Genomic DNA, 57,671 nt, shown 5'->3' with positions numbered 1-57,671 from the left:
CGTCGTTACTATGTGTGTTGGTGGCGGTATGGGTGCTGCAGGTTTATTTGAAGTACTTTAGTCGGGTCGCACTTTAGAAAAAAGGTATAAACGGCTTAATTGCAGGTTTATACCTTTTTTTGTTTATACGGAAAAACATAAGAAATAAAAATAAAGCATAAAAGGATAGGCAATGAAAAATAAATTCAAGCGTGTACTAACCAATATAATGATCATTAGTGGAGCATTGTTGACGTTATCTATAAGCTCATTAAGTGTTGCTTCAACATCTGATACATCTATCTTATCTTCATGGCATGATGGCAGCAGTAAAAAAGTGATTGTTAATTTTGTTACTAAGGTTACCGATAAAAACGCAAGTAGTTTTGTAAAGGCTGAAGATCGTATTGCTGTTTTTGATAATGACGGTACATTGTGGGCAGAGCAGCCACTTTATACGCAACTAGTTTTTGCGATTGAACGTATCTTTGCACTCGCACCACAACACCCTGAATGGCAAACCCAACAACCATTTTCTCAGTTATTAAAAGGCGATATTAAAGGCGCTTTAAGTGGAGGAGAAAGTGCTATCACTGCCATAGTGATGGCAGCCAATGCCGGCATGACTAACGAAGAATATGCCAGTATTGTTCAGCAATGGTTAGCTAAGGCAAAACATTCAACTCATCAAAAGCATTATGCACAAATGGCATACCAACCTATGCTTGAATTGATAAACTACCTTCACGATAACGATTTTAAAGTGTTTATTGTTTCTGGCGGTGGCATTGAATTTATTCGCGCTTTTTCTCAAGACGTTTATGGTATTCCAAGTGAGCGCGTCATAGGCAGTACCATGAAAAGAAGTTTTGAAAACGTTGACGGTAAAAATGTTATTTTAAGACTAGCTGAAATGGACTTTTATAATAACAACGCCAATAAGGTGATTGCCATTAACAGCCATATCGGTAAACGACCTATTGCCGCATTTGGTAACTCTGATGGTGATTTACCTATGTTGCAATATACCAGTGACGGGAAAGGTGAAAGCCTAAGCATGATCATTCACCATACTGACGAAAAGCGTGAATGGGCATATGATAAAAAATCTCATATTGGCCATTTAAGCAAAGGTTTAAAACAAGCAAAAACAAATGGCTGGCATTTAGTTGATATGAAAAACGAATGGAAAACTATTTTTAAGTAACACAACGCATGCTGTCTCGAGCATCTAGCAAGGAAGTGGAATTCCTTGCTATTGTGTTAATCTCGTTAAAGTTATAAATAAAGCATGTCTGTTAAACAAATGCTTTGTAATCACCATAACCACTACTAGCGATAACGCCACCATCAAGCACTAAGGTATGTCCTGTCATCCAAGCAGCGGCTTTAGAGCATAAATAAATCACGCTGCCTGCAATATCATCTTCATTGCCTAAACGCTCCATGGGCACCATTTGTTGAGCAAACGTCGTTTCGTCTTTATTTTCAACTGAGAACTTAGTCATTTTGCTTAAGAAAAAACCTGGCGCAATCGCATTAATATTAATGTGTTTTTTTACTAAATCACCCGCTAAATGACGGGTCATTTGCACGACTGCCGCTTTACTTGCCGCGTAAGAGTAATTGGTCATTCTAGGGTGACTCAAGGCATTAATAGAGGCAATATTTATCACGCGAGCTGGTGCGTTTTCTTTGCCGGCTTTGGTTAATAGCTCAAGCAATTGTTGGATCAGAAAAAACGGTGCTTTGGCATTCACGTCCATTACTTTATCCCAGCCTTGTTCAGGAAAGGAAGGAAATGCCTCTCCCCAAGCAACACCTGCATTATTCACTAAAATATCAATATGTGTTTCCTGCTTTTTAATATAATTTGCGAACTGGCAAACCCCTTCATAACTTGATAAGTCAGCAACCACAGGAATACATTTTGCGGCATCAGGTAATGTTGACAGCTGCTTAGCAGTTTTTATTAGCTCTTCGCTGTTTCTGGCGGTGATATACGTTTTTACACCATTTTCGACTAAACCTTTAGTGATCATCTCGCCAATACCACGAGAGCCTCCTGTTACTATCGCTATTTTGCCTTTAACGGAGAATAAGCTTTCTATTTTCATTGGTTTACCTCGTCGTGTTTACCCATTTGGAAAGTACGGGCGATAATTTTCTCGTTAACATTTGATACGCTTGCGCGGTTAAATGTAGGCCGTCATCGACAAACCATTTGGGATCATTTTCAATAAAATCATTAAAATTAAAAAAGTCGTATTGATGAGCGCAATAGGCATTAATTTCATTGTTGATTTGTTTAATGACGTCGAACTGCCTTGCTTCAGTTTTTTGCGGGCATTGCATAATGGAGAAATACCCTAAACGAGTATTCGGAAACTTAGCTGATAGCTTATCGAGTAGGGCACAAACGTTACGGGTTATTTGCTTTGGCGTATTGCCAAATATAAGGTCGTTACTACCGCAATAAATTAGCATATGGCTCGATGCCGGCCAATTATCATAGCTTTTATCTAACCAATCTTTGGTTTGTGTACTTCTTATTGCACAGTTTTTGGCAATGAGTTTGTCAAATTTTGGCTGCTGCCAAAACTCAAAAATACTACTGCCAATCATTACAATGTCATACATAGGAATAAACCTTTAACTTCGCTTTTTACTTGAAATACTAAATATCAGCAGCTAACCATGCCGCTTGATTAATGGCGCGCTTGGCATCAAGCTCTGCTGCAACATCGGCACCACCAATAATATGAAGATTCGCTGTTAAGTTAGCTTGTTGTAGTTGATTAAATAAAGCTTTATTGGGTAATTGACCTGCGCACAATACGACATGGTCTATCGTTAAAACTTGCTCTTTTCCGTCGATAGCAATATGTAAACCTTGATCATCAATACGTTGATATTGCACATTCGCAAGCATTTTTACGTTTTTGTGTTTCAAGCTTGCACGATGTATCCAGCCAGTAGTTTTACCTAAATTTTTACCAACTTTTGACGCCTTTCTTTGTAATAAATAAATTTCTCTAGGACTTGGCACTATTTGTTTTTCTGTTAACCCGCCACGTTTATCATTCGCTAAATCTATGCCCCATTCTTTAGCGTATAAGGTTTTATTCAGGGTAAGCGATTCACCTTGGTGACTTAAATATTCAGCTACATCAAAGCCAATACCTCCTGCACCAATGAGCGCAACTGATTTACCAACGGTGACCGACTTATTTAGCACATCAATATAACTGAGCACTTTAGGATGATTAATGCCTTCTATTTCGGGGGTACGAGGGATAATGCCAGTCGCCAAGATAACCTCCTCATATGACGCTAAATGATCAATTGTTGCTTCAACACCTAGCTGTAAATTTACGTTTAGGCGGCTTAGTTGCTTGGCAAAGTAGCGAAGTGTTTCATTAAATTCTTCTTTGCCTGGTATTTGTCTGGCTAAATTGAACTGACCACCAATCTTTGTTTGTTTATCAAATAACGTGACTTGGTGACCTTTTTCTGCAGCGTAAGTGGCAAATGCCATACCAGCTGGGCCCGCACCAACAACGGCTATTTTTTTAGGCGTTTTTACCGGTAAAAAATTTAGTAAGGTTTCATTGGCAGCTCTTGGGTTTACCAAACAAGAAGATATTTTTCCATCAAAGGTATGATCTAAACATGCTTGGTTACATGCAATACAGGTATTAATTGCTTGGCTGTTATTCGCTTGTGCTTTATTAACAAATTCAGAGTCGGCAAGAAAAGGGCGCGCCATTGACACCATATCGGCACATTCATCGGCTAGTAGTTGCTCGGCAACCTCAGGCGTATTAATACGATTGCTGGTGATCACAGGAATAGCTACCTGTTGTTTAATTTGCTTAGATAAATTTGAAAATAACGCTCTAGGTACTGACGTTGCTATGGTAGGAATTCTGGCTTCATGCCAACCAATGCCGGTATTAATTATGGTGGCGCCAGTATCTTCAACAGCCTTAGCAAGTTGAATAACTTCGGATTGTGAGCTGCCATTTTCAACTAAATCTAACATCGACAAACGGTAAATAAGAATAAATGCTTGGCCAACAGCAGCTCTTATTTGTTTAATAATCTCCAGTGGAAAACGAATACGGTTTTCGTAGCTGCCACCCCACGCATCGGTTCTTTGATTAGTGTGTTTAACTATAAATTGATTCAGTAAGTAACCTTCAGAGCCCATGATCTCAACACCATCATAACCTGCTTGTTGAGCAAGCTTGGCACATTGAACAAAGTCTTGAATTTGTTGGTTAATCTCGCTTTCACTTAATTCGCGAGGAGGAAAAGGGTTGATTGGCGCTTGAATGGCACTTGGCGCGACTAAGTCAGGGTTATAAGCATAACGACCTGCATGTAATATCTGCATACAGATTTTGCCGCCTTTTTGATGTACGGCTTTGGTAATGATTTTATGATGGGCAACATCTTGCTCACTAACCATAAGGGCTGCGCCTTTAGCGACAGCGCCTTCAGGATTAGGGCCAATACCGCCGGTAACAATTAAACCAACACCGCCATCAACTCGCTCGCTATAAAAAGCAGCCAAACGTTCAAAACCTCCTGGTGTTTCTTCGAGGTTAGTGTGCATTGACCCCATTAATGTTCGATTCTTTAATGTAGTGAAACCAAGGTTTAACGGACTTAAAAGTTTAGGGTAGGCCATAGCGTTATTCTTTTTTAGTTGTTATGAAATTACTATATAATATCTTAAAGTAAATAAAAATACTACAAGGTCAAATTTGGGGTTTGACTTGATTTCTAACATTAACGCCTTAAAAGAGCCGCTCGTTAATATTCGCTATATATGACTACGGCTAATAATAAATAAAGGGGATTTATATTTTTGTATGCATCCAACGTTTTGACCGAAAGTAATAGGTCATAAAAAGCGCTTTAACTAAAAAGTCGCAGGCGGTTAATAAAAACAAGCTCAGGTATGAAAAATCTAGCGAGATAAATACAAAAGGTAAGACAATTCTAACCAGTACCATCGTCGCTAATGACACTTTAAGTGGATAGGTAGTATCGCCAGCGCCTCTAATTGCACCGCCGATGGTAAAGTCAGTCGCAATTAGCGGCATCGAAAATGCCACAATAATTAAAAATTTAGCGGTGTATTGTTGAACAACGATATCATCAGTTAACCATGCGGCTATTTGATGATTAAATAAGAAAAACAAAATACCAAATACAGTCATAAAAATAACGCAAATACGCCATGCTGCCCAACCTTGTTGGTAGGCTTTTTCTGGCTCGTTTCGTCCTAAATACTGACCAACAGCAACAGCGCCAGACATTGAAAAAGCCAGTGATGTGATCAGTAACAAGGTTAAAACATTTAAACCTAGACCATAGGCAGCTAATACATCTACGCCGTAACTTGCAACCGCAATAGTAAAAATAAGAAAGCCTACTTGAATAAAGCTTTGCTCAATCGCACTTGGCATGCCAATTCGAATCAAAGTTAAGGTTTTTTTACGGTACTGAGTTTGTTTAGGAAATGGCAACAGGAGCCTATTTTTACGCCACATCAAGACATAAAAAAATAGCGATATTACCGAACCAAAGACACCACCAATAACTAAGCCTTCAACACCTAAACTTGGCGCGCCAAAACTTCCAGTACTAAAAGCATAACAACCTAAACCGTTACCGACACTGCTTACTATTGCAAGTATTAAAGGATGAAGCGCATCGCCACCAGCTCTTAAAGAGCCGGCAATAATAATATTAATAGAGTAAATAGGGCTAAAAACACAAATCCAGCGAATTAGCGTTACGGCTAGTGCTTGCGTTTCATTACTTAAGCCAAACCACTGTGTTAATGGATGGGCATAAATAAAACATAGAATGGCTAGCAATATCGATAAGGCGAAACTTAATAGCATAGCGCTTTGAAACGCTTGGCCTGCTTTATGTTTATCATTGGCGCCGATATGTCTGGCTATAATGGCAGAAACACCTGCAGACAGGCCAAACAATGCCGATTGTAATAAGAAGAATATTCGCTGGCTGACGGTCATTGCAGCCGTTGCGTCACTGCCATACTCACTCGACATCACAATTTGAATAAAACCAATAGAAGCTAATAATAGGTTCGCGATCGTGGTTGGCCACGCAAGTCGCCAAATACTTGGAGGGGTAGAGTCTATTGTTTTATTCATCCTAAAACGCCGCTAGTTGCTGATCGCTAATTTGTGACCAACATTGGTTGTAGCTAGATTTATCTTGTGTAATGAACTCTTGTTCATGATCTAAAAATACATAGGTAAAAGGTGAAGCACCATTGGAAGAATTGCTGATATGCTCTGGTGATAGATATTTAGGCCAAGCTAGGACTTCGGTATTCGGCGAGCCAGAATAAGCAAACGCAGACCAAGCAGATTGAAGAATATTGGTTAACTCCGCTACTCTTTCACTTGAACCGTGAAGTTCTTTTACTGTTGTGCCAAAAACATAACCAATATCTGCACCGTGGGTGCATCCTAATGTTTCTATTACAGTGTTTATTCCTAGTAAGTAGCGATAACTTATCCCGCCAGCATGTGAATGATTAGATAAAAGTCGATGACAAGGCTCAGTAAACCAATAATTACCTAATATTTCACTTAATATATTTTGATAAGAGATTGGCTTGTTCCTCTTTTGTAATACTTGCTTAGTTTGCTCAATTACACATTGGCTAATCTCTGGTGACATTAATGGTGCTAACGAATAATCTAATGCTTGTGACGAATCTATGCTCTGACCAATCATTGAAGCAAATAGTGTCCATTCGTCGGTATTTGAACCTGCCAATAAAGGGATATCTTTGGCACAACCTTGTTTAATTGCCGTATGCGGTGCTATTGGTAAAAGTGAACTTTCTATTACTGGTGAAAAGGGGAGCATACCAAATTGTTGATAGACTTCTGGTCGTTTTAGAAAGTGTGCCTGTATCTTCATTAGCTTTTCAGCGCTGATAGCTTTTAAATCTTGAATTGAATAACCTAGTGCTTCAGCACTTTTTATAAATTCCTTTGCTACCTTATTTGCTTTTTCTATCGATGAATACGTATGGCCACCACCACTTTGTAATATTGCTTTATGAAATAACCCTTTAGCCTTTGGAGATGCTAATAAACAAGCAATACTCATGGCGCCAGCTGATTCTCCAAACAAAGTCACATTCATATTATCACCGCCAAATTGTACTATATTTTTTTGTACCCATTTAAGTGCAGTAATTTGATCGCTTAGGCCTTCATTACCTGTAGAAGGGATTTCGCCATGAGTTATATCGCATAAGCGTAAAAAGCCTAATGCGCCTAGGCGATAATTTATTATTACGACAACTACATTGGCTGATGATGCTAATTTTTCACCGTGATAAGCGGTTAGAGCATTACTCCCAACTTGAAAACCACCTCCGTGAATCCATAGCATAACGGGAAGTTTATTTGTTTTGCTTTTATTAGTATTTTTATGTGGCGTAAATATGTTTAAGTTTAAGCATTGTTCATTTTCAATGATCTTGTGGCCGTTTATTTCCGAAACGTCTGGTAGCAAGCTTGCCTGTATAACTTGCGGTGCAGTGAAGCCTATAGATGAATCATACTCATTGTATTGACTATTAAGCCTCGATTGATTCCAGCGATTTTTGCCGGAAACGTCAAGTGCGTAATTGATGTTGTAAAATTCATTATGGTTTTTATATTCAGTCACTTATGTCGTTCTCTGTACTGGTTGTAGACATGTCATAATTATCATCATGAACAAGATAAAACTACTGAGACCAAAAAGATACTGAAAGTTCGATTATTTGAAGATATGGTTAAAAAATTCTTGCATGAAACTTTTTCATACTGTAAGTTCAAATTACGAACTTTGATCTAGAACAAATAAAATCGTCACTATGCTGATGATTAAAGAGTGAGAATTGATGCTTAAATTAACGTTTTTGACGAAAATAGCTTATGGTACTGGCCAGATGTCTCAAGGGGTAAAAGACACCGCGTTTCAGTCTTTTGTTGTGTTTTACTTTAGTCAGGTCTTAGGTATGCCAGCCATCATGGCTGGTTTTGCAGCTTTAATTGCTTTATTAGTTGATGCGATTACCGACCCTCTAATGGGAGATGTTTCTGATAACTGGCACTCTAAACTAGGTCGTAGACACCCATTTATGATAGCTGCCGTTATTCCTTTCCCACTTTCTTTATATATGCTTTTTACTCCACCAGCAGGACTTGATCAACAAGGGTTATTTTTGTGGTTAGTTGGTTGGTCTGTAATCGTTCGGGTTATGCTTACTTTGTTTAATGTACCTCATAATGCACTAGGAGCAGAGTTAAGCAAAGACTATCAAGAGCGTACAAAAATTGTCAGCTATCGCACATTCTTAGGTTATGTTGGTGGTATTGCACTTTCTGTAATCGCTTTAAACTCTTTCTTTAAAGCAACAGAAGAATACCCAAATGGTATGTTAAATGCCGCTGGATACGGTAATTTAGGTATCTTAGCAGCAGGTATTGCGTTTGTGGCGATGATCATTTGTATTCTTGGTACTTTACATACAGTGCCATTTTTACCTAAAGCGAAAAAAGATCAGAAAAAAGTAGATCTGAAACGCAGTTTTAAAGCCTTTGGTAGTGCACTTAAACTTAAACCATTCCGCCTAATCTTTCTTGTTCAAGTATTGACTATGGTTGCTGGCGGGGCGGGTGCTACGTTTATGCTTTATCTTGGTAGTTACTTCTTTGAATTATCGCCGGGTGAAATATCGTTATTAACTTTAACTATTGTTGTTGGCTTAATTCCAGCAACAATCATCGCGCCAGTATTATCCAAACGTATCGATAAAATGCCAAGTTTAGTGAGCTGTTTACTTATCGCTACATTCACTAGTTTTAGTCCCATTATCTTACGTTTAATCGATGTATTACCTGCAAACGGCTCTTCATCGATTATGCCTATTTTATTCGCCACTTATGTTGTTGGGTATAGCTTCTTTATTGCTGCCGGTATCGTGATTGGCTCAATGCTAGCCGATATTGCGGATTTACACGCTACCAACACTAAAAAACGCCAAGAAGGCTTATTCTTTGCTGCCAATTCATTCGCACAAAAAGCGACATTTGGTATAGGTACTTTGCTAGCCGGTATAGGTTTAGATGTTATTGCCTTCCCGAAACAAGTAGATGTTTCAATGGTAAGTTCAGAAACAATTTTTAACTTAGGCATGTTAGCCGGTCCAATGCCAATGGCTATTTACTTATTGGCAGCATTCCTAGCAAGCAAATATGACTTAAATAAAAAGAAACATGAAGAAATTAGTGCCCAGCTTTCAGCACAAGAAGGGACATAAAACTAAACAAACAATTAAGCACATGCTGAAAGAGAGTAGCTATAAAATAACTAATAAAAACTTAATTATAAAAATTACTAATATAAATTAACTTGTAAAAAGATGTCTTAAGGCATTGGGGGAACGAAAATGAGTTTAACAAAGAAGGTTCATACTGGCTTTAAATTGTCGCCAGTCGCCACAGCTCTATTATTGATGAGTCAACCTGGAATTTCGATGGCACAAGAAGGCTCTATCGTCGATGCAAATACTACAGGTATTGAAGTTATCGAGGTTACATCAACTAAACGCTCAACGACACTGATGGAAACAGGGCAGGCGGTTAGTGCATTTAATGAAGGCTCTATTGAAGAGTTAGCATTAAAGGGCTCACAAGATTTAGTTAAATACTCACCTTCACTAGTTATCTCAGAAAGTAAAGTATCGATTCGTGGTATCGGTCGCCCTAATAACGCATTGGGTTCAGATCCAGGCGTTGGTATTTATACTGATGGTGTTTATAACACTGAAAATGGTGTTTTTAGTTATTGTAATTTTTGTGACGTAGAGCGAATTGAGGTTCTGCGTGGTCCACAAGGCACACTTTATGGTCGTAACGCTGTTGGCGGTGCGATTAACTTTGTAAGTAAAGAGCCGCAAAAAGATCTTGGTGGTTATATTAATCTTGAAGCTGGTAACGATGGTTTATTGGTTACTCAAGGTCAAATTACTGGCCCTTTAGGCGATACCTTCTCAGGTATTTTGACTGTTTCTAAAAAAGAGCGTGATGCACTGCAAGAAAACTTAGCAGAAGGTGTTGATGATTTAGATGATGAAGAACGTACTTACATTTCAGGTACACTAAAAGCTGAGTGGAGCGATACTTGGACAAGTTCTCTTCGTTATATCGACACAGATCGTGATGAAAATCCATCACCGGGTTATTTATTAGATCCTTATCCAACAGAATACATAGGTTTTGGTTTGGCAAACTACCCTGGGATGTACCCTGGGGCAGCGGCAGTAAATCATTTATCTGGTTACACATTAGAAAACCCAGCTGTAAATGATGTTAGTCAAACTAATATCGATACAGTAGGCCATTTAAGCTCAAAAACAGAACGTTTTATTTTCACTAACACCATGGCCTTTGGTGATATTGATGTTAAATACACATTCGGTAGTTTTGATTTAGATTATGACAAATTAACCGATGGTGACGTTTCTAATAAAGCGTATGGCGGTATGGACTTATCTATGATGTACGCAGAATTTACTGCGGTATTCTTAGGTACGCCACATTACTTCCCTAATCCAGCTACTGGCGCACCAATTACTTTAGCTTCAGATATGACAGCAAGCACGGTTCAAACGGCTGAATCAACGTCACATGAACTTCAGTTTATCTCAAATTATGACGGTGACTTTAACTTTATTGCTGGTCTTTACTATTACAACAGTGAAGAAAGCCAATACACAGATTTCGTTGAACGTGGCTTTGGTTTAATGCAAGGGGATGCTGTTTCTGCAAACTACGGTGGCATGCTAACTTCGGGTACTTATTTTGGTCAAGGGCCAATAAGTTTGTACCAACTGTATGCATTAGGCTCAAGTTATGTTGCGGGTATTCCAGTTGAGTATATTCCATTTGAAACGACAGGTGATGACGGTGGTTACCTTTATTACGGTCAAAATGATTTAGAAACAACGGCTACAGCGGTATATGGTCAAGTTCAATACCAATACAACGACGAATTAAAATTAACCGCTGGTATACGTTATTCAGAAGATGAAAAAGAAGGTACAGACGACGTATTTGTATATTTAGCATTGCCTAAGACCAAACATGAGGTTAAAGATGATTGGAGCAAGGTAACTTGGCGCTTACAAGCTGACTGGCAAATGGACAAAGATACATTACTTTACGGTTATGTTGCTACTGGTTACCGCTCAGGCGGCTTTAACTTAGGTGGTGCCACGGTTGAAAACCCAACTACGGTTAAACCAGAAGAGTTAACTGCGTTTGAAGTTGGTTATAAAAAGTCTATGTTTGATAGCCGCGCTAACTTATCTTTAGCAGCTTATTATTATGATTACCAAGACCTACAAGTACGCTCTGCTGAAATTGTAAACGGTATTACTACTTCTGTTTTAGGTAATGCGGCAGAAGCCACCGTTATGGGCTTAGAAGCTGAACTACAAGCGTTAATTACTGATGATTTAGTAATGACGGCAACTTACTCATACAACAACTCTGAATATGATGAATACATGGCAACAGACTCTATTGCTTGTACCATATTAGGTGAATGTGGTGTGCAAGACCTTTCTGGTAATCAGTTAAATATGGCGCCAGAAAATAAATTCAGTATTGCTGGTACTCAATATTTTGAGCTTGAAGATATGGGGATGATTGCTATTACTGCAAGCTATTCATATGTAGGTGAGCAATATTCGCGCGCATTTAATCGTGATGACTTTGACAAAGTGGATAGCTATGACAGCATAGATGCTCGTATTGCTTGGACATCTCCAGAAGAGCAATTTGTTATTGCTGCTTTCGTTAAAAATGCAGGAGATGATAGAAACGTACTAAGATACAACACGCCAGCACCTGAAACACGTATGCAAGCGGCTGAGCTTTCAGATCCTATTTCATACGGTGTTCAATTACGTTATAACTTTTTCTAAGTGATAAAAGAAAGAAGCCTTTAGATTCTTATTATAAGAAAAAACGAAGGCTTCTTTTTTTATTTTAATTGATGCAACACTTAAAACAAATTATTCAAACATGTCAGTGGTTTCAAGGCTTACCAGACGAAGCATTAACTATTCTAGAAAAAGCTGCTCGCGTTAAGCATTTTGAAAGCAGTAAATATTTATATCGTTTAGAAGAAAATACCGAATCTATTTATGCCGTTATCTCTGGTTTTGTGCGAATTAAGATTAGTAGCATTCAAGGGCAAGAGTTTGCTATTACTGAGTTTTCAAGTAATGCCTGGTTTGGAGAATATTCATTAACCGATAAACCTGTAAAGATGTTTGAAGCGCAGGTTCTTGAAAACTCAAGCATATTAGAAATTCCCAAAACTGTAGTTAAGTCAATTGCAGCGCAATATCCGGTTGTCTATAGAAATTTATTTAAAGAACAATCTGAACGCACCTTGAATATGTGTGAATTGTTAAACGGCATGTTGTTTTATCCGCTAAGCGCAAGATTAGCAGGACGACTAGTATGGTTTGCACAAAATTTTGGTAGTGAAGTTGATAACGGTATTTTGATTAATAAGAAAATGAGTCAACAAGAGCTAGCCGACTTAACATTGGGCTCAAGGCAAAGGGTTAATAAGACGCTTAAAGCGTTTGAGCAACTTGGTATTTTGTCGATTGTTGGTCAGAAATACTTAGTGAAAGATCTTAATCGTTTAAAACAACAAACCAACTTAAAAGAAGCAGAATAAAATTTATTAATTCATGTCACCTAGGTGACAGAATGAAAAGCCGTTTGTCACTAAATTTTAGATAAATACATAACCACTAAGTGAAGAGTCACTTTGTGTAAACTAGAGTAGTAAATTATGAATACATCTAATGGAAGCACCGAGCACTTTGACGTCTTAATAATTGGCGCGGGTATTTCTGGTATTGGCTCAGCGGTACATTTAAAAGAACAACACCCTAATAAAAGTTTATGTATTTTAGATGGTATGGATAGCTTTGGTGGTACTTGGCTAACGCATAAATATCCTGGTATTCGTTCTGACAGTGATTTATTTACTTTTGGTTATCGATTTAAACCATGGACAGGTGCGCCAATCGCCAGTGGTGAAGAAATTCTTAACTACATGAATGAAGTTATCGATGAGAATGACCTGTCATCGCATATTCGTTATAGCCACCATGTTAATCATGCTAATTGGTGTAATGAAACACAGCTTTGGACAGTACACGTTTTAAATAAACTTACACAAGAAACTAAAACTTTTACCGCTGAATTTTTATGGATGTGCCAAGGATATTACGATCATAAACAAGGTTATATTCCTAAATGGCAAGGGACAGAAAAGTACCAAGGTAAATTGGTTCATCCACAAAACTGGCCAGAAGATTTAGATTATAGAGATAAAAAAGTAGTCATTATTGGCTCAGGTGCAACGGCAGCGACATTAGCACCTAAAATTGCCGCTGAAAGTGAACATGTCACGGTATTGCAGCGCTCACCAACTTACTTCTTCCCGAAAAAGAATGAGAATCCATTAACGGATCAGCTTCGTGCATTGAACATAGATGACGCTTGGATTCATGAAATAACCCGCCAACAAATATTGCAAGAACAAGCAGGCTTTATTGAAATGGCGCAGAAATACCCAGCAGAAGTGAAAAAAGCATTAATAGATGGCGTTAAAGAACATCTTGATGATGATTTTGATGTCGATAAACACTTTACGCCTAACTATAACCCATGGCGCCAACGTATTGCGGTAGTGCCAGATGGCGATATATTTGCTGGTATTCGTTCAGGTAAAGCCAGCATAGTAACTGACGAAATAGAGTGCTTTAACGAAACAGGCATTCGCTTAAAGTCAGGCGAACAATTAGATGCCGATATTATTATTTCCGCTACGGGTTTTAATTTATCAGTTTTAGGGGGTATCGAATTTTCAGTAGATAACGAAATTGTCGACTTTTCACAAACGGTGGGCTATCGCGGTTTAATGTTTACAGGGGTGCCAAATATGGCGTGGGTGATGGGCTATTTCAGAGCGAGTTGGACATTACGAGTCGATTTAATTGGCGATTTTATTTGTCGTTTATTAAAGCATATGGATGACAAACAAGTGAAACAAGTCACCATGACGTTACGTGATGAAGACAAAGACATGGAATTATTACCTTGGATAGATACAGATGAGTTTAATCCGGGCTATATGATGCGTTCGATGCATTTATTACCCAAACGCGGTAACAAAGCTGAATGGCAACATACTCAAGACTATTGGTCTGAAAAAGAGTTACTGCCTAAGGTCAACTTAGACGACGACTTATTTATCTACAAGTAGAGCATAAGGGAAGCTAATGAGTTTTATCGACACAACAGCACAAGTTAATGGTATTAAATTAGCTTATCAGCTCCATGGCAATGAGCAAGATCCTGTGCTCTTGTTAATACATGGTTTAAGCACACCTTTAACGGGTTGGCCAAGCAATATGGTCACTCGCTTTGTAGAGCAAGGCTTTAGAGTGTTGTTGGTTGATAATCGGGATATCGGACAGTCGCAATTACAAGATCATTTAAAAATCCCTAATTTTGTTTGGTTTTTATTGAAGAAAAAATTAGGGTTTTCGGCTAATCCACCATATCACTTAGACGATATGAAAAATGACATCGTCGCGTTACTAAACCACTTAGAAATAGATAAAGTTCACGTGGTAGGTGCGTCTATGGGGGGAATGATTGCGCAACTGTTAGCGATTCATCATCCTGAATTAGTCGCGACATTAACATCAATCATGTCGACAACGGGTGATAAATCCTTACCTAAAATGGAAAAGTCAGTTGGCGAAGAACTTGCCAAAAAACCTAAATCAAACTCGTATGAAGACAGGGTGCAATATCACATTAATAAGTGGCAATTGCTAGGTGGAGAAACATATCAAGAAAACATCGATGATCTTAATGAGTATGTTGAAAGCATGGTTAAAAGAGGCATAACCGCAAAAGGCACTGCTCGACAAATATTGGCGATTCTTTGCGCTAAAAATAGAACGCCTCTATTAAGTAAATTAACTATCCCAAGCCTAGTATTACATGGTGACGCTGATACGTTAGTTAAAGTTGAATGTGGTAAAGCGACAGCAAAAGCAATACCTAATAGTAAATTAAAAATTTATCCGAATATGGGGCACAATTTTCCAAGCCCGATACTGTCAGAAATTGTGCAAGATATCGTTCAATTTATTCAACCTCATTTAAGTAACCCTGCCAATTCGGCTAATTCAAATAACGCATTAGAACCTACAAATGACTCAATATAAAAACAAAATAGCCGTAGTTAGTGGCGCAGCTTCAGGGATTGGTTACGAGTTGGCAATGCAGCTTGCACAAAAAGGCTGTAACTTAGCGCTTATTGATAGAAATATAGGCGGCTTAGAAAAAGTAAAAGAACAAATAGAATCGTTAGGTGTGCAATGTTTTATTAAAGATGTCGATGTTTCTGATAACAATGCGTTTATCGCCTTTGCAGATGAAGTAATTGATAAGTTTGGGCAAGTTGATTTCTTATTTAATAACGCAGGCGTTAGCTTAATTGACTCTGTAGAAAATCAATCTTTAGAGGATTTTCATTGGTTAATGAATATTAACTTCTGGGGTGTAGTACACGGCACCAATGCGTTTTTACCACACCTTAAAAAATCAGACGCAGCGCATATCGTAAATGTTTCAAGCTTATTTGGTTTATTATCGTTACCGTTACAAAGTGCCTATAACTCGTCAAAATTTGCCGTACGTGGTTTTACCGAAGCACTAAAAATGGAAATGGCAGGTACTAATGTCTCTGTACATTGTGTTCATCCTGGAGGCATTAAAACCAATATTACCAATAGCGCAAAAATATCATCACCACATGTTGAGCGTAGCAAGATATTAGATGACTTTAATAAGCAAGCTAAAACAACCGCAGAGCAAGCCGCGAGTATTATTTTACAAGGTATAGAAAAGAAAAAGCGCCGCATTTTGGTCGGTAGTGATGCTAAGTTACTTGATCGAATTGTTCGATGGTTCCCAGAAACTTATGAAAAAATATTAGGTTTTGAAAAAGGTGTTATAGCGAAACGAAAAGCTGATTAATATTGAATAACGTCAACGTCACGGGGCATTTGTTAAGCTGTGCTTGGCAATTTCTTTCCATAGTGATAAGCCACCACGCTATGAATAAAGCTAAGCGGTATACCTTGTTCTTCACTTATCATCACAGCAAGCTCGTCATGCTGTGATGATAGTTTGTCCACAATCGCTTTTTGAATTTACATGGCTTAAATCTTCTTAGTCTTAAATAGACAAACTAAATTGCTCTTCTGACATTGCCATTAGGCTTTTAGCACCGTTGCGTAAACAGGCTAAGTGTCCATGCGCTTTAGGCAAAATACGATCAAAATAAAATTCAGCAGTATTTTGTTTCGCTTGATAGAAATCATTTTCTGTTGCTTGCTCATTTAACGCTTGTTGTGCTGTTTTAGCTGACTGGATCCACATGAACGCTAAGACGATATAGCCAGAAAGCATTAAATAATCAACAGATGCTGCGCCAATTTCATCAGCATTAATGGCTGACTTCATGGCAATATCTTTGGTGACGTCTTGCCATAACTCGACATATTCTTGCAATGTCGCGCAATATTCACCAAGGTTGCCATTTTGATTTTTTTGACAAAAAGCGATGATTTCAGCCGTAAAACTATTGAGTAGTTCGCCTTTATTGGCAAGCACTTTACGACCAATTAAATCTAGTGCTTGAATACCTGTAGTGCCTTCGTATAAACAGCAAATCTTAGTATCTCTAAGCAATTGCTCCATACCCCATTCTTTAATAAAACCATGGCCACCAAACACTTGAATGCCGTAACTGGTATTATCGACAGCGGTTTCAGTTAAAAATGCTTTGGCAATAGGGGTGAGTAGCGCTAAACGATTATTGGCTTCAATAATGTCTTGCTGCGTTTTTCCTGCGTGAGTGGTATCGACTAATTGACCTAAATAGGCAACCAATGCTCTGCCACCTTCGGCGATAGATTTTTGCGTTAACAACATGCGCCTAACATCGGGATGAACAATAATAGGGTCGGCAGGGCCGTTAGGATTTTTAACCCCAGACATAGAGCGCATTTGTAGTCGATCTTTAGCATAAGCCAGAGAGCCTTGAAAAGCAGCTTCAGATGCTGCAACACCTTCATTTGCTACCCCTAATCGAGCACCATTCATAAAGGTAAACATGCAGTTTAATCCACGGTTCTTTTCACCAATTAAATAGCCCTTGGCATTGTCAAAATTAATGACACAAGTCGCATTGCCATTAATGCCCATTTTATGTTCAATAGAACCACAGCTAACGCCATTTTCATCGCTAACTGTGCCATCGTCATTAACATTAAATTTAGGCACGATAAATAACGATATGCCTTTAGTACCTTTTGGTGAATCTATCGCTCTTGCGATCACTAAATGAACGATATTCTCTGATAGGTCATGTTCGCCGGCAGAGATAAAGATTTTACTGCCATTAAGCGAGTAGGTGCCATCTTCGTTTAACTCGGCCTTGGTACTGAGTAACCCTAAATCAGTTCCGCAATGAGATTCGGTTAAGCACATCGTGCCTGTCCATGTGCCATCGACAAGGTGTGGCATAAACATGTTTTTTTGTTGTTCAGTTCCGTGATGCTCTAATGTTGACATACAGCCGTGACTCAAGCCGGGATACATGGCAAAGCTATGATTAGCAGAAGAAAGCATTTCACTGACCATAGTATTTAATGAATGCGGTAGCCCTTGACCACCAAACTCTATCGATTGTGAAAGTGTTGGCCAGCCACCATCAATATAATGTCGGTAAGCATCTTTAAAACCGTCTGGTGTCGTTACCTTACCATTGTCCCAGTGACAACCTTGTTGATCGCCAATTTGATTAATAGGGGCGATAACTTGCTCAGTAAATTTAGCCGCTTCTGATAAGATCGCTTCAATCATTTCTGGCGATGCATCTTCAAAGCCAAGCTTTTGGTAATGATCCTCGCTGTTAAATAGCTCTTGAGTGGCAAATTTAAAATCACGCAAAGGCGCTTTATATTCAAACATATTATTCTCTTTTAACGTCGTAATTTAAGTAGTTAGAACCAATCAGCTTGTGTATCAAATGAAGTGCTGTCGATAGTCTTAACCAGGTCACCCCAGTGATAAGTCAAAGGTAATTCGCTGTTGAAGAAATACTTCATTGCTTGAATTTTACCTTTGTAAAACTTTTGCTCGTCAATGTGTGGCTCAAGTGTTAAAGCATTTGAGGCTATAGCCCCTTGTTGTAGCCACAACCAAGCGATAGTGATATGGCCAAACATGTTTAAGTAACTTACAGAGTTAGAGAATACTAAGTCAGGATTTTTTGATTGGGCTTCAGTTAATACTGTAGTGGTTACTTCCCTTAAATTGCTAACCGCTTTTTCCAATGAGTGAGCAAAAGGAGATAATTCATCATTATTTTTGCACTCAGCTATAGTGTCGCCAAGTACACTAAGGAAAGCTTCATAGCCCTTAAATTTATTCATTGGCACTTTACGGCATAATAGATCAAGCGATTGAATGCCAGTTGTTCCTTCATGGATAGGATTTAAGCGGTTATCGCGGTAGAACATTTCCACTGGGTGTTCGTTGGTATAACCATGACCACCTAATACCTGAATCGCGAGATCATTTGATTTAGGACCAAACTCAGAAGGCCAGCTTTTTATAATGGGTGTTAAGAAATCTAATACTAACGTGGCGTGTTTTCTTTCTTCTTCTGTTAATGCGGTTTTTTCGTCATCGGCTAATTGGTGACCATATAAACATAAGGCATACGCACCTTCTGAATAGGCCTTTTGTGTAAGCAACATACGTTTTACATCAGGGTGTTCGATGATATTAACCGGAGGAGATTTAGGATCTTTACATGATAATAAACGACCTTGAGGGCGTTCTTTTGCATAGTGCAATGAATATTGAAAACCAGTAAGCGCGGTTAGTGCTGCGCCTGTACCGACTAAAATACGTGCTTCATTCATCATATGGAACATGTACATTAGACCCTTGTTTTCTTCACCAATTAAATAGGCAACAGCACCGTCTTTTTCACCAAAACTTAATGCTGTTGAAGTGTGGCCACGTCCACCCATTTTGTGGAAAAGGCCAGCCAATGCGACTTCATTCTTTTCGCCAATACTGCCATCATCGTTCATTAAAAATTTAGGCACAACAAATAATGAAATACCTTTAACACCTTTAGGTGCGCCTTTAACACGAGCAAGCACTAAGTGAACAATGTTTTCATTTAAGTCGTGATCGCCACCGGAGATAAAAATTTTATTACCTATTAAGCGATAATTACCATTTTCGTCTTTAGTTGCTGTCGTAGTTAAATCCGCTAAGCCAGAGCCAGCACCAGGCTCTGTCATTGCCATGGTTCCAGCAAAGCGGCCTTCACGCATCGGCTGAACCCATTTTTCAATTTGTTCTTGCGTGCCGTGTGCTTCAATTAAATTACAGTTAGCATGTGTTAGTGACAGGTAACCTAAACTGGTACTGGCAACAGCTGAAAGATAAGCAAACGCGCCACTTGCTGCTACCATAGGTAATTGCATACCGCCCATTTCATAATCAGAAGTAGGTGCACTTAAACCTGCATTTACTACCGCATCTAAGCCTTCTTTTATTTCAGGAATTAAATGAACTTTCTTACCATCAAAAGTTGGTTCATTGGCATCGACCTTTTGTCGAATAGGTAAAAAGTACTGCTCTGCTATCGCTTGTGCGGTATCTATTGCGCCGTTAAATGTCGTGCGATCATGGTCTTGATATTTTTCTCGTACTGTAAGCTTTTCAATCTCAAACATTTCATATAAGAAAAACTCAATATCTCGACGGTTTACAATAGGTGCATTCATTTATTACTCCCCATAAATCTAATTATTATATGACTTTATAAGGATGGAGAATTATTGTTGTCACATTGGTGACATTTCGCCTTTTAAGTGAGCTTTGTTTTTTCATAGATAGACCGTTACTTGGTTGCTAACTCTATGGCGAACCACTGACTGGCATTAACTGGTGCTGTGGCCAGTATTATAGAATAAATAGTACGTCTCACATGGTTAACTTGCTGTTATTTAAAGAATAAGTTATCTCTTGGTAACCTTTCTTGAGGGGGTAGTGACTTAGGTCGTGAGAGTTCGAGTCTCTCTATCGCACCAAACACAGGTTCATTAAGAACCATTAAAGACCGGAATAACCTATATTAACAAGGTGTTCCGGTTTTTTTATGTCCGATACCTTCCTATGCAGTTTAGTAACTCTTAAGTGTTTGATAGTACGTGATGTAGTACAGTTTGTTTCTAACAATGTTTGTACTACATAAATTGGCTCAATAATTACGCCTCCATCATCACTCAATATATCAGGTTAAATGTCTACAGAACGATTTGTAATGAACCATTTTTTATTTAATTCCTAATTCTAGGCCTGGGTTTAGGTTGAAATATGAGTTTTAACGTTGGCGCTAAAACTATTCTTGTCGATAAATTGACTTAGCTTATTTAACAATCTAAATGGTAGAAAAATACGGGAAAACCACTAGAATTCTTACATTCACTTTTAGCGAATTGCTATAATTAATGCATCAAAAACTTTTCGAGATTTATGTAATGCGGACTTTTCAGATCTGTTTTCTTAGTGGTTTATTAATTTCATGTGGCGGAGGAAGCTCAAGCAGTGAAGACAACTCTCCTCCTGTAGTCGATCCCCAACCAACTCCGCTTGTTTCATTTTCTGTATCAGATGCTCCAGTAGATGCTGTAACTTCAGTAAATGTTACGTTCAGCTCTATTACATTGAAGTCAGTTAATGATGATGATGAAGATGATGAATCAGGGCTAAATATCCCTATTTTAGATGACAATGGCAATCCTACGACCATGACAATTAATTTGATGGATTATCAAGATGGTGAGCAAAAGCTCATTATTGATAAAGCAGAAGTGAACGCAGGTAAGTATACAAACTTGATACTTAATACCTCCGGTTGTCCTCAAAATCAAAATGGTAGTACTGAATTTTGTTGGGTTGTTGACAATGACGGCATCAAAACATTAAAAACACCAAGTAATAAACTAAAATTGGGCGCTGTTAGTGTTTCTACAGCATCGGAACAAGCATTTACTATTGAGTTTAATTTACGCTCCTCGATGACCGTAACTGCTGGCGGTGCCTCATACAACCTCAAGCCTCATGGCGTTAGAATTGTTGATGGTACAACCGTAGGCTCTTTGTCTGGAACTGTTGACGTTAATTTATTAACAGCGGGTGAGGGGTGCGACACGGTATACGAAGAAGGTGTCGATCATGGCAAAATTATTTACCTTTATGAAGGGGAAGTCACTTCGGAAGCCGTTATGGGAGATGAATATGATCTTGATATTGCGCAAAATGAAATTCCAGAGAACGTAATTCAACCATATACATCAGACTCAGTTTCTTTAGATATAGACTCTGGTACATACAACTACCATCTGTCACAACTCCCCGCAGGCGATTATACGGTTGCATTTTCGTGTGGAGCTGTCGGAGATGATCCGGAAGAGTATGACAGTATTGCGATAGCTAACCCGAGCAATCAATTGCACAACGTTACAATCGAAGCCAACATAGGATCAGTTATTAATTTTACTGAAGAGTAGCTTTAACTGCATAGCTGCCGGAAAGGCAGCTATGCTTGCAGTTGTTATAACATTTCCACATGGCATGCGATAAGTACAATCTAGCCTAATTTCCTCTCTCTTAATTCCTCATCTTAAAAAACGCCATTGCACTTTCACTTGTTATGTATTACTGAAACTTAGCTTATCTGAACATCAGATAAAGATACAAAGTGATACAAATCGAGAAGCATTGGTACGCTTTTCTGCGCCGATTTTGAGTACAGTTTTTATGTAATTAATTAGATTAAAGGATTAAATAACATGAAATTTTTCTCTCAGGTGCCATTAATAACAGCCATATCATTTGCCAGTTTAGGCTTAGCTGGCTGCGGAAGCAGCTCATCAAGTAATGATGAGGTCAAAATCACAGAGCAAACCAGTACAGTCGTTGAAGCGCCGATTGATTATCAGTTAGTGATAGACAGTGTTATAGGCGAAAATGTGCCAGGGGTTATTTTACGGGTAGAGACACCAGAGTTTTTATTTTTAGGAAGTGCAGGTGTCGCTGACACCGAAACACAAGAGCCTATGCAAACCTATCATCAACAACCAACAGCAAGTGCTGGCAAGCCGATGATTGGATTACTAACCGCAATATTAGTTGATGAAGGGCTACTAGGCCTTGATGATACATTAGACTTATGGCTTGACGATGAAATTTTAGACCGTATCGCCTTTAGTCGTGAAATGACCTTGCGCCAACTGCTCAATCACAGTGCAGGCGTTTTCAATTTTGTCACAGATGAAGCCTACGAAGAGTTATTGTTAACTGAGCCTGAGCGGTTTAAATCTGCCATGGACTTTCTTCCAATTGTATACGATAAGCCAGCCTCTTTTTACCCAGGAGAGGGCTATAGCTATTCCAATACGGGCTATTTATTAGCGAGTTTGGTGCTAGATAAAGTGCTAGGTGAGCATCACTCTGTGGCATTGCGCGAGCGTATTTTGATGCCACTTGCACTTAACTCAACGTATTATCGTGGTATTGAAAAATCTCTGGGTGATTTTATCCAAGGCTACCATATTCAAGGGGGCGAGCTATACCTGACTAAAAATCACCATGAAAATATTGCAACAGCAAATGATCCAGTGGTTTCTACAGTTGAAGATATGGGACTTTTTCTGAAAAGCCTAGTGATGGATGACAGTTTCATTAGTGATGATATTCGAGAATTGATGTGGGGAGACGGCAGTGCAGTGCAACTTTCGCCAGATACTGATTATGGCTTAGGTATTTCACTGAAAAATTTCCAAGGTACTACCGGTTATGCACATGATGGACTTAATTACGGTTATCGAACCAACAACATTTACGTCAAAGAAAAAGATTTAACCATCACGGCGTTTATTAATTGTTCGACTGAACCAGTATGCGCAAACGCCATGGATACGGTGGTTAACAGTGTACTTGCCGAGCACTTTTAAAAAATAACATAAAAAATCTAAATTCTTCAATAAAACAGCGATTAAGCACGTAGATGATTATTTGTATTAATCGTTGTTGTTAACTTAAATTTGTCCGCTGGATGATATAAAACTGCATAACTAATAGGATATCCGCTTGATATTGTTGTGCGTGTCACTTTTAAGCAGGGGACAGAATCATTTAACTTTAAGTTATGTTTTAATATTTGTGTTGGCATCATGGCCTCAACACTAATTTCAGCTTCCGTTAGTGGTGATATTGATGACAAATATTCATTAACGGTAATTTTACTAAAATCCTGTTCTAAAAATAATGGCACTCTATCTGCATTCACATATCGTTCTTCAAGTTGAATAGGTGTGTTATTTTCATAATGAATAACAATTACTTTAAATACTTTAGTAACGTGTGAATTAAATGGAAATGCAGACTCACCTGTAGGCTCAAAGGAGAGTTTACTCAATACCATCATTCTGTGCTTATGACCTCGGGCTTTTATTTCATCTGAAATATTTTTAATTTCAAGAATAGAGCTTTGTGCTTGAATGAATGAAACAAATGTTCCAACACTCGGAACTCTTTTTAATAGGCCTTCCAAAACCAACTCATCAACCGCTTTTCTTGCTGTCATACGGCTCGCCGAAAATTGTGTCGCAAGCTCAATTTCAGACGGAATTTTAAACCCTTCTTCCCATTCAGTAGAGCGTATTTTGTCGCTTAAGGTGTTCGCAATGACTTTGTATTTGGGTTGATTCATAAAATTTTATTGTTAGTTCTTAGTACGTACAAGATATTAACATTGGGCTCACTTTTAGTATATACCACATTAATAAACGTAAATCGCTTTTGCCACTTTCTCTATTTTAATCATATTTAACATCATTGAAACAACATTTTTTATTTCTAAAAAACCTGTTGTATATACCGGTATAGTCATGTATAAAAAATGGGCTTAAAAAAATAAAACATAGCAATCACTGTCGGAGAGAAGATTAATGAAGCAACTTAGAAAGCGCTTAACACCCATTGCCAAATCACTATTGTTAAGTGGGTTTGTCGCCATGCCATTTTTGTCACTAGCTGAAATCACAAATGAGCAAGATATTGAAAAAATTGAAGTTACTGGTTCAAGAATTAAACGGGCAGATATGGAGTCTGCTAGTCCAGTATCGGTTATTACGTCAACTGATATCAGCATGTCTGGTATTTCTAGTGTGGAAAACTTATTACAGGAAATGTCATTTTCTGCAGGTGTTGCGGGTAATGCAAGCAATGCTTATTGGACAAGTGGTGGCTACGGAACAGCTCAAGTCAACTTACGTGGACTAGGTATTAAAAGAACCTTAGTGCTGTTTAATGGTAGACGTGTTGTCGCTGGTGGCACAGGGGCTAACAGTAGTGTTGATTTGAATATGATCCCTACATCAATGATTGAACGAGTCGAGGTGCTTAAAGATGGTGCTTCTGCGGTATATGGTGCAGACGCTGTTGCTGGTGTGGTTAACATCATCACGAAAAAGGAGTTCGAAGGTGCTGAGTTTGATATTAAAGCTGGCATTACAGATGAAAATGATGGTGAGAGTCAAGACTTAAGTCTTACTCTTGGTGGTAACTTTGACCGTGGTAATGCGGTATTAAGTCTAAATTACAGCAATACTGAAGCGGTTAGACAATCAGATAGAATTGATTGTGCGAAGTTTGGTACAGAAGACGGTGAGTTCCAGTGTTTTGGTAGTGGAACGACTGAAGGTGGTCGAGCACTTTTAGCTGATGGTAGCCAAGTACAATTCAACCAAAACCCAGATACAAATACTTACGGAAATGCATACGGTCCATACAGTAATGCACAGCACGGTTTTGAGTGGATTCCATACTTAAATGCCGTTAGCCCTATGGAACGTATTAATATTTCAAGCTTTGTTAATTATGAAGTTAGCGATTCAATTAACTTGTTTACAGAGGCGATGTACACCAAGCGTAAAGGTGAACAAATTGTTACCCCTCGTAACGGTTTTGGGGGCATTCAAGTTGATGCTGACTTTATGTACAACCCGACAGGACAAGACTTAGAATTTCAACGTCGACGTAATACTGAGCTAGGTGCGCCTTACTTTTTCCAAGAAACTGACACAGTACGAATCGTACTTGGTTTGAATGGTGAGTTAGATAATGGTTGGAACTGGGAAGTTGCCTATAACTACGGACGTAACACAGGTACTGATGGCTGGACGTTTGACATCGACCCGGATAAAGCACAGCAAACATTAGATGACAGCACTTGTACTTATGACAACACTAATGGTATTCCCTGTGGCGACTGGTTTGGTACTAATGAATTATCTCAAGATGTAATTGATTATGTAAAATACCGCCGCGAAGGTACAGGTGGTAATGAGATGAGAAGTTGGACAGCCAACTTATCTGGTGAGTTATTCGAATTACCTGCTGGCACGCTTGCCTTTGCAACGGGTATTGAGCAGCGTTGGGAAGATGGTTGGAGAAACCCAGACTCTACTGTTTTAGCCAATGGCAATGAAGATCCCATTAGTGGTAGTTTTGACGTATCAGAAGCTTATATTGAAATTTCTGCACCTATTTTTGAATCTCTAACAGCAGATGCTGCAATACGTTATTCTGATTACAGTTTCACTGATGCAGAAACTACCCATAAAATTGGTCTAACATGGCGTGTAAATGAGCAATTTATGGTTCGTGGTGTACAATCATCGGCATTTCGAGCGCCTGTCATTACCGAGTTATTTGGTGGTACAAATGGTGAAAACTTAAGAACTATCGACCCGTGTGAAAATGCTACTGGCGCTATCGCTGCAAATTGTCAGTCAGATGGTGTCCCGGCTAACTTTGTTCAAGACGGTACAACTATATTGACAAGTGTTGGTGGCAATCCAGAGCTTGGTGCTGAGACGGCAGATACTGTCACTGTTGGTGTTGTATGGGAAGCAAGCATAGTTGATGGCTTATCAGCAACGGTTGATTACTTTGATATTGAAATAGACGACTCAATCACCTCAGTTAATGGCTCAGATATGCTTCGCCTTTGTTATGAAGATCCTAATGGAAACTCTCAATTTTGTGACTCATTTACGCGTCACCCTGTGACTAAGCAAGTTGACCAATTAAATCAACGCCCTGTTAATGCGGCTGTAGAAAAGGTCAGTGGTATTGATGTAAACGTTGAATATAAGTTTGATTTGTACGGTTTTGATGCGAAGACTATTGTTGATATTACTCGACTTTTAGATCATGAAAGTACACCATTTGCAGGACAACCGACGATAGATAAAGTGGGTTATATCACTGAAGATCAGGGAAGTTACACTGAGTGGCGTGGTAATTTTACGTTTGCTTTAGCGAGTGATGATTGGCATGTATCATACTCTCTACGATATATCGGGAGTGCAGATGATGTAAATGGTGGTGATTTTGATCCATTGGGTAAATCTGTCGATGCTATTACTTATTCAGATGTTGCCGCATCATATAGATTTAATGACAGTCTGCAATTAACGGTAGGTGTAGATAATCTATTTGATGAAGATGCTCCTTATTTAACTTCGTGGAATGATGCGAACACTGACGTTATGACCTATGACCTATTAGGTAGACGTGGTTTTGCAAGATTAAACTACAAGTTCTAAATATGTCTCTTTATATAAGGCTTACTTCTCCCTGAGTAAGCCTTTTTTACTTCTGCTTTATCCTACGTTAGTCTATTCATAATATTTTAGAACTAGAAATAAAATGATTAAAAAGCTTTTAATTAGCATTTTGTTCTGCATCAGCTTTATTGCCGTAGCAGTACCTGCGGATATTGATTTCCAAGCATTAAACCACCAGATTGCTCAAAACCCTGAGCAGGCTTTTTATGAATTACAAAGCCAGCTTGATGCTGGCGTGGCGTTACAAGAAAAAGTTAAATTGTTCGTTGTCTTATCTGAATTGGCTTATTACGTAGATCAGCCCGAGCATATACTACATTATGTAAAAGAGGCCATCGCTTCCGGTTTATTGAATGAGTTATGGTATGCAAGAGCACTGGTGAGTAAAGCGCGAGGCCATTATCAAAGAAGAGAAAACAAGCTCTTTCTCATTACTGCTCAAACCGCCTATGAAAAAGCAAAGCAAAGTCGCGCACCTACTATTGAAACGGCAGCGTTAATAGAGTTGATATTTGCCAATATGTCATTAGGCCGCGATAATCAAAGGGAAACTAACTTAAAACTGGCCCATAAATATCTATCATATTTACCGAGTGGCTTTGAAAAAGCGATCCTATTACAGCGTTATTCGACCATCTTGAGAGATTTAGGTCGTTATTCCGAAGCAATTAAGCTCATTAAAGACACCATCGAGATGTTTCGGCACTTGCAAAGCCCACACTTTACGTCTATCAGCTATTACAACCTAGGACGTATAGAAGAGCGACAAGAAAACTTCAAAGCAGCAATTAGTGCAATGCAGCTTTCTTACCGATGGGCGTTGAAAGATAAAAACTATCTAAACCAAGCTTTTTCGTTATCAAGAATGGCCGAATATCAAGAAAAACTACAGTTGTTAAAGGACGCTAAACAATCACTTGAGCTTGCAAAGGAAAGTGCGATAAGGGCGCAATCATCAAGAGTACAGCTACTGACCTATAAGAATATTGCTGAATTTACCTGTAGAAATGAAATGAATGGTGCCTGTTTTCAGCATTTAAAAAGTGCAATTGAACATGCAAAAAAAAGCGATCTTAACAAAGATAAAGTTGAGTTGGAAAGGTACTTAGCTAGTATCTATGCAAAAGAAGGACAGTATCAAAAGGCATATGAAACACTGGTCTCGAGTATTGAATAGTTACAAATAGATCGTTGGTTGATCTTGCTAATGCGGTCTTTATTATGATATTTTTCGTCGGTACGTTTTGATTTAAGTGTGATTAATGTCTCGTTCACTATCTAAAGTAATAGTTGTTGTTAGCTTTATGGTTGCTCTACTTGGGCAAGCATTTGCTTTTGCTGCTATGTCTTGTGATATGTCAAAACATGATTCTTCTGCTCCTCAACATAGCTCAATGATGATGACACACGATATGTCAACTATGCATCATGAAGGGATGATGATGAGTGTTAGCAGTGATGCTATGGATGAGTCACACGGTGCTTGTTGTATGACCGAGTGTTATTGTCCTACTAATGGCTGCAGTAATGCGGCAATTATAGAGTCAACCATCGCTAAACCTGAACACCTTCTTATTGCAGATAAAATGTATTCGACTCACTCGTCATTTTACTCAGTTGCTGCCTCTTCTTTATTTCGTCCTCCCATTATTGCCTAATACAGGATCAGTGTGTCTGTAATTTGATGCACAACATACGCAATAACTGGGCTTGAACAATACTAGCTCCAGAAACACCCAAAAACTATTCCAGATTATCTGGAGGTAATATGAACTTAAAAACTTTAATTATCATCGCTGTGCTATTTGCACCTACGTATCTATTTGCAAGTAACGAACAGCCGACTCCATCATCTAGCCAAGTAAATCAAGCAACAGAGCTGTTGGTTTTTAAAACGCCAACGTGTGGTTGTTGTAAAAAATGGATCAGCCATTTAGAGCAAGAGCAGATCATTACTCATGCGAAAGATTATCAAGACATCACTAGCATCAAGCAAAAATTCAACATTACGCCTAATTACCGCTCATGCCACACAGCCATTACTCAAAGTGGGTTTGCTTTTGAAGGTCATGTACCCGCTAAATTTATCAAAAAATTCTTAAGTGAGGCGCATTCAGATGCCATTGGCTTGTCTGTACCAGCAATGCCGGTCGGCTCTCCTGGCATGGAAGTTGGTGACAAATTTATGCCATATAAAATTTTGATTTTATATCCTGACGGTAGCAGCAAAGTGTATGCGCAAATAAATAGCTATGAGGAGCAGTTTTAATGCCTATATTGAGTAGTTGTCGCATAAAGGCAAAATTGATGCCTTTATTAGCGATAATGACATTTCAAGTGTTTGCCGCCCAGCAGGTTACGCTAGAGCAAGCCATTACCCTTGCCCAGCAAAACGATCCATGGTCTAAAGGAAATGATTTAAAGCAATCGGCAATAGAGGCGAGAAGTATCGCCTCATTAGCATTAGCCGATCCGAAAGTATCGATTAGCGCGACGAATCTGCCAACGGATAACTGGGATTTTGATCAAGAAGCTATGACACAGCTAAAAGTGGGGGTCAGCCAAATGCTACCTCGCGGTGATGTGTTAAAAATTAAAAGTGCTCAGTTAACAACCGAAGCAGAAAAATTCCCGTTACTAAACGCTAATCGTAATGCGCAAGTCGAAAAACAAGTGACGCAACTATGGTTAGACGCTTATCTCGCTCAAAAAACCATTCGTTTGATTAATGACGATAAAGGGCTGTTTGAGCAAATGGTTGACATTGCTAAAGCCAGTTATTCAACGGCTGTGGGTAAGACGAGACAACAAGACGTTATTCGCGCTCAACTAGAGCTACTGCGTCTAGATGATCGTCTCGTTACTGAACAGCAAAAACTTGAAACGGCCAAGGCAGGTTTATCGGAGTGGTTTTATCAATCAAACCAAGAAAACTCGAGCTTTTATTTTCAAGATGCCATTAGCAACTTTAGTGTCGACAATACATTGCCACACCTGTCATTGAGCAATGGGCAATGGTTAAAAAATAACACACCGAGCAAAAGTGAATTGGCGCAACTACTTGTTAATCATCCTGTCGTGTTAGCGGTTGATGTTAAACAAAAGGTCGCTAAACAGGGCGTTGAACTTGCCCAGCAGCAATACCAACCGCAATTTGGTGTAAACGCAAGTTACGCTTATCGTGACAATGCGCCAAATGGCACAGATCGCTCTGACTTTTTCTCGGTCGGGGTAACATTTGATTTGCCGTTATTTACAAAGAACAAGCAAGACAAAGTTGTCAGTGCATCAATGGCTGACGCTGAGGCAATAAATACAGAAAAGCTCTTACTGGTGAGAAACATGATTGCCGAGGTAGAAAAAGAACTCCGTAATCTAAATCGTTTATCACAAAGGCAAACACTGTATAAAAGCCAGTTGATTAAGCAAACCCACGAGCAAGCAGAAGCGGCCTTAACCGCATACACCAATGACGATGGTGACTTTGCTGAGGTGGTAAGAGCGCGAATTGCGCAACTTAATACCACAATAGCAAAAGTTAACATTGATGTTGACGCGTTAAAAACCGTCTCTCGTTTAAATTATTTTCTCATCCCATCAACGAATAATCACCTAGCATCTTCTTCGGAGTTATCAGATGTCAAATAACCATAAAACAATCATCGCTTTAGTTATAGGTGCAGCAATTGGCGCAGGCACTTTAACGTTATTGCAACCCAAGATGTCTGATAGTGTAATGGCTAGCGACTCAGGTGAGAAAAAACCACTTTATTGGGTCGCACCGATGGACTCAAATTACCGTCGAGACAAAGCTGGAAAATCACCGATGGGCATGGACTTAGTGCCTGTGTATGAAGAAAGCAGCGGTGCTGATGACTTTGGCCCCGGCGCGGTGACGATCTCACCACATGTTGTTAATAATTTAGGCGTTAAAACAGCTCAAGTTGAAGTCGCGCCACTTAGTAAAGTGATTTCAACGGTTGGTTATGTGCAATATGACGAAGATAAGCTCCTGCATATTCACCCGAGAGTTGAAGGTTGGATTGAGCAGTTATTTGTTAAGGCAGAAGGCAACCCGGTTGAACAAGGTCAAGCGCTTTATACTCTATATTCTCCGCAATTAGTGAACGCACAAGAAGAACTGTTAATTGCAATTAAACGCAAAAATAACACGCTAATTAAAGCCGCTAAAGAGCGACTAGCGGCGCTTCAGCTGTCAACAAAGTTTATCAATCAATTAGTGAAAACTCAGCAAGTAAAACAAAGCATTACTTTTTACGCGCCACAATCCGGTGTGCTTGACGGCTTAAAAGTGCGCGAAGGTTTTTATGTCAAGCCGGGGAATACCTTAATGAGCATTGGTCAGTTAGAGCAAGTTTGGGTTGAAGCTGAAGTGTTTGAGCGTGATGCTGCGCAAGTTAAAGCGGGATTGCCGGTAACCATGACACTAGATTATCTACCGGGTAAATCTTGGCAAGGTAAAGTTGATTATGTTTACCCTAGCTTAAATGCACAAAATAGAACATTACGCGTGCGTTTGAAGTTTGATAATAAAGATTTTGAATTAAAACCGAATATGTTTACTCATGTGGAAATAGAAACCCAAACCCGTCATGACTCGATACTTGTACCCAAAGAAGCGGTCATTCGCACCGGTAAACAAGACCGTGTTGTCTTGGTGTTAGGTGAAGGTCAATTTAAGTCGATTGCAGTTAAAATAGGCGGTGTTGAACAAGGTAATGTTGAGATACTGGAAGGACTAAGTGAAGGAGACAGTATTGTTACCTCCGCACAATTCTTGATTGACTCTGAGTCTAGCAAAAACTCTGACTTTAAACGCATGAGCCATAATGATGAACCTACCTCAGTTTGGATGGAAGGTGAAATCAACAGTGTCATGTTCGGGCATAACATGGTCAATATTAGCCATGGGCCAGCAAAAGAGTGGGATTGGCCTGAAATGACAATGGATTTTATCGTTGCAGACAGCGTTGATATTAATGAATTACAAGCTGGGCAGACGTTACATTTTGAAGTGACAAAAACAGACAATGGTTATCAAATGACTGGTATCCATATTATGTCTGAAATGAATATGCCTGAGCCTGAAGTACCTTCAGCAACCGTCAATGGCGTCATCAATGAAATCGCCACTGATACGCGTGTAGTTAATGTCAGTCGCGAAGCAATAGAAAAGTGGCAACGTCCTGCGGCAACAATGGACTTTATCGCTGATGAAGGGATTGATTTAAATACATTTAGCCCTGGTGATAAGGTGACTTTTACGTTTGAAGTGCATGATGATTTAATCATCAAGACGTTAGCACAGCAAACAGAAGCTGCTAGCGCAGATCACAGTAACCATCATTAAGCGAGACTGACATGATAGAACGTATAATTCATTGGTCGGTCTTTAATCGTTTTTTCGTATTATTGGCGACATTTATTTTAATTGGCGCAGGCTTATTTGCTTTTAAAAATACGCCTGTTGACGCGCTGCCTGATTTATCTGATGTTCAGGTGATCATTAAAACATCTTATCCAGGTCAAGCGCCGCAAGTGGTCGAAGATCAAGTAACATACCCTTTAACTACCGCTATGTTGTCGGTGCCGGGCGCACAAACGGTGCGAGGATACTCATTTTTTGGTGACTCTTATGTCTACATTATTTTTGATGACGATGTCGATTTATATTGGGCGCGCTCAAGGGTACTTGAGTATTTATCACAAGTAGCACCGAGTTTACCGTCATCGGCAAAACCGCAATTAGGCCCAGATGCAACCGGTGTTGGTTGGGTTTATTTGTACGCTCTTGTAGATAAAACCGGACAGCACGACATTAGCCAATTACGCAGTATCCAAGATTGGTTTTTAAAGTATGAATTGCAAACGGTTGATGGTGTTTCAGAAGTCGCTGCAATTGGCGGTATGGTCAAGCAATACCAAGTCGTGGTTAATCCAGACAAATTACGTGCTTATGATATTCCGCTTAGCTTGATTCAACAGGCGATAAAACAAGGTAACCAAGAAGTTGGCGCCTCGGTTGTTGAAATGGCTGAAGCCGAATATATGGTAACCGCCTCGGGTTATATTCAATCTAGCGCTGATCTAGAAGCGATACCTTTAGGGTTAAACAACAACGGCACACCACTATTATTAGGCGATGTGGCTGATGTTAACATAGGTCCTCAAATGCGTCGCGGTGTTGCTGAGCTTAACGGTGAAGGTGAAACTGTTGGTGGCGTTGTGGTGATGCGTTTTGGTGAAAATGCTCAAAAAACCATTGAAGGGGTAAAAGCGAAACTTAAAGAGTTAAAGCGTGGTTTACCTGATGGCGTCGAAATCGTTACTGTTTACGATCGCTCAGGTCTGATTGAACGAGCGGTTGATAATTTATGGTCGAAACTTGCTGAAGAGCTGGCGGTAGTTGCGCTTGTTTGTGTGGTGTTTTTATTCCATGTTCGCTCGTCTATCGTTGCCATAATCAGTTTACCGCTCGGCATTTTAGTATCATTTATCATCATGTATTTCCAAGGGATTAACGCTAATATAATGTCGCTTGGCGGTATAGCAATCGCGATAGGAGCAATGACCGACGGCGCTATTGTGATGATAGAAAATATGCATAAGCATATGGAGAAAACGCCGTTAACCAATGAAAACCGATGGCAAATAGTCGCTAAGTCAGCTTCTGAAGTTGGCCCTGCTTTATTCTTTAGCTTATTGATCATTACGGTAAGTTTCTTGCCGGTATTTATACTGGAAGCGCAAGAAGGGCGTATGTTTGCGCCACTGGCTTACACGAAAACCTATGCAATGGCAGCGTCGGCCGGTCTTGCTATCACCTTAATTCCGGTGCTGATGGGCTATTTCATTCGCGGTAAAGTGATTTCGGAAAATAAGAACCCGGTAAACCGCGCACTTATCGCAGGCTATAAGCCATTACTTACTTTAGTGCTAAATTACCCTAAAAGCACAATTGCTGCTGCGCTTGTTATCACGTGGATAGGGTTCTCTCCTTTGGATAAAATTGGTAGTGAATTTATCCCGCCATTGGATGAAGGTGACTTAATGTATATGCCGACCACATATCCAGGTATATCTATAGGTAAAGCGCGTGAATTACTGCAGCAAACTGACAAGTTAATCCGTACCGTACCGGAAGTTAAAAGTGTCTTTGGTAAAGTAGGGCGAGCAGAAACGGCAACTGATCCTGCGCCGTTGACGATGATTGAAACCTTTATTCAGTTAAAGCCAAGATCTCAATGGCGTGAAGGGGTAACAACTCAAAGCTTAAAGCAAGAATTTGATAAATTGGTACAGTTTCCGGGCTTAACCAATGCTTGGGTGATGCCAATCAAAACTCGTATTGATATGCTAGCAACCGGTATTAAAACACCGGTCGGTATTAAAGTGGCGGGCAGTGATTTAGCGGTTATTCAAGATATTGGTCAGCAAATTGAAACCGTATTAAAAGATCACCCCGGTACCGCTTCAGTTTACTCTGAGCGTGTTGCTGGTGGTCGTTATATCAAGGTAGACATCAATCGCATCAAAGCGGCTCGTTACGGTTTAAACATTGCTGACGTCCAGCAAGTGGTTGCGACAGCTATTGGCGGTATGAATGTTACTCAAACCATTGAAGGGCTAGAGCGCTATCCGGTTAATTTGCGCTACCCACAAGATTATCGAGACTCCCCGGAACAGCTACAAAAACTGCCAATTATCACCCCTAAAGGTCAACGTATTGCATTAGCCGATGTGGCCGACGTTTATGTAGAAGACGGGCCGCCGGGCATTAAAAGTGAAAATGCGCGTATCAACGGTTGGAGCTTTATAGACATTGAAGGTGTTGATATTGGCAGCTATGTTGAGGGAGCCAAAGCGAAAGTAGCGAATGAAATTGATTTGCCAGCTGGCTACTCAATTAGTTGGGCAGGTCAGTATGAGTATATGGAAAGAGCGAAAGATAAGCTTAGCTATGTACTGCCTTTAACACTCGCCATCATAGTTGTGCTGCTCTATTTAAACTTTAGAAGTTTTGCCGAAGTGGCAATCATTATGGGCACATTACCACTGGCGATGATTGGTGGTATTTGGCTGATGTACCTAGAAGGTTTTAATTTCTCCGTTGCTGTTGGGGTTGGCTTTATTGCACTAGCCGGTGTCGCGGTGGAAATTGGCGTCATTATGTTAGTGTATTTAAACCAAGCATATAAGGAAGCGCAAGAGCAAGCTTTAGCAGAAAATAAAGCGTTTGATAAAGCCGCTTTAGTTGAAGCCATTAGGCAAGGCGCAGGTTTAAGAGTTCGCCCCGTAATGATGACAGTGGCCACTATTATTATTGGCTTAATGCCGATTTTATATGGCAGTGGTACAGGCTCTGAAGTGATGAGCCGAATTGCTGCGCCAATGGTCGGTGGTATGGCAAGTGCGGTTATTTTAACTTTGTTAGTATTGCCAGCGGTTTACTTTTTATGGCGCTCTCATTCACTAAAAGATAGTAATAATGCCCCTTTTAGCTTGTTAAAAACTAGTCGTAAATATCACAAGTGGTTAATGGCATTTTTAGGCGTTCAATTTATGATTTGGTCTGTCACTGGTGCCTATATGGTGTTCTTTGATATTGACTATATTCATGGTGATAGCCTTGTAAAAAATCATCAAACTAAGTTAAAACCTGAGAATATTCAGTATTCTTTGCACGAATTGTATCAAGCATATCCTGATGCAGAGCGAATGAATGTCACAAAATTTTTAGATCTTGATGTCTATCGTTTTGTTGAAAATGGTACGCATTACATGGTTGATGCGAGTAGTGGTCAATTGTTATCCCCGTTGTCTAAGGAGCTTGCTGTAAAAGCGGCAATCCATGAATATACCGGCTCAGGTGGGGTGGCAAGTGTTGAATATATTAAAGATAATCCGCCATTTGAGCTCAGTCGCCGAGTACATGACGCATTGCCTGCATGGCGAGTTAATTTTGACAACTTTGGTAGCCCAGCACTTTATATTTCTGGACGTTCAGGGGCACTATTGGCCAAACGTCATGAATGGTGGCGAATTTTTGATTGGATGTTCAGGTTCCATGTCATGGACTATGAAGAAAGTGAAATTGATAACCAACTTTTATTCTGGTTCACCTTATTTGGAATATTTGCCGGCATCAGTGGTCTTTTACTGACCTTCTACCGCATTTTTAAAAACAAGGAAGATAAATCTCAACCTCTAGCAGTAAAGGAGAGTATTTAATGGATTGGATAAGAAAAATTCATAAATGGACATCTCTTTTGGTTGGTGTTCAATTTTTACTTTGGCTATTTTCTGGTATCTATTTTAACTTAATGGATCACCATAAAGCAGGGGGGCATCAATACCGAGCCCATGTTCACCACGAGAGCCAAGTTGATAAAAGTAAACTTGTTGAGCCTAAAAGCGTGTTGGGCAAAGCCAAGGCAGCAACATCTGTTAAGTTAACTGAAATTCTAGGCCAGCCGTATTATTTGGTTAATCACGAAAAAGGCTTGTACCCGAACTTCAAAAATCGCTATAGCCTTTATCATGCTTATACTGGCGAGTTGACTAATATAGATGATGACTTTGCCAGAAAACTTGCCTTGCAGTCATACAATGGTCCGGGGAAAATCGTCTCTGCACAATTTATTTCTGGAAAAATAGAGGATTTTCCAAAACAGAAAAACCCAAGTTGGCAAGTTACCTTTAATGATGAGGTCAATACCAGTGTCTATGTTGATGGCGGCTCTGGATGGATAGTCGGGCACAGTGATGATGATAAGCGCTTTGCCAGTATTTTCTTTATGCTTCATTTTATGGACTATGGCAATGAGGGCAGCTTTAATAACCTGCAAATTATTTTATTTGCGTTTGTCACGTTATGGCTATCGACTACCGGTTTGATTTGGACTGTCGATCTCGTAGCCAGAGGACAATATAAGGTTAAATGGCTAGCCAAGCAGCGTCAGGTCAAATTGTTTGATAAACACCAGCAAAGCCTAGGCGAAGTGAAACTTTCAACACACGATAATTTACTCCATGAACTTGAACAGCACAGCATCATTTTACCATCGAGTTGTGGTGGCGGTGGCACTTGCGGCCGTTGTCGCGTGTTAATTAGTCCAAATGCTAAAGTCACTTCTGCAGATACGCAGCAGTTCAATCAAGAGCAATTAAATGAAGGCTTTAGGTTAGCCTGTCAGCATTTTTCTAATGATGTTGAACATATGACTTTAATGGATGTTACCGATGCTAATAAAGTTACACTTGAACTGCTCGACAACCGTTTTGTTAGTCCTGATATTAAAGAACTAAGGTTTAAAGTCATAGGTGAGCCTTTTGCCTTTAAAGCGGGTGCCTTTATGCGCTTTTTAATTCCAGCGGGTCAAGGAAATTATCTGCCTGTAGATATACCAAGTAACTATCAAGTGCATTGGCAAGGTACACAAGCGCAGCATTATCACCATGACGCTTGTTCTCGCAGTTACTCTATTGCTAATGCTGATAGCGCAAATGGCGAGTTAGTCTTTACCATTAAAATGTTGCCAGCTCAATCTAGCGAGCACTTACCGGGCATTGGCTCTAATTTTATGGGGAATTTAGCACTAAACCAGACGATTGAAGCATTAGGCCCATTTGAAGACTTCTATGTTAAACCCGAAAACGGCAGCACTTTGGTGTTAATTGGTGCTGGCTCAGGCATGGCGCCGTTAAAAGCGATCATTGAAGAGCAACTTGCAAATGGGGCGAACAAGTCGATCGTGTTTATTTACGGCGCTCGAACCGAGCAAGACTTGATTTATCAACAAGAGTTTTATCAATTGGCTAAATCCGACAGCAGGTTCACTTATTTACCAACACTTTCTAAGCCAAATAAAGATTGGCTAGGAGCGCAAGGGTATGCGCAAGAGGTGCTAAAAATGAACCTTTCAAGTTTTAATGATTTGTCGAATTTGGATTTTTATCTATGCGGTCCTAAAGGGATGATGGATGAAACGATAGCGTTGCTAAAACACCACGATATTGAGGATAACCGTATATCATTTGATGATTTTAGTTAAAAAGAGGTGAAACGGCTGTTAGCTTAAATTAACCTTGACCTTAAATCGAGTAAAATGGGTGTTAATCAAAAATGGCGTAACACATGAACACGTGATGCGCCTTTTATTTTTTGCTTCGCTAAACTTAAAGAATATAGAAATTTAAGCCGCGCTTACATCTATTAATCATTTTGAATGTTAGTCACTGTGGCCTAAACCGATTAGTTGTTTCTTCTGGCAGTCGTCGGCAACAGGAACTGTCACGATAAAATACGATTAACATCAAGATTATTACAAGGATGGCGTGATACTGTTCTTCAAAATTTCCTTTCTGAAAATATTATGTCTGCATTTCCAAACTTATGGCACAATCGCCGTTATTTTCCTATAAGCCAGTATTTTAAGCAACGACTGGGTGATAAAGTCGTTAAAATTTCAGTCAGTGTTGCTGAAACGTGCCCCAACAGAAGACACGGTAAAACGAACAATGCTTGTATATTTTGTGATGAATGGGGCTCGGCTGCGTATCACCTAGAACGTGATCGTGAGCTACTTGATCAAATCAGGGAAAATAAGAAGTGGGTGCAACGTCGTCACAAATGTGAAAAATATATGGTCTATTTCCAGTCATATACCAATACGCTTGATAGAGTCAGTGAGCTTAAAGAGCGCTTTGATATCGCTTTATCAGAAGATTACATACATGGCATTGTATTAGGCACTAGACCTGATTGCTTACCTGAGCGTATTTTTGAGTTGCTTGATGATACTAGCAAAAAAGCCTACACCTTAGTTGAAATAGGTGCTCAAAGTTTTTATGACGACCAATTAGAATTTCTAAAAAGAGGGCATACTGCGCAGCAAAATATTGATGCGATAAATATGTTGGCGGATAAAACCGGTGTTGATGTGGGCATTCATTTAATCTTTGGCATGCAGGGTGATAGCGATGAGCGCATTATCGAGACGGCAAAACTGATAAATTCATTGCCAATCAGTAATGTGAAGTTACACAATCTACATGTACTCTCTAACACGCCATTGGAAGAAATGTATCGCCGAGGTGAATTTATCCCAGATGATTTATCTGCGTACGCTAAGAAAGTTATTCTATTTTTACAACATTTGTCTCCAGATGTAGCGGTACAACGTTTGACTGCATTGGCTAGCCGCTGGGATGAGCTAATTGCGCCTAAATGGACTGCGCAGAAAATGCAGCCAATAGAATATATCGAAGAAAAAATGACTACCGCCGATGTTTGGCAAGGTAAGTTATATAGTGAGTAATAGCGTAACCAAGTGCTATATTTTGCACTTGGTTTTATCGCGTTAATTTAGGTGGCTTCTCTACCTAAAACTCTCATTGATTGATTGGAGTGTTGCATTGCCGGGACACAATACATCTTCGTTTAATGAATTAAGCGGTTTACAGCTAGTGCCAGACATATCATGTAAATCAGTGGGATCGGTATCAACATAAAGCAGCCCCGTCAATATTTCTCCTCGCTCATTGTGATCTTTAATTGCATCGATAGCAGCTCTGCGATCACAAGGATCGAAACCGGAAATTGCTTTGGTTAGGTGAATCACTGAGCCGTCATGCAAGGTTACCTCTTGGCTAGCGCCTTGTTCATAACTGGTGGTAATCTCATCTTTCATTGGCACAAAATCAAGAGCGGAGGTCGCTTCGTTATGCTCACGAATATAGTCGTAACTTTTTGTTGAGCCCACATTATTGTTAAAAGTTACACAAGGTGATACCACGTCGATAAAGGCAAATCCACGGTGTGACATGGCCGCTTTCATTAATGGAACGAGTTGGCCTTTATCACCAGAAAAACTCCGTGCTACAAACGTAGCGCCTAACTCTAAGGCCAAATTGACTAAATCTATAGGTTGGTGTTCGTTAAGCATCCCTGATTTATTGACGGAATCAACATCTGTGGTCGCCGACATTTGCCCTTTGGTTAAGCCATAGCAGCCATTATTTTCCACAATATACAACATATTGAGGTTTCGACGCACGACGTGGGCAAATTGACCTAGACCAATAGAAGCGGAATCACCATCGCCAGAAACGCCAACGTACTTTAATTCACGGTTGGCCAAATTAGCGCCAGTTGTTACTGAGGGCATTCTGCCGTGTACGGAGTTAAAACCGTGCGAGTTCCCCAAAAAATAAGTGGGTGTTTTAGAGGAACAGCCAATGCCTGATATTTTTGCAACTTTGTGCGGCTCTATTGACATCTCAAAGCACGCCTGAATAAGTGCTGCGCTGATAGAGTCATGACCACAGCCAGCGCAAAGTGTTGATAATGCACCTTCGTAATCTTTCGATGTATAGCCAATATCGTTTTTCGGCGATTGAGGGTGACGAAAGTCTGGGCGAATAAAGGTCATCTTATTTACCTCTCTTGGTATTGGCGGTCTTTTTTTTCGTTTTCTCAGTAAATAAGTGGTTCTCAATTTGTTGACGAATGTTTTGAGCAGTAATAGGCATACCGTCGTAACTGAGTAATTTGATTAACTTACTTGGCTGAGCATCTAGTTCATTGACAAGCAAAGTGCGCATTTGGCCATCTCGGTTTTGGTCAATGACAAAAATTTGCTGATGATTATGAATAAATTGCTCAACTAGTGAATGAAACGGAAACGCTTTAATACGCAAGCCATCAATAAACACACCTTCGGCAGCCAAAATATCAAGCGCTTCTCTAGTGGAAGCGTCACTGGTGCCGTAATAAATTACACCGACTTCAGACTTTTTATTGGTGTTTTTTGCCGGTACTTGCTCGGGGGCAGGCAATATTTGTTTGGCGGTGATAAATTTTCTATTTAAACGATTTACGTTTTCAACGTAAACATCGCCGTCCTCACTGTAAACGGCGTAAGGGTCTCTTGATGTACCGCGAGTGAAAAAAGCACCTTTAGTAGGATGGGTACCGGGGTAAGTGCGATAACAAATGCCATCACCGTCAACGTCATTGTACCGGCCAAAACGTTTACCTCGTGCGCTTAGCTCGTCAAGTTGCGCTGCATTAAGCACCTTACCGCGATCATACCGACAGCTATCGTCCCATGTAAATGGCTCACATAGGTGATCGTTCATACCTAAATCCAAATCTGGCATGACAATAACAGGCGTTTGTAAGCGATCGGTAGCATCAAAGGCTTCTGCGGTTAAATCAAAACACTCTTTCGGGTTTGAAGGAAATAACAACACATGCTTAGTGTCACCGTGAGAAGCGTAAGCACAAGACAACACATCAGGCTGTTGTGTACGTGTTGGCATACCTGTTGACGGTCCAGCACGTTGCACGTTAATCAAAACCGCAGGAACTTCGGCAAAATAGGCCAGCCCTAAGAATTCACTCATTAAAGAAATACCTGGCCCACTGGTTGCTGTGAAGCTACGTGCCCCATTCCAAGCAGCACCAATCACCATGCCAATAGCAGACAGCTCATCTTCTGCTTGGACAATGGCATAATTCTTTAGACCTGTGCCGGCATCTATTCTTAACCTTGATGCATATTTTTCAAACGCTTCAACAACCGACGTTGAAGGCGTAATAGGATACCAAGCCGCAACAGTAGCACCTGCATAAACGGCTGCTAATCCTGTAGCATTGTTGCCTGTGGTTAGGATGCGATCTTTTACTAAATCACGTCGTTCAACGCGAATAGCTAAAGGACAGTCAAAATGGTTATTGGCATATTGATAACCAAGCTCTAACGCGTGAATATTCGGTGCGATTAGCTTTTGCTTGCCTTTGAACTGATCGCCGACTAAATCAGACAGCACATTAAACTCTATGCCAAGCAACGCTGCTAACGCGCCGATATAAATAACATTTTTAAATAATTGGCGTTGACGCGCATCCGTATATTCTTGGCGGCATATGTCAGTAAGTGGTATACCGATATAGTGGATGTCTTCGCGTATGTAGCGAATATCTATAGGACGAGTGGAGTCGTAAACAAAGTAGCCGCCCGCGCGTACCGACTTAACATCTTTATCCATACTCTGCGGGTTAACAGCAACCATCATGTCGATGCCTTCACGTCGTCCTTGATAGCCTTTTTCACTGATACGTACTTCGTACCATGTGGGTAACCCTTGAATATTTGAAGGAAAAATATTTTTTGGGGTAACAGGAATCCCCATTCTAAAAATCGCTTTAGCAAACATGTTATTAGCGCTAGCAGAGCCTGTACCGTTAACGTTGGCAAATTTTATGACCAATTCATTGACCGACTTTAGAGTAGGTACTTTTGATTTTGTATTTGTTTTATTACTCATGATTATTCTGCCTTATGCGCTAAATTGTCACAGGCTTTAGCTTCAATATAGGTAAATTGTTGTAAGTCCCAGGCTCCTGTTGGGCAACGCTCAGCGCATAAGCCACAATGCAGGCATATGTCTTCATCTTTAACCATTACTCGACCTGTTGCTAAGTCACCGGAAACATAAAGTGGCTGTTCTAGGTTTTTAGCGGGAATGGTCAATTTATCTCTAAGCGTCGATTCATCTTCTTCCTTGCCCGTCATGGTTAAAACTTTTGTCGGACAGACATCAACGCAAGCATCGCACTCAATACACTTATCTTCAGTAAATACCGTTTGCATATCACAATTGAGACAACGCGCGGCCTCCGAAATGGCTCGCTGTTCATCAAAACCTAGTTCTACTTCATTGCTCAAGTTCTTAAGGGCTTCTTTTAGCTCCATTAATGGCACGGCATTTCTGTCGTCATTACTGACCGGACTGTCATAGCTCCATTCATGTACCCCCATTTTCTGGCTGAGCAAATTCACACCTGCGTCTGGCCGTTGTTTTATGTCCTTTCCATGGCAATATAAATCAATTGATATTGCGGCTTGGTGACCGTGAGCGACTGCCGTAATAATATTTTCGGGGCCAAATGCCGCGTCACCGCCGATAAAGACTTTTTCATGCGTGGTGGCAAATGTTTCGCGATTAACTTTTGGCATATCCCACTTATTAAAAGCGATGCCGATGTCTCGCTCTATCCAAGGAAAGCTATTTGATTGGCCAACGGCAATTAGCACGTCGTCACATTCGATAATAACGGGGGGTTCATCTAGGGGAATTAAACTACGATTACCTTGCTCATCAAATTCAGCTTTTACTTTTTCAAAACGCATAGCGACTAGCTTAGAGTCTTCGACAATAAATTCTTTCGGTACATGATTGTCCAAAATAGGAATGCCTTCATGTTGCGCATCTTCTATTTCCCATGGAGAAGCTTTCATGGATTCAAAAGGGCTACGTACGGTAACAGTGACGTCTTTGCCTCCCAATCGTAATGCGGTTCTACAACAATCCATTGCCGTATTACCACCACCCAATACAATCACTTTTTTACCAATAGCGCTGGTATGTTTAAAAGCAACATTAGCAAGCCATTCAACACCAATATGAATATTTGCCCTAGCTTCTTCTCTCCCAGGGAGTGCTAGATCTCTTCCCTTTGGCGCTCCTGTGCCTATAAAAACGGCATCGAAATTCTGCTGTAAAACCGCTTTGAGTGAGTCGACCCGTTGATTGAAAAGGGTATGAACGCCCATATCCAATACATAGTTAACTTCTTCATCCAGTACTTCATCGGGTAGGCGAAAGCTGGGTATTTGGCTGCGGATCATACCGCCACCTTTGTATTGTTCATCGTATAAAGTGATGTTATAGCCTAATGGCATTAAATCTCGTGCAACAGTGAGTGATGCAGGGCCTGCACCAATAAGTGCAATCCGTTTCCCGTTCTTCTTCGTTGGGATGTTAGGTAATAAACTGGATATGTTGTTTTTGTTGTCGCTAGCTACTCGCTTTAAACGACATATTGCTACGGGCTCTTCATCATCACCTAATCGTCCGCGCCTGCATGCGGGTTCACAAGGGCGATCACAGGTTCTACCTAAGATGCCTGGAAATACGTTGGACTGCCAATTGACCATATAGGCTTCGTTGTATTTACCTTGAGCAATTAAGCGGATGTATTCTGGGACGGGGGTATGAGCAGGGCATGCATATTGACAATCAACAACTTGGTGGAAAAATTCGATATTTTCTTTCTTTTTTATATCCACAATATTACCTTCTATAACGATTCCAGTTCACTAATGAATAGACATTGAATGTATATATTTTCTTGAATCACACGGTATTCTTTTATCCCTAGTACCGAGCACAAAAATACTATTTAAGTGTAGCTATAACATAACACCGAATGACTACTATTTGTCCATAGGTAGTGCACTTATTAATCAAGACTTGAAATAGTGTCTATGTTCATTAGTGTTTACAGATGAATATAGTTCAAGGCATAACATTAACTTTGTTGAAATATTAGCTAATCAATAATAGGAAAGCTCTGACCCGCATAGACGAGTGTATATATTTAAGGCGTGTTCAACGATTGGACCATAGTAGTATTAGTTTGATGCCTATTTAGCAACAAAGAAATTAGCAGTGTGGGGATAGGATAAGTCATGAGCGCTATAACTTTAGCCGATGACAGCGGTTTACGGATGGTTATTTGAGCGACAAAACGAATGCCCTAACCATGTCAGGGCGTTCATTAACTAGGTGTTATAAGTTAATCACTAGGTTAGCATCAACTTCGATTGCCTGATCAAGGGCTGCTAACGACGCTTTACGTTGCTTTAATTTGGTGCCAATGTGTGCAGTCATATCAAGTTTTTTCATTTGTTCTGCAGTAAATTTAGCTGTTGCCATCAATTGTTCTGGGGCGACGATGATGTCTAAAAAGCCCGCTTTAATTGCCGTTTTTGGATCAAACATTTCAGCATTGTTAACTGAACGATTAAGGTAGTTGATTGGGATACGGCTTTGCGCAATTTCAATACCCGCATTATGCATCGTCATACCTATTGCGACTTCATTTAAGCCAATTTTAAAGTCACCGTCACAACCGATGCGATAATCACAGCTTAATAATATGAACGCACCTTTTGCAACAGCGTGGCCGCTACATGCAACAATAATAGGGTAGGGAAACGCGAGCATTCTGCGAGCTAGGTTAGATCCTTTGGTGACCAAACCGATTGCCGAGTCAGGGCCCGCTTTCATGGTTTTTAAGTCGTATCCACCAGAAAGAATACCCGGTTGCCCCGTTAAGATAACAACGGCTTTTTCTTGTTCAGCTTGATCAAGAGCTGCGTTTAATTCGTCAATCACTTGGTGAGAAATAGCGTTTACTTTGCCGTTAGTTATAGTGATTGTCGCAATTTGTTCTTCTATTTCTGTGGTAACTAAGGCCATTGTGGCTCCTTATTGTTCAAATTCTTTAGACTCAGCATTGAAGTTAACTGGGCTACAAACTTAACTGCAAGCTTATGATGACCGACAAATTTAACGCATTAAAATCAATTATAAAAGCAATTTAAACACTTGTTTGAATTTTTGATGTGTAATTCATTTAAAGAGAAATGCCAATAGTGCTTTTAAAATGTATTTATTGAACGGCGACACTTTACTGTCTAGCCCTGCGATAGATTGGGCTATAATAGGGGAGCTTATTTATAGCACATGAAATGTGAGGCGTTATTGCGCTTTTGGTGAGCTAGTTAGGTTAAGTAGTTGGTTGACTATTCCTGAGCCGACAATAGTGCTATGGTAAACAGCAAATATACAACAGTTAACGGTTACTGGATCAATGCCGGCCCCTCATTTGAATTGCATAACTACCCCGGACTTAAACCACGACAAGCCTTCAGATGGTGCTTACGTCAGTGGCAGCTATCTCTTATTAATGTTACCTGTACTTGATGAGTTAGGCATAGATCAAAAACTTTTCTTTCACCAAGAACAAATTGATTTGAAACGTCTGACGGATGTTAACTACAGAATCACCAATCTTAATTCATGTAATCTTTGGCAAAAATTATATGATATGACTCAAGATGAGACTATTGGCATCAAAGCTGGGCGTTTTGCCAACCCTAAAATATTTAACTTCCTTGGGCCAACGATGTGGCGAACACAAACACCACTAGAAGGCTTAGAAACCATGTTTAGGTACTTTCAGCTATTTTCTGATGCAGCCAAATTGTGCGTAGTTAAGATGAAAGATGGCTATAGTGTGCGAGTAACGGTATGTACCGATGAATACATTCCTGCAATAAACATGGATGCATTTCTAGGCGCTATTATTACGTTATGCCGACAGCATTATGGTGATGACTTTGCTCCTAAGCACGTAAAAACCATGCGACCATTAGTAAAAGACGTCAGTTACTTCCGTCGCTTTTTCCGCTGCGACATTGAATTTGAACAGCCTATTTTTGAAATAGCTTTTGAGCACGAGATGCTTGAGAGACAAGTACAGCTTGATAGTAATTTATATGGAAACTTAGATCTTAGTACCAAAGAATTAAAAGATAGGGTTAGGTTATTGGAGCGCGACGATCTTATTGCTCAAATAAAGATACTGGTGAAACAAAATTTATCCAAAGAGAATAGCTCATTGAGCAGTATATCAAATCGTTTTTACATGAGTGAGCGCACCATGCAACGTCGATTAGAGATGTATAATTGTACCTTCAGGTCGATTGTTGAAGAATGTCGCCATGAACTGGCACTAGATTACATTCAATGTTCGGATTTATCGGTAGCCGATATAGGACATTTACTAGGCTTTTCAAACTATAGCAATTTTGCGCGCGCATTTAAAAACTGGACTAAGATGTCACCTAACACATACAAACAAGCCATGAATATTCTTTGAATTATCAATTGCGACGCTTTTATCGATTATTGTGTAATAGTTACAGGACATAGTGCGATTGGTGTACTTTTAGTTCTACATCATGTTTTTTGAAACAATAGTTACACCGACAGAGTATTTATGAAGTAGAAATGAACTGTGCTCGATAATTCCCTGGCGTATAATTTGTCCAGCCTTTAAACGCTCTAATAAAGGCACCTGTTTCGGTAAATCCTACTTTTTCTGCGATATTAGCAATTGTATAGTTTGGCTGATATAAGCAGTATATGGCCAAGTCCCGACGAATATCATCCTTTATCTGTTGATATGTACAGCCTTCTAGCTTAAGTTTCTGTCGCAAGGTTTTAGGCACCATACTTAATTGTGTGGCGACATCTTCAAAATTAGGAAAATCAGAATCTAGATGTCCTTCAATGAGCTGTTTGACTTTAGTGGTGTAGTTATCCTCTGCAACAGGGTTTAGTAAGATGTTCATGGGGGTCACCGCGACATAATCATTAAATTCTAAAGTGTTTCTTACAATAGAATGTGACAAATAATCACTAGTGAAACGTATGGCCAGTTTGTTTGCACTAAACTTTTTGGGGCAGGAAAATAGACGTGCATACTCCACTTTATGTACAGGAGTCGGAAAGTCAAATTCAACCTGCTGTAGTTCTAATTGTTGGCCTATCAGCCAACAGCAAAAACGGTGAAAAGAGACCATAAGAAAATCAGCAAGCATGTGATGGGAGTCTAGAGAGGGATCAATTAATTTGATTTCAATTTCACTCTCGTCGTCGCCAATCGTGAGATTTAGCGTAAAACCATGCTCAACATAATTGTAAAAACCGACTAATAGCTTTAATGCCCCTTCTAAATTTTCAGAGCCAATAGCTAGCGAACCTGCATAATAAAAAGCGCCGTTCGGCAAAGGCTTATAACCAAAGCCCATATTTTCATCTTTAAGTACCTTCCAAACGTAACGATTGATAGCAGCATAAACCGCAAATGATACCCGAGTAGATGAATCCGATAACATGTCTTGCGTTATACCAAATTTTGTTAGCAGTAAATCTGCATTCTTGCCGTGTTGTTTTAAGCCACTGAGTAATGCATTGATATAATGAATTGTAATGGTTCTATCATTCATGTGATGGTTGGTGCCAGAAACTACAAGGCCTACATCTTAGCCTAATTAATTGGTTATTTAAAAACATAGATAGGATTAAGTCGTGTTCCAGTCTGAACTGTTAAATATTTGATATTGGCTTTCACAACACGCTTGACCAGCAAATATTATTAGATTTTTGAAATAGAGTGCTTATTTTGCCTCAACTGGTGATAACCAATCTTTAGACGTAGAGCTTATCCTACGCTTGAAAACTCCATGCAATAAAGCGGCTAACTTTTTGTCCTTGCGCCATTTTTACTACTTTACTTTGTGTGACGTTTTGCTTCTTCAATGCTAACTTCAAAGGACTAACGTTATCTTTTTGCGAAATAAGGCAAGTAAACCATGTGACTTGATGTCCATACTTACGGCTTTCTTTGATCATGTTTCGAACAAAAGTCCGCTCGCCACCTTGACACCAAAGCTCTGCTTCTTGCCCGCCGAAATTAAGAGCCGCTTTGGTTTCTTTTCCTGTGCTGATGTTGCCTTTTGCTTTGTTTAAGTTTGCCCACTTCTGGCTATTTCCTTGCATTGCTTTGGCTAACGACTGATGAAAGGGAGGATTGCACATGGTCAAATCAAATGTTTCATCTGGTTTAACAATACCATCAAATATCTTGCTTGGTGCCGATTGTAGTCGGCATTCAATTTGATTTTCTGCAATTTTGTTTTTGGTCAAAATAGATTGAGCGTTACTGATCGATTTTGGATCGATATCTGTAGCAACAAATGACCACCCGTAACTTCGATACCCTAAAAGAGGGTATATACAACTTGCTCCTGTGCCGATATCCAATACTCTTACGTTCTTGCTGTCGTTTAACGAATTTAGCAAGTCAGCAATATAATGAACGTAATCGACTCGGCCAGGGATCGGTGGGCATAAATTCTCTTGGGGAATATGCCAATTATCAATTTGGTAAAAATGAGCAAGCAGTGCCTGATTTAACGTTCTTACCGCTTGAAGATCAGAAAAATCAATGGTTTTTGATTGATATTTATTAAGGTATACGTAGGGCTTTAACGACGGTAGTGTTTTACACAGAGCTTTAAAGTCGTAACCCCTTTTATGCTGGTTACGAGGATGAAGTTGATGTTTTACCGTCATTGCTAATTTGAGCCTACACTATAAAATTTAATCGTGATTCTTCCAGATTTCTTCTGGCGTGAGTTTCAATACTTTTCGCTCAGATTTAGGCTTTTCAATCTTTTTAGCTTTTGGATTGACATAAGGTGTGCTTGCTTTAGGACGTGCTGTATTGTCATGACGAGGCTTACTGGATTCGTTATAGTTCGACTTTTTATGTTGTTGCTTTGCACTTGCAGGCTCTTTTTTGGCGACGCGATATTTGTTCTGCAAAGCGTTCATAAAATTACGCATAATTTGTGCTTTACAGACACGGTAATGCTTATGATCGGATTTTCTGAAAAAAGCGCTTAACTCAGGCTTACTGATAGTGACATTGACAGATGACAGCAACTCGATAATGTCTTCGGCTTTTAAGTTCAACGCAATTTTGAGTTTAGTTAAGATGATATTGTAGTTTAACGTTGTTTCAGGTTGCGGTTTATTCCCTTCTTTAGCGCCACGTTTTTCTGTGATAAAACCGTTGAGAAAGGTTGCCAGGGTGATGTCAGCCATTTCTTTATAACCTTCATCCTCTTCTTTTTTTAGCCATGCACTGACTTCTGCACGAGTGACCATAGCATCAGCTAGTTTAAAAATGTTAATCATTTTATTGTCGTTGTAGTTAAAGCTATAACGTAAGCGGCGTAAAATATCGTTATTGGTCACAAAGGATCCTTGGTAAAAATGTCATCTAGGCGATATAACTGATGCGTTATTCGCTGCAAAATAATCTCGCTATTTTATCAAAAAATATTGTGGTTAGGGGCTTTTGGTGCAAATAAAATTAATTAGGGTCTACTGATAAGTGAAACACACAGTGCCATCGAATCGTCTTGTACAGTCTAATATTCCAATTTAAACACCTAAGAATCAATTCAGCATTGAAAATTTATTGATCTGTGATTAAGTTTTGTAAGACTATTGCTTGTTTCTTTGTTCAATACGGGTAAACTGCCGCGTCTTTTTTAACTGTGTGTTCGAGCCGCATTTTGACCTTTGATTCTTACCTTATTTATCTCAGTATTTCTTGTATCGCTTCTGTTAGTGTTGGTCCATCAGTACTACTTGCGGCCAGTAATGGTTTGAACTTTGGCGGCCGTAAAGCACTTGCTGGTGTTGTTGGGCATGTGACATCTGTATTCATGCTAGCATTAGCCTCGGTAGTGGGGGTGAGTGCGTTATTGGTTAGTTCTGAGCTACTTTTCACCATTGTGAAGTACATCGGCGTAGGCTATCTAGCTTATATTGGCGTAGCGATATGGAAAAGCAAAGGCAATTGGGCGATCTCAACGGATTATCAAGACATGCCGTCAAGCTTGAGTTTATTTCGTAAAAGTTTTGTGTTGGGTATTACGAACCCTAAAGGTTTGGTCTTCTTTACCGCTCTTTTTCCACAATTCATTCAACCTGATGCGCCGCTGTTACCACAATTTGCGTTGCTTGCAGGTACTAGTTTAACTAATGCGTTCTTGTTTACATCTGCATATGCATTGCTTGGCTGTAAGTTTAAAAGACGATTAACGCCTTTAATTAGTAAAGGCTGGATTTCTAAAATAACAGGGAGTTTGTTTCTATCATTTGCTTCTGCATTAGCATTAATGAAGTAAAGATAAAAAGGAAGTTTTTTTCGAAATAGTTTAGCTAGATGGGAAAATAAAATGAATTGGCCATTGTTTGTTAACAATTGACCAACTCATTCAACTCAGGACAGATTAGAATTGGTAGTTGTACTCAATTCTGTGTTCGCCGTCTTTGTAGTTAACTTCGTCTGAGAAGTTAGCAAAGTAACGAACATTGCTGCGCGGGTTAATTTGATAACTTAGTGCGACTTCGTGCAATAAAATATCGCTATTCCCCATACCATATGCATTATCTTTGTAAAAATCTGAGCCAGATAAAGAGCTTAAGAACATTGGGTTATAGTTGAACCAAATATTGTCTGTGATAGTTACTTTACTGTACATACCAGCAACAGTGTATGTACCTGTCATTGAATAACCTTCGTCAATGACTTTTTCGCCGTTTTCAATGCTATCGATAGCATCGTTTTGAATAGTGACACCAGCACCTAAAATTGGGAAGAACTGCACTCGGCCCCATTTAGGTAACGCTTGGATAAAGCTGTATGATGCGTTTGCGGTATCTGTTTCAATGTCGTAAGCAATATCTATTTGATTACCTCGGCCGTTAGTCATATCTACTTTAAAGTTACGGAAACGGAACGAGTCAATTGAATTGTCTTCTTCAACAATTTGAGAAAAACCAATGTCTTCACCAAGGAAGCCTTTTAACTCAACAATGTTCATTGCCATAGTGTTTTCTACACCTGGATCATATGACTTACCATATTTGATGTTAAGCCCTCGATCAGTGTAACCAACACCGAATTGAGAGAACACGGCAAGAGGATCTGACATGTCTTGTAATTCTTTTTCCTCTGCTGTATCAGCAGCGAACGCTGTTTGTGATACAAGAGCAGCTACAAGAGCAGGCAATATTACTTTTAAACTTGAGTTTTTCATAAATTACTCCAATACGATTTGTTCATATTTTTTGAATTGATGAAATCTTACTCCTCAAGTTCAGTATTTACTGTTGAAATTATTAGTTAAATTGTGCTGATTTGTAACTAAGGTGTTATGTTGTAATCAGTGTTATTAGTTGTAATGGGGACAGAGAGTTTAACGACTCAATGCGAGTTAAAATTCACTATAAATTTATGAAACGCGTGTTATAAAGGTGATACTTTAAGGCTGTTATTGATGTTTTTAGCCGTAATTAAGTTCAATGGTGATTGGTTTACACGCAACCATTTAGCCATGCGGTATGTTATTTGTAACTACTTTTTGCAAAATTCATCCTGTAATACCAAGATGATTTTCATTGCTACCGGATTTTCGACGCGATAGTAAATTGTTTGAGATTCACGTCTTGTTGAAACGAATCCATCTTGACGCAATCGAGCTAAATGCTGAGAAAGACTCGATTGGCTTAAGTCTATTAACTTATTCAATTCAGTAACGGATAATTCATTTTCACCTAAATGGCAAAGTATCATGAGGCGACTTTCGTTACTTAATGCTTTCAGCAAAGCAGCAGCCCGCTTAGCGTTGTCCTTAATGTTCTCAAAATCAATGACGTTAGTACTCATAAAACTACTTTTTAATCCCAATACATAAAATAGAATTATATATTAGACATTCCTAATGTAATTGTCTATATTAGTGAACATATATTACGTTTATCTAATTTAGTGGTTGTTAATGTTATGGCGCTAAAGTTAATTGGGGACTTCAACTTGATATCAGCACAAGGTCAAACTCGCTACGAGAAACTATTAACGTGGGCATTCGTGCAGCCTAAGTTTATCTATTCAATTATTTCTGTACTCGTATTAATCGCCTTACTGATGATTCCAAGCATCAAAATTGATACTGATCCTGAAAACATGCTTAGCTCTGACGCATATGCAAGGGTGTTTCATCAACAAACAAAGCAAAATTTCGCCATGAGAGACATGATAGTTGTCGGTATTGTCAGCGAAAAAGACATTTTTACATTAGATAATTTGACGGTGATTGGAGACTTAGCTGCTCAAATAGAAGAGATAGACGGGGTTGTTAAGGAGGATTTATTGTCGTTAACGACGGTTGATAACATTACTCAGTTTATTGATGCTCAGGGCAATGCTTCCGGAATACGGTTTGAATATTTGATGAAGCAAGCGCCAGAATCAACAACAGAAGTGGAAAATGTGCGCAACGCGGTAGCACGACTCCCACTGTTGAATAACACATTAGTCGCAAGCGATCACAGAGCAATCGCTATTTATGTACCAATAGTATCTAAGGATTTGTCGTATGATATAGGCGAACAAATAAGAACATTTATTAGCGATATTAAAGCCATACATAAAACAAAAATATCGTCTCAATCGTTAGCCTTTCACATCACGGGTTTACCGATTGCAGAAGATCAGTTTGGCGTTGAGATGTTTGTTCAAATGGGCGTTGCCGCTCCTTTAGCTGGGCTCGTGATCGTTGCCTTGTTGTGGTATTTCTTTCGCAGTGTTCCTTTACTCATCGCCCCGATGATTGTCGCCATGGCGACAGTTATTATTATCATGGGGGGATTGATAGGTATGGGCTTTACTGTGCATATTATGTCGTCAATGATCGCTATCTTTCTAATGCCGATCGCTGTGGTTGATTCTGTGCATATTCTTTCGGAGTTTTCCGATAGACATAATAAATCGGTTGATTTGAAAACAACTATTGCGCAGGTGATGAGTCATTTATACAAGCCTATGCTGTTAACGTCAGTAACTTCAGCTGTTGGTTTTTTCTCTCTGATGTTAACACCGATTCCACCGGTACAAATTTTTGGCGCGTTTATTGGTAGTGGTATTTTACTGGCTTTTGCTCTGACGATTATCTTTGTACCTGTCTATTTGTCTCGGTTGTCCCCGAATGAAGTTGAAAAGCTACATTTGGTGAAAGAGCGCCTTGCGGCGACAGGAAAGCTAACCAAGATGCTGGCCAAACTTGGTCATTTTGCAACAAACAAAGGTACAATTATTTTTCCGGTGTATGTTGTCTTATTTATAGCTGGCGTTTTGGGAATCAAACAGATTGAGATTAATGACAACCCAATAAACTGGTTTAAAGCGAACCATGAAATTCGCATTGCCGACGAGGCATTAAACGCACATTTTGCAGGCACTTATGATGCATGGTTCGTACTAGATGGTGCTTCAATACAAGATAACCGTGCTGTCGATAACTTTGTTGCCGAACTTAATGCTATTAAAGCTAAAGGGCTGAACATTGAATCGATTGAGCCCTACATTGAGCAAAGCAAAGCGAGTTCTTCGTCATTCTTCTCTCAAGAATTACTGGTATTGCTTGATGATTTAGCTTTTGACAGTGAAGATATATATGCCATGGATATCAACAAATTGGTGGCTGTGGCGGATAGGGCATTTAATGCAAGCCAAATTTTTACTCAGCCTGACGTTTTACTCTGGATGTCGAGTTTTCAAAACGCCATGATTCAAAGCGGTTTGGTTGGTAAAGCCAATACGTTAAATGACATCATTAAAACCGTGAACCGAGAGCTAAAATCCGGCACAGAACAAGATTTCAACATACCTCAAACTAAAGCTGGAGTTGCGCAAGCTTTATTGCAATACCAGTCTTCTCATCGACCACAAGATTTATGGCACTTTGTCAGCAAAGACTTTCAGCAAAGTCTGATGTGGCTGCAAATGACCAGCGGTGATAACCAGCACACCTCCAAAGTCGTGGATTGGGTTGCGCAATATGTTAAAAATAATCCTGCGCCGGTTGAGCTTGATTTTCATTGGGCAGGCAAGTCCTATCTCAATATTGTCTGGCAAGATGCGATGGTAAGCGGCATGGCAGATAGCTTAGTGTCAAGTTTTGTTATTGTTTTTCTCATGATGACGATATTGTTTCGCTCGATAAAATACGGCGTACTTGCGATGTTACCCCTGACATTCACCATCACCATGATTTATGGCTTGATTGGTTGGCTCGGCAAAGCATACGACATGCCCATTGCTGTACTCTCGGCACTGACGCTTGGCTTATCTATCGATTTTGCCATTCATTTCTTACAGCGAGCACGAACATTAATTGACGAAATGGGTGATGTGTACTCCGCTATGTCATTGATGTTTAAGGAGCCCGCTACCGCGATTACGAGAAATGCCATTGTTATCGCTCTTGGTTTCACGCCATTGCTTTTTTCACCTTTAGTGCCTTATATCACCGTTGGTTTTTTTCTCGCGAGCATCATGGCGTTATCTGCATTAGTGACATTAATTTTATTACCGGCGTTACTTATTTTACTTAGTAAGAAAACGTCTGTGGTTAGTTCGTAACTAGTGCTTTTCTATACTTAGGATCCTTATTATGTTCAATCAAATAAAAAGATATTTGCTGGCTTTCGTTGCGGTTAACTTAATCGCGCCAATGCATACCATGGCACAAGAGTTAACCAATGCTGATGAAATTATAATGCAGGCAAACTTAGTGTCATATTACGCGGGTGATGATGGTAGTGCACAAGCACGTATGATTATTGTTGATGCTCGTGGTAACAAGCAAATGCGCCAGTTCACTATCTTAAGGAAAGACATCGAAGATCTTGGTGATCAAAATATGCTGGTGTTCTTTTCTCGCCCGACCGACGTTAAAGGCACCGTATTTCATGTGACGAAGAAGGTGAAATCAGAAGATGATCGCTGGTTGTATTTACCAGCGCTTGATTTAGTAAAACGTATATCTGCAGGCGATAAGCGTACTTCGTTTGTAGGCTCACATTTTTATTATGAAGACGTTTCTGGTCGTAATCCACGAGAAGACAATTACACACTTTTAGCTGAGCAAAGCACCGGTGATTTTTATGTTGTTAAAGGGGAACCGAAAGACCCTACAACTGTTGAATTTGCTTACATGGTAGCGAAAATCGACAAGATAACTTCGTTGCCAATGGAAGTGACTTATTTTGATAAAAATGACAATAAGATCCGTAAAATGGAAGTGCTTAAAACAAAAGACGTACAGGGCTTTACCACTGTTATACATTCAAAAATTACTCAGTTTTCTGACAACAGTTATACCGAGATGCAGTTTAGGAAGGTGAAGTATGATGCCGGTTTACCCGATAGTATTTTTGCTGAGCGTAGCTTGCGTAATCCGCCCAAAGCTTGGTTAAAGTAGAGCTAGCTCATGTTTATTAAAGTGTATGTGGTAATAAGTTTTTGGTTGATTGGAAGCATAACTTCATTTGTTCAAGCCCAAAACCAAATCATTCAAGAAAATGGTACAGCCCAAACGCTAATATTCACTTCCGGTTTTAATGAAGGGACTGAAGACGATAATTGGGGCAATAACTGGGATGATGAGGAAGAAAGAAGTTGGCGTGTCAGCGGTTTTGTTGAAGGTGCATTGGGGCAATTCTCACAAGACAATGTGGTCGAGTCTGAGCAATCGTTATCAGAAATAAGAGCAAGAATTGATGTTAATTATAGTCATCAAAAATTCGAACTAGTCGCCAGTGCTGATGTGCTTTTTGATGATGTCTTAAATGATAATGCCTGGCATACCAGAGAGCTTTTTGTCAGTTTCAGCCCATTATCAGCGTTAGATTTAAAAGTCGGCCGGCAAGTGATGACTTGGGGAACAGGTGACTATCTATTTTTGAATGATTTATTCCCTAAAGACTGGCAGTCCTTTTTCAGCGGCCGTGATGATGAATACCTCAAAGCGCCTGCTGATAGTGTTAGAGCGACGGCTTACATTAATAATTTTAGTGTAGATATTGCTTTGACCCCTAAATTTACCGCAGATAATTATATCAATGGTGAGCGTTTTTCTTTTTATTCGCCGATTAACGAGCTTAACGGAAATACAGAGCCAGAGCACTTTCCTGTAGAAAGTAGGGACAATAGTCAATTTTCTATGCGCATTTCAACGACCAAATCGGGTATTGAATATACAGTATATGGTTATCAAGGCTATTGGTCGAATCCTGTGGGCATTCATCTCAATGGAGAACATCAAGGAAAGGCATTTTTCCCTAAAATGAACTCATATGGCGCAAGCGTTAGACTCCCTATTGCTAAAGGATTATTGAATGTTGAAAGCGCTGTATACAACAGTGTTGAGGACAGTGATGGAGACAAGGCCAATATACCAAACAATCAGGTTAAGCTACTGGTGGGTTATGAACAAGAGTTAGTTAAAAACCTTACGGGTGCAGTGCAATACTACGTTGAACACATGCAAGATTATGCAAACTATGAGAAAAGTACTTACTTTGCTGAGCAAATTATCGACCAAAATCGTCAAATTCTAACGGCGCGTTTGACACATAGGGCAATTCATCAAAAGCTTGTCAGTTCATTGTTTGTTTTTTACTCGCCAAGCGATCATGACGGTTATATTAAGCCGATGCTCAGCTATCGTCAAAATGACCATTGGAATTATAGCCTAGGTGCAAATTTATTTTGGGGGCAGGAAGAATATACCTTCTTTGGTCAACATCAAGAAAATAGCAATTATTGGCTACGAGTAAAGTTTAACTATTAAAATTAATATAGGAAGAGGTTATTATGAAATTACATGACGCAGTTTTTAGATTTGCAGGTGTTATGGTGTTGTTGTCAGTCCTGCTAACGTACTATGTTCACGGCAATTTTGTTTGGTTTACTGTGTTTGTTGGAGCTAACTTGCTACAGTATTCTTTCTCTGGATTTTGCCCAGCAGCAATCGTTTTTAAAAAAATGGGCTTTAAGCCATAACTAACGTGAAATTAAACTTAAAATAAGGCGAAGTAAATGCTAAAAAAAATCCCAGAATTAGTCAAAGAGGCAAGAGTGTCACTTAACGTCATTACCGCCAAAGAAGCTGCGATAAAAGTAAAAGAAGTCAACGGGCTTGTTTTAGATGTTAGAGAAATGATTGAAGTAGACAAAAAGCCTGTGCAAGGCGTGATAAATATTCCACGAGGGATATTGGAACCACAAATGCTACAACGCTTCCCCGATGAAAATTTGCCTTTATTTCTTCATTGTGCCTCCGGCGTTCGAGCCACTTTTTCAGCG

At 39.6% G+C, this 57,671-nt stretch carries 43 protein-coding genes and 1 pseudogene (2 of these 44 only partly in view); 26 read left to right on the top strand and 18 right to left on the bottom strand.

Translation table 11 applies throughout. The features are described 5' to 3' along the window. Together QUE03_RS11640 and QUE03_RS11635 are read left to right on the top strand one after the other, a co-directional pair. A protein-coding gene (locus QUE03_RS11640) for an acetyl-CoA C-acyltransferase (RefSeq protein ID WP_286261609.1) crosses the window boundary here: on the top strand, positions 1–61 show its end. 1,118 nt of this gene lie to the left of the window's left edge; 61 of the gene's 1,179 nt are visible here — the last part of the coding sequence; the start codon falls outside the window, past its left edge; its stop codon occupies positions 59–61. A 111-nt stretch (positions 62–172) separates the two neighbouring features. Continuing rightward, on the top strand, positions 173–1,186 hold the full coding sequence (locus QUE03_RS11635) for an HAD family hydrolase (RefSeq protein WP_286261607.1): 1,014 nt from the start codon (positions 173–175) through the stop codon (positions 1,184–1,186). Positions 1,187–1,277: 91 nt separating this feature from the next. On the opposite strand, the gene QUE03_RS11630 is transcribed toward QUE03_RS11635, so the two are convergent. The 5 genes from QUE03_RS11630 to QUE03_RS11610 all read right to left on the bottom strand — a co-directional run bounded on the left by QUE03_RS11630 (position 1,278) and on the right by QUE03_RS11610 (position 7,716). Then, positions 1,278–2,096 (bottom strand): SDR family NAD(P)-dependent oxidoreductase, encoded by an 819-nt coding sequence (locus QUE03_RS11630; RefSeq protein WP_286261605.1) that lies wholly within the window; start codon positions 2,094–2,096, stop codon positions 1,278–1,280. A 4-nt stretch (positions 2,097–2,100) separates the two neighbouring features. Beyond that, positions 2,101–2,619, bottom strand: a complete 519-nt coding sequence (locus QUE03_RS11625) for a GDSL-type esterase/lipase family protein (protein ID WP_286261603.1) — start codon at positions 2,617–2,619, stop codon at positions 2,101–2,103. A 37-nt stretch (positions 2,620–2,656) separates the two neighbouring features. Continuing rightward, positions 2,657–4,675, bottom strand: coding sequence for an NADPH-dependent 2,4-dienoyl-CoA reductase (locus tag QUE03_RS11620; protein WP_286261601.1), 2,019 nt, complete (start codon positions 4,673–4,675; stop codon positions 2,657–2,659). Between the two features lie 172 nt (positions 4,676–4,847). Continuing rightward, entirely contained in the window at positions 4,848–6,176 is a 1,329-nt protein-coding gene (locus tag QUE03_RS11615) for an MATE family efflux transporter (protein WP_286261599.1), read from the bottom strand. Between the two features lies 1 nt (position 6,177). Continuing rightward, the gene (locus QUE03_RS11610) at positions 6,178–7,716 is read right to left on the bottom strand and encodes a carboxylesterase/lipase family protein (protein WP_286261597.1); all 1,539 of its coding nucleotides are present in this window, start codon (positions 7,714–7,716) and stop codon (positions 6,178–6,180) included. A gap of 217 nt (positions 7,717–7,933) precedes the next feature. Here QUE03_RS11610 and QUE03_RS11605 point away from each other — a divergent pair, with 217 nt between their 5' ends. The 6 genes from QUE03_RS11605 to QUE03_RS11580 all read left to right on the top strand — a co-directional run bounded on the left by QUE03_RS11605 (position 7,934) and on the right by QUE03_RS11580 (position 16,184). After that, a complete protein-coding gene (locus QUE03_RS11605) occupies positions 7,934–9,355 on the top strand; it encodes an MFS transporter (protein ID WP_286267823.1) in 1,422 nt (473 codons plus the stop codon). Positions 9,356–9,484: 129 nt separating this feature from the next. Beyond that, positions 9,485–12,025: a TonB-dependent receptor gene (locus QUE03_RS11600; RefSeq protein ID WP_286261594.1), complete on the top strand. Its 2,541-nt coding sequence runs from the start codon at positions 9,485–9,487 to the stop codon at positions 12,023–12,025. A 71-nt stretch (positions 12,026–12,096) separates the two neighbouring features. Next, positions 12,097–12,795: a Crp/Fnr family transcriptional regulator gene (locus QUE03_RS11595; RefSeq protein WP_286261593.1), complete on the top strand. Its 699-nt coding sequence runs from the start codon at positions 12,097–12,099 to the stop codon at positions 12,793–12,795. Positions 12,796–12,912: 117 nt separating this feature from the next. Next, positions 12,913–14,394, top strand: coding sequence for a flavin-containing monooxygenase (locus QUE03_RS11590; RefSeq protein WP_286261591.1), 1,482 nt, complete (start codon positions 12,913–12,915; stop codon positions 14,392–14,394). A gap of 16 nt (positions 14,395–14,410) precedes the next feature. Further along, on the top strand, positions 14,411–15,370 hold the full coding sequence (locus tag QUE03_RS11585) for an alpha/beta fold hydrolase (protein WP_286261588.1): 960 nt from the start codon (positions 14,411–14,413) through the stop codon (positions 15,368–15,370). Next, positions 15,357–16,184, top strand: a complete 828-nt coding sequence (locus QUE03_RS11580; RefSeq protein WP_286261586.1) for an SDR family NAD(P)-dependent oxidoreductase — start codon at positions 15,357–15,359, stop codon at positions 16,182–16,184. Before QUE03_RS11585 ends, QUE03_RS11580 begins: the two co-directional genes overlap by 14 nt. A 32-nt stretch (positions 16,185–16,216) precedes the next feature. On the opposite strand, the gene QUE03_RS11575 is transcribed toward QUE03_RS11580, so the two are convergent. The 3 genes from QUE03_RS11575 to QUE03_RS11565 are packed head-to-tail and all read right to left on the bottom strand — an operon-like array spanning position 16,217 to position 20,023. Next, positions 16,217–16,345, bottom strand: coding sequence for a hypothetical protein (locus QUE03_RS11575; RefSeq protein ID WP_286261584.1), 129 nt, complete (start codon positions 16,343–16,345; stop codon positions 16,217–16,219). Positions 16,346–16,385: 40 nt separating this feature from the next. Further along, positions 16,386–18,185, bottom strand: coding sequence for an acyl-CoA dehydrogenase C-terminal domain-containing protein (locus QUE03_RS11570; protein WP_286261583.1), 1,800 nt, complete (start codon positions 18,183–18,185; stop codon positions 16,386–16,388). Between the two features lie 32 nt (positions 18,186–18,217). Then, positions 18,218–20,023, bottom strand: a complete 1,806-nt coding sequence (locus QUE03_RS11565) for an acyl-CoA dehydrogenase (protein WP_286261581.1) — start codon at positions 20,021–20,023, stop codon at positions 18,218–18,220. Positions 20,024–20,779: 756 nt separating this feature from the next. Here QUE03_RS11565 and QUE03_RS11560 point away from each other — a divergent pair. Then, complete coding sequence (locus QUE03_RS11560) at positions 20,780–21,811, top strand: DUF4382 domain-containing protein (RefSeq protein WP_286261580.1); 1,032 nt, start codon at positions 20,780–20,782, stop codon at positions 21,809–21,811. A gap of 282 nt (positions 21,812–22,093) precedes the next feature. Beyond that, complete coding sequence (locus tag QUE03_RS11555; protein ID WP_286261578.1) at positions 22,094–23,257, top strand: serine hydrolase domain-containing protein; 1,164 nt, start codon at positions 22,094–22,096, stop codon at positions 23,255–23,257. A 41-nt stretch (positions 23,258–23,298) separates the two neighbouring features. On the opposite strand, the gene hutC is transcribed toward QUE03_RS11555, so the two are convergent. Continuing rightward, positions 23,299–24,015 carry a histidine utilization transcriptional repressor HutC gene (hutC, locus tag QUE03_RS11550; RefSeq protein WP_286261576.1) on the bottom strand — a complete coding sequence of 239 codons (717 nt, stop codon included), beginning with the start codon at positions 24,013–24,015 and terminating at the stop codon, positions 23,299–23,301. Positions 24,016–24,253: 238 nt separating this feature from the next. On the opposite strand from hutC, the gene QUE03_RS11545 reads away from it, so the two are divergent. The 9 genes and pseudogenes from QUE03_RS11545 (at position 24,254) to mnmL (ending at position 39,279) form a co-directional block, all read left to right on the top strand. Further along, the gene (locus QUE03_RS11545) at positions 24,254–26,917 is read left to right on the top strand and encodes a TonB-dependent receptor (protein ID WP_286261574.1); all 2,664 of its coding nucleotides are present in this window, start codon (positions 24,254–24,256) and stop codon (positions 26,915–26,917) included. Positions 26,918–27,020: 103 nt separating this feature from the next. After that, on the top strand, positions 27,021–28,115 hold the full coding sequence (locus QUE03_RS11540) for a tetratricopeptide repeat protein (protein ID WP_286261573.1): 1,095 nt from the start codon (positions 27,021–27,023) through the stop codon (positions 28,113–28,115). 85 nt (positions 28,116–28,200) lie between these two features. Further along, the gene (locus tag QUE03_RS11535; protein WP_286261572.1) at positions 28,201–28,596 is read left to right on the top strand and encodes a hypothetical protein; all 396 of its coding nucleotides are present in this window, start codon (positions 28,201–28,203) and stop codon (positions 28,594–28,596) included. Between the two features lie 110 nt (positions 28,597–28,706). Next, entirely contained in the window at positions 28,707–29,207 is a 501-nt protein-coding gene (locus tag QUE03_RS11530) for a DUF411 domain-containing protein (protein WP_286261569.1), read from the top strand. Then, a complete protein-coding gene (locus QUE03_RS11525; RefSeq protein ID WP_286261567.1) occupies positions 29,207–30,586 on the top strand; it encodes a TolC family protein in 1,380 nt (459 codons plus the stop codon). The genes QUE03_RS11530 and QUE03_RS11525 overlap by 1 nt, the downstream gene beginning before the upstream one ends. Further along, positions 30,576–32,309: an efflux RND transporter periplasmic adaptor subunit gene (locus QUE03_RS11520; RefSeq protein WP_286261565.1), complete on the top strand. Its 1,734-nt coding sequence runs from the start codon at positions 30,576–30,578 to the stop codon at positions 32,307–32,309. Before QUE03_RS11525 ends, QUE03_RS11520 begins: the two co-directional genes overlap by 11 nt. 11 nt (positions 32,310–32,320) lie before the next feature. Further along, a pseudogene (locus QUE03_RS11515) lies at positions 32,321–35,437 on the top strand (efflux RND transporter permease subunit); the annotation flags it as partial. A 752-nt stretch (positions 35,438–36,189) separates the two neighbouring features. Next, positions 36,190–38,013, top strand: coding sequence for a 2Fe-2S iron-sulfur cluster-binding protein (locus tag QUE03_RS11510; protein WP_286261563.1), 1,824 nt, complete (start codon positions 36,190–36,192; stop codon positions 38,011–38,013). 321 nt (positions 38,014–38,334) lie between these two features. After that, positions 38,335–39,279 (top strand): tRNA modification radical SAM protein MnmL/YtqA, encoded by a 945-nt coding sequence (gene mnmL / locus QUE03_RS11505; protein WP_286261561.1) that lies wholly within the window; start codon positions 38,335–38,337, stop codon positions 39,277–39,279. Between the two features lie 60 nt (positions 39,280–39,339). On the opposite strand, the gene QUE03_RS11500 is transcribed toward mnmL, so the two are convergent. The 4 genes from QUE03_RS11500 to QUE03_RS11485 form a co-directional block, all read right to left on the bottom strand. Next, complete coding sequence (locus tag QUE03_RS11500; RefSeq protein ID WP_286261559.1) at positions 39,340–40,392, bottom strand: 2-oxoacid:ferredoxin oxidoreductase subunit beta; 1,053 nt, start codon at positions 40,390–40,392, stop codon at positions 39,340–39,342. Position 40,393: 1 nt separating this feature from the next. Then, positions 40,394–42,292: a 2-oxoacid:acceptor oxidoreductase subunit alpha gene (locus QUE03_RS11495; RefSeq protein WP_286261557.1), complete on the bottom strand. Its 1,899-nt coding sequence runs from the start codon at positions 42,290–42,292 to the stop codon at positions 40,394–40,396. A 2-nt stretch (positions 42,293–42,294) separates the two neighbouring features. Beyond that, on the bottom strand, positions 42,295–44,097 hold the full coding sequence (locus QUE03_RS11490; RefSeq protein WP_286261556.1) for an FAD-dependent oxidoreductase: 1,803 nt from the start codon (positions 44,095–44,097) through the stop codon (positions 42,295–42,297). Between the two features lie 502 nt (positions 44,098–44,599). Then, positions 44,600–45,292, bottom strand: coding sequence for a crotonase/enoyl-CoA hydratase family protein (locus QUE03_RS11485; protein ID WP_286261554.1), 693 nt, complete (start codon positions 45,290–45,292; stop codon positions 44,600–44,602). 394 nt (positions 45,293–45,686) lie between these two features. Here QUE03_RS11485 and QUE03_RS11480 point away from each other — a divergent pair, with 394 nt between their 5' ends. Next, positions 45,687–46,757: an AraC family transcriptional regulator gene (locus tag QUE03_RS11480; protein ID WP_286261552.1), complete on the top strand. Its 1,071-nt coding sequence runs from the start codon at positions 45,687–45,689 to the stop codon at positions 46,755–46,757. A 118-nt stretch (positions 46,758–46,875) separates the two neighbouring features. Here QUE03_RS11480 and QUE03_RS11475 read toward each other — a convergent pair whose 3' ends face one another. The 3 genes from QUE03_RS11475 to QUE03_RS11465 all read right to left on the bottom strand — a co-directional run bounded on the left by QUE03_RS11475 (position 46,876) and on the right by QUE03_RS11465 (position 49,705). Beyond that, entirely contained in the window at positions 46,876–47,889 is a 1,014-nt protein-coding gene (locus QUE03_RS11475; protein ID WP_286261550.1) for an AraC family transcriptional regulator, read from the bottom strand. Between the two features lie 220 nt (positions 47,890–48,109). Then, positions 48,110–49,018 carry a 23S rRNA (adenine(1618)-N(6))-methyltransferase RlmF gene (gene rlmF / locus QUE03_RS11470; RefSeq protein ID WP_286261548.1) on the bottom strand — a complete coding sequence of 303 codons (909 nt, stop codon included), beginning with the start codon at positions 49,016–49,018 and terminating at the stop codon, positions 48,110–48,112. A 27-nt stretch (positions 49,019–49,045) separates the two neighbouring features. Continuing rightward, positions 49,046–49,705, bottom strand: a complete 660-nt coding sequence (locus QUE03_RS11465; protein WP_350227386.1) for a YehS family protein — start codon at positions 49,703–49,705, stop codon at positions 49,046–49,048. A gap of 323 nt (positions 49,706–50,028) precedes the next feature. On the opposite strand from QUE03_RS11465, the gene QUE03_RS11460 reads away from it, so the two are divergent. Then, entirely contained in the window at positions 50,029–50,646 is a 618-nt protein-coding gene (locus QUE03_RS11460) for a LysE family translocator (RefSeq protein ID WP_286261547.1), read from the top strand. 105 nt (positions 50,647–50,751) lie between these two features. Here the strand turns inward: QUE03_RS11460 and QUE03_RS11455 are convergent, their stop codons facing one another. Together QUE03_RS11455 and QUE03_RS11450 are read right to left on the bottom strand one after the other, a co-directional pair. After that, the gene (locus QUE03_RS11455; protein ID WP_286261545.1) at positions 50,752–51,561 is read right to left on the bottom strand and encodes a hypothetical protein; all 810 of its coding nucleotides are present in this window, start codon (positions 51,559–51,561) and stop codon (positions 50,752–50,754) included. Positions 51,562–51,878: 317 nt separating this feature from the next. Beyond that, entirely contained in the window at positions 51,879–52,190 is a 312-nt protein-coding gene (locus tag QUE03_RS11450) for an ArsR/SmtB family transcription factor (RefSeq protein ID WP_286261543.1), read from the bottom strand. Positions 52,191–52,307: 117 nt separating this feature from the next. On the opposite strand from QUE03_RS11450, the gene QUE03_RS11445 reads away from it, so the two are divergent. The 5 genes in view from QUE03_RS11445 to QUE03_RS11425 are tightly spaced (at most 36 nt apart) and all read left to right on the top strand, a layout consistent with a single transcriptional unit that may run on beyond the window. Further along, positions 52,308–54,944, top strand: a complete 2,637-nt coding sequence (locus tag QUE03_RS11445) for an efflux RND transporter permease subunit (RefSeq protein WP_286261541.1) — start codon at positions 52,308–52,310, stop codon at positions 54,942–54,944. Between the two features lie 31 nt (positions 54,945–54,975). Continuing rightward, on the top strand, positions 54,976–55,785 hold the full coding sequence (locus QUE03_RS11440) for an outer membrane lipoprotein-sorting protein (protein WP_286261539.1): 810 nt from the start codon (positions 54,976–54,978) through the stop codon (positions 55,783–55,785). A gap of 9 nt (positions 55,786–55,794) precedes the next feature. After that, positions 55,795–57,156 carry a hypothetical protein gene (locus QUE03_RS11435; RefSeq protein ID WP_286261537.1) on the top strand — a complete coding sequence of 454 codons (1,362 nt, stop codon included), beginning with the start codon at positions 55,795–55,797 and terminating at the stop codon, positions 57,154–57,156. Positions 57,157–57,179: 23 nt separating this feature from the next. Further along, positions 57,180–57,368 carry a YgaP family membrane protein gene (locus tag QUE03_RS11430; protein WP_286261535.1) on the top strand — a complete coding sequence of 63 codons (189 nt, stop codon included), beginning with the start codon at positions 57,180–57,182 and terminating at the stop codon, positions 57,366–57,368. 36 nt (positions 57,369–57,404) lie between these two features. Further along, positions 57,405–57,671, top strand: the 5' portion of a protein-coding gene (locus QUE03_RS11425) for a rhodanese-like domain-containing protein (RefSeq protein ID WP_286261534.1). The gene runs 81 nt beyond the window's last position; 267 of the gene's 348 nt are visible here — the first part of the coding sequence; the start codon lies at positions 57,405–57,407; its stop codon lies beyond the right edge, outside the window.

This window comes from Thalassotalea atypica (genome assembly GCF_030295975.1).
Classification (GTDB): domain Bacteria; phylum Pseudomonadota; class Gammaproteobacteria; order Enterobacterales; family Alteromonadaceae; genus Thalassotalea_F; species Thalassotalea_F atypica.
This window is presented reverse-complemented; position numbering and strand designations above follow the sequence as displayed.

Excerpts from the sequence above, each read along its gene's own strand:
- QUE03_RS11635 (WP_286261607.1), top strand. The coding sequence starts at position 173 with ATGAAAAATAAATTCAAGCGTGTACTAACCAATATAATGATCATTAGT.
- QUE03_RS11630 (WP_286261605.1), bottom strand. The coding sequence starts at position 2,096 with ATGAAAATAGAAAGCTTATTCTCCGTTAAAGGCAAAATAGCGATAGTA.
- QUE03_RS11625 (WP_286261603.1), bottom strand. The coding sequence starts at position 2,619 with ATGTATGACATTGTAATGATTGGCAGTAGTATTTTTGAGTTTTGGCAG.
- QUE03_RS11620 (WP_286261601.1), bottom strand. The coding sequence starts at position 4,675 with ATGGCCTACCCTAAACTTTTAAGTCCGTTAAACCTTGGTTTCACTACA.
- QUE03_RS11615 (WP_286261599.1), bottom strand. The coding sequence starts at position 6,176 with ATGAATAAAACAATAGACTCTACCCCTCCAAGTATTTGGCGACTTGCG.
- QUE03_RS11605 (WP_286267823.1), top strand. The coding sequence starts at position 7,934 with ATGCTTAAATTAACGTTTTTGACGAAAATAGCTTATGGTACTGGCCAG.
- QUE03_RS11600 (WP_286261594.1), top strand. The coding sequence starts at position 9,485 with ATGAGTTTAACAAAGAAGGTTCATACTGGCTTTAAATTGTCGCCAGTC.
- QUE03_RS11595 (WP_286261593.1), top strand. The coding sequence starts at position 12,097 with ATGCAACACTTAAAACAAATTATTCAAACATGTCAGTGGTTTCAAGGC.
- QUE03_RS11590 (WP_286261591.1), top strand. The coding sequence starts at position 12,913 with ATGAATACATCTAATGGAAGCACCGAGCACTTTGACGTCTTAATAATT.
- QUE03_RS11585 (WP_286261588.1), top strand. The coding sequence starts at position 14,411 with ATGAGTTTTATCGACACAACAGCACAAGTTAATGGTATTAAATTAGCT.
- QUE03_RS11580 (WP_286261586.1), top strand. The coding sequence starts at position 15,357 with ATGACTCAATATAAAAACAAAATAGCCGTAGTTAGTGGCGCAGCTTCA.
- QUE03_RS11570 (WP_286261583.1), bottom strand. The coding sequence starts at position 18,185 with ATGTTTGAATATAAAGCGCCTTTGCGTGATTTTAAATTTGCCACTCAA.
- QUE03_RS11565 (WP_286261581.1), bottom strand. The coding sequence starts at position 20,023 with ATGAATGCACCTATTGTAAACCGTCGAGATATTGAGTTTTTCTTATAT.
- QUE03_RS11560 (WP_286261580.1), top strand. The coding sequence starts at position 20,780 with ATGCGGACTTTTCAGATCTGTTTTCTTAGTGGTTTATTAATTTCATGT.
- QUE03_RS11555 (WP_286261578.1), top strand. The coding sequence starts at position 22,094 with ATGAAATTTTTCTCTCAGGTGCCATTAATAACAGCCATATCATTTGCC.
- hutC (WP_286261576.1), bottom strand. The coding sequence starts at position 24,015 with ATGAATCAACCCAAATACAAAGTCATTGCGAACACCTTAAGCGACAAA.
- QUE03_RS11545 (WP_286261574.1), top strand. The coding sequence starts at position 24,254 with ATGAAGCAACTTAGAAAGCGCTTAACACCCATTGCCAAATCACTATTG.
- QUE03_RS11540 (WP_286261573.1), top strand. The coding sequence starts at position 27,021 with ATGATTAAAAAGCTTTTAATTAGCATTTTGTTCTGCATCAGCTTTATT.
- QUE03_RS11535 (WP_286261572.1), top strand. The coding sequence starts at position 28,201 with ATGTCTCGTTCACTATCTAAAGTAATAGTTGTTGTTAGCTTTATGGTT.
- QUE03_RS11530 (WP_286261569.1), top strand. The coding sequence starts at position 28,707 with ATGAACTTAAAAACTTTAATTATCATCGCTGTGCTATTTGCACCTACG.
- QUE03_RS11525 (WP_286261567.1), top strand. The coding sequence starts at position 29,207 with ATGCCTATATTGAGTAGTTGTCGCATAAAGGCAAAATTGATGCCTTTA.
- QUE03_RS11520 (WP_286261565.1), top strand. The coding sequence starts at position 30,576 with ATGTCAAATAACCATAAAACAATCATCGCTTTAGTTATAGGTGCAGCA.
- QUE03_RS11510 (WP_286261563.1), top strand. The coding sequence starts at position 36,190 with ATGGATTGGATAAGAAAAATTCATAAATGGACATCTCTTTTGGTTGGT.
- mnmL (WP_286261561.1), top strand. The coding sequence starts at position 38,335 with ATGTCTGCATTTCCAAACTTATGGCACAATCGCCGTTATTTTCCTATA.
- QUE03_RS11500 (WP_286261559.1), bottom strand. The coding sequence starts at position 40,392 with ATGACCTTTATTCGCCCAGACTTTCGTCACCCTCAATCGCCGAAAAAC.
- QUE03_RS11495 (WP_286261557.1), bottom strand. The coding sequence starts at position 42,292 with ATGAGTAATAAAACAAATACAAAATCAAAAGTACCTACTCTAAAGTCG.
- QUE03_RS11485 (WP_286261554.1), bottom strand. The coding sequence starts at position 45,292 with ATGGCCTTAGTTACCACAGAAATAGAAGAACAAATTGCGACAATCACT.
- QUE03_RS11480 (WP_286261552.1), top strand. The coding sequence starts at position 45,687 with ATGCCGGCCCCTCATTTGAATTGCATAACTACCCCGGACTTAAACCAC.
- QUE03_RS11475 (WP_286261550.1), bottom strand. The coding sequence starts at position 47,889 with ATGAATGATAGAACCATTACAATTCATTATATCAATGCATTACTCAGT.
- rlmF (WP_286261548.1), bottom strand. The coding sequence starts at position 49,018 with ATGACGGTAAAACATCAACTTCATCCTCGTAACCAGCATAAAAGGGGT.
- QUE03_RS11455 (WP_286261545.1), bottom strand. The coding sequence starts at position 51,561 with ATGAAAAACTCAAGTTTAAAAGTAATATTGCCTGCTCTTGTAGCTGCT.
- QUE03_RS11450 (WP_286261543.1), bottom strand. The coding sequence starts at position 52,190 with ATGAGTACTAACGTCATTGATTTTGAGAACATTAAGGACAACGCTAAG.
- QUE03_RS11445 (WP_286261541.1), top strand. The coding sequence starts at position 52,308 with ATGGCGCTAAAGTTAATTGGGGACTTCAACTTGATATCAGCACAAGGT.
- QUE03_RS11440 (WP_286261539.1), top strand. The coding sequence starts at position 54,976 with ATGTTCAATCAAATAAAAAGATATTTGCTGGCTTTCGTTGCGGTTAAC.
- QUE03_RS11435 (WP_286261537.1), top strand. The coding sequence starts at position 55,795 with ATGTTTATTAAAGTGTATGTGGTAATAAGTTTTTGGTTGATTGGAAGC.
- QUE03_RS11430 (WP_286261535.1), top strand. The coding sequence starts at position 57,180 with ATGAAATTACATGACGCAGTTTTTAGATTTGCAGGTGTTATGGTGTTG.